This window comes from Acinetobacter brisouioides, assembly GCF_004331075.1.
In the GTDB taxonomy this organism is placed as follows: domain Bacteria; phylum Pseudomonadota; class Gammaproteobacteria; order Pseudomonadales; family Moraxellaceae; genus Acinetobacter.
Genome location: NZ_SJNX01000008.1, coordinates 1 through 57,671, shown reverse-complemented (window position 1 = coordinate 57,671; position 57,671 = coordinate 1). Strand labels below are relative to the sequence as shown.

Sequence of the window (57,671 nt, the reverse complement as noted above, 5' to 3'; positions counted from 1 at the left end):
GCCAGATGGTACAACACGCTTTTCTTATAATGGCGAGCCAATTTATCACTACATGGGTTGTTCAACATTTAGTGAATATACCGTTGTGGCTGAGGTATCGTTGGCAAAAATTAACCCTGAAGCGAACCCCGAGCAAGTGTGTCTGTTAGGTTGTGGTGTGACAACAGGTATTGGTGCGGTACACAACACGGCCAAAGTTCAAGAAGGTGACAGCGTTGCAGTTTTTGGACTAGGGGGAATTGGCTTAGCTGTGGTTCAGGGTGCGCGTCAAGCTAAAGCAGGACGTATTATCGTTGTAGATACCAATCCAGAAAAATTCAAGCTTGCAGAACAATTCGGTGCGACCGATTTTGTCAATCCAAAAGATTACGATCAACCTATTCAGCAGGTGATTGTGGAAATGACAGGCTGGGGAGTTGATCACTCTTTTGAATGTATTGGCAATGTGAATATTATGCGTTCGGCTTTAGAGTGTGCACACCGCGGTTGGGGACAATCCATTATTATTGGTGTGGCAGGTGCAGGTCAGGAAATTTCAACTCGTCCATTTCAGTTGGTCACAGGTCGTAAATGGATGGGTACAGCATTTGGAGGCGTAAAAGGACGCTCACAATTACCAGGTATGGTTGAAGATGCAATGAAAGGTGAAATTCAACTTGAACCTTTTGTGACACATACCATGCCACTTGAAAAAATCAATGAAGCTTTTGATTTGATGCATGAAGGCAAATCAATTCGTAGTGTGGTTCACTACTAAAATTAACTTGAGTTCGATATGAAATGTGTAGGCATAATCAAACATGCAAAAACGTCAGTTGCATGTTTGAGCTTAGGGCTACATTTTTAAGATATTGTATTTTCAATATATGAAAAAGATGATGGTATTGACCGATATCTTGAATATTTTGACTAAAAAACTGTCACCGAACTCAGGTTAAAAAAATTCTAATGATAAAAAAACCTCAGCTTGTCTGAGGTTTTTTCTGTTTATGATCGCAGAAAGGGGGTAACCATTTTTCGAATATTGGTTTGTGCATCTAAAACAGTCATAAACGTATATGCACCAATGAACTTACGGCTAATAAACATAAACTCTTTAGGGGGAACACTAAAATAACGTGAGGCCATTGATTTGCTAGCGCGTTGCATGACACGGCTATGTAGTTGACTGGCTTTCCAGTTATAGCGGTTTTGTTCGTCCATCACACCTTCTGGAAGGTCTGAGTTGTTTTGTAAACTGCTAAATGGTTCGGTAGCCAGCAAAAATACTTTTGCCATGTCTGGCTTAATACTGATGGGAATATTGTTAAAGAAATCATAGCCCGTCATGGCATTTACCATTTGTTCGAGGTTGTGCTGATAACCTGCGCTAATCAGATTATGTGCTACATCGAGTAGGTTCTGATCAAACTGGCGAATGGCACCAAAATCTAAAAGTACAATTTGGTCGGGTATATCTTGTCCATTGCCTAAGCGAACAAGGTAATTACCAAAATTAGGGTCAGTTTGCATTTCACCCCATTCAAATAGTTCACGAATGGCAATTTCAAGAGAGGCTTCACCAAGCTGATTACGGCGCTCTTGCGGTAATGAAAGCATAGCAGGGCTATTTACTGGAATACCTTCTTCAAAGGTCATGCAAAGAATCTGTTTGGTACAATAACGATCAATGATTTTAGGTACAATATAACGCGTGTCATGTTTTAGATATTGGGCAAAACGGTGGGTTGTTGCCGCTTCAACATCGTAGCTCACTTCTCGATGCATCATTTCACGGACTTCTTCAAACCATTGATCAAATTCACGAGTTTGAGGCACCATATTAGTCAGTCGAATCATGCTTCTAAATAGATTCATATCTGAATCAATGGCATTGGCAACACCTGGATATTGTATTTTGAGTGCAATATCTAAACCGTCAGATTTTCTTTTGGCGCGATGCACTTGTGCCAAGGATGCTGTACCAATCGGTTCAGGATTGATTTCTAGTTCATAATATTTTTCACCCAGCTCATTTTTTAAATGAGGTTGAATTGCACTCCATTCCAGTGCCATCGTTTGATTATTTAACGTGCTTAAGGCCTGAGTGATTTCGTCAGGGAGAAAGTGCTCACCGTAGAGCGCCATCATTTGCCCAATTTTAACAATTGAGCCTTTGAGTTTGCCAATTTCAGAAACTAAATAGTCTGCTTGTTCTTTCAGCGCCTTTTTGCGCTTACGTTCTTTTTCTTCATCACTTGAAAATATAGTGGTGGCATTCGATGTTGCCCAGCGCGTACCTGCCAATAAGGATGCTTTTACAATGGATAAACGTCGATCTATAGAAGATGTTTTTAAATTCTTTAACTTATCTTTCTGATCTGACATTGAACACAATCCTTAAGAGAAGGGAAATTTGAGCATAAGTGGTTTATTGTAACGAAAAAAAAGCTTTTCGTGCGTATTAAAACAGTTCAATGTCGAGATTCTTGTGGGATTTTACAGCGTTTTGTACTGTCGCTAAAAGTATGTGCATAATAATAGCTACAATAGAATCAATAAGTATTTGAGGAGAAAAATGTGAGCTATAAGCATAATAATCTGATGGCAATACGTAAACATTATTGGAATGATTCATCGACGCAAGTACAACAAGAAAAACAGGCATTGAAGCATTTCTTGGAGTGCCAACATATTTTTCCTGACATGCAAGAAGAAGATTTAAAATATTTTTTCTTTAGCTTGCCAAGTCAAGTTATTGTAAAAGGTTATGCACTGGGTTTTACGCATGAGCGGGTGAAAGATATGCTGCTTCAGCATATTACAGAAAATAAAACACGCCTTGAAAAACGTGAGTTATTTAAAGTGAAATACAGAATGTAATGATTGAACATCGTCGATGTTAGTTGAATACTTGCGATCAAGTTAATGCGACAGGTTTTTGAAAATATGCTGCAATTGCGCCAGTAGTTTCTCAATTTGTAATGGTGTTAGTCCTGTGAATGCCTCTTCTAGCACAACGCCCGTTAGGTCATTAATTTTTTTAAGCATATCGTGTCCTTTTTCAGTAAGCACAACACGAGTAATGCGAGCATCTTCAGGGCATGAATGGGTATCAACATAACCTTCGTCTTTGAGGCGATAAACGAGTTTTGTTGTTGTTGACATTTTTGATATGAGGATTTCTGATAACTCAGAAACACTGGCATTTTGTTTGGTTAATAATGCAGCCAATACACGGCGACGAGAGTTATCCATTCCATACTTTTTGAGGACGTGATCGACATTTTCGACATACTTTTGGTGAATTTGGGTGATCCAGTAAAATGGAAAGTTGCTGGTCTGAATATTATCCGAAGCGGGTAAATATTTTGCGTATTTTTTGCTCATGTGTTGCCAGCCTTTTTTTGTATTACTTATCATTATATTGTGAACAAAATCACGTAAAAAGTAAATATTATACAAAAATGTAAATTTTATCTTCTTCGAAAGAATACCTTATAAATAAGAGTAATAGATCTCTTTTATCAATCCTTTTGTTATCTTCTTATGGTAGAAATACAAATGGGATATAAAATATGATGAAAGAACTTTAATCGTTTCAGAAATTGATTTTAGGTATGGCTGATGGTGCAATTGGGTATCACGCCAAAAACTTTATGATTTATGAAATGGTATTTTACGAAAATACTTCTTTAATTATGAGTTTTAGCATTCAGCTCTATAAAACAGGTCAGGAAAGTGTTTTCCTGACCTTGATGTGATTTATTTAGACATTAAAGCGGAAATGCATGACATCGCCATCTTGTACGATGTAAGTTTTTCCTTCAAGACGCCATTTTCCAGCTTCTTTTGCGCCTGCTTCGCCGTTGTACTGCACAAAGTCGTTATAAGCTACAACTTCAGCGCGAATAAAACCTTTCTCAAAGTCGGTGTGAATCACGCCTGCCGCTTGTGGTGCAGTTGCTCCAACTTTAACTGTCCAAGCTCGAACTTCCTGTACACCCGCAGTAAAGTAGGTTTGTAAGCCAAGTAAGCTATAACCAGCGCGAATAACGATATTTAAGCCTGGTTCCTGCATACCCATGGCTTCAAGAAATTCAGCACGTTCATCATCTTCAAGCAAAGAAATTTCAGCTTCGATCTGGTTGCATAATGGCACAACAATCGCGTTTTCTTCTTCTGCCAGCTTACGTACAGCGTCAAGATGCGGGTTGTTCTCAAAACCATCTTCTGCAACGTTGGCAATATACATGGTTGGTTTAAGGGTCAATAAACCATAACCGCGTAGCAGTTTACGATCATCATCAGACAAATCTGCAGCGCGGGCAGGTTTACCTTCATCAAGTAAAGGCAAGATTTTTTCTAGAATGGCTTTGGTTGCAATCGCTTCTTTGTCGCCACTTTTGGCGATTTTAACCAAACGGGTTAAAGACTTGGTCACGGTGTCCATGTCTGCAAGTGCAAGTTCGGTGTTAATCGTAGCAATATCATCTAGCGGGTCGATTTTGCCGTTGACGTGAATGACGTTTTCATCTTCAAAACAACGTACGACATGGGCAATCGCATCGGTTTCACGGATGTTTGCCAAAAACTGGTTCCCTAAACCTTCACCTTTAGATGCACCCGCGACAAGCCCTGCAATATCTACGAATTCCATGGTTGTTGGTAGAATACGCTGAGGATTGACGATAGCTGCCAATTTGTCTAAACGTGCATCTGGAACAGGCACAATCCCTGTATTGGGTTCAATGGTACAAAATGGGAAGTTTTCCGCAGCAATCGCAGCTTTGGTTAGTGCATTAAAAAGCGTTGATTTGCCGACGTTTGGTAAACCAACAATACCACAATTAAAACCCATGCAAGACTCACAAAAGTTGTTATGTAAAATTGCCAGTGATTTTACAACAAAGCAGCGTTAAAGTCAGGTCATGATCGAGTTATGATAGATCATCTGCCATATAAAAAGTGAAGGAATGTTTTTATTTTGGGAGATTTGTATACTTAACTCGGTAGAAATGAACATTGAGTTTGCTCAGTTTCCTGACTAAAGTAATAGAGTATTTCTAGTCTATAATTAAAATTGTGATCAAATAGGGGAATTCTATGCGCACTTTATACCAATTTCCATTGTCACATTTTTGTGAAAAAGCGCGTTGGTTACTCGATCATAAAGAGCTGGATTTTGTTGCTCATAATTTGGCTCCAGGCTTCCATCGGGCATTTGCACGCTTGAAAACTGGGCAAAATAACTTGCCTATTTTAAAGGATGAAACTCACTGGATTGCCGATTCGACTGAAATTGCTCGTTATTTGGATGAAACCTACCCAGAGCATAATCTGCTGCCAAGCCGTTTTGGGCTGCGCGAAGAAGTTTTACATCTCAATCATGAAGCCAATTTACTCGGCGTACATGTACGTCACTGGGTTTGGTCACAAATGATTGTACGTAATAATGCTTCGTTAGATATTTTGTTGGGTGAAAGTGGTTATTTACGTAAATTAAAAAAATACTCCCAACCGTTGGTGAAAACTTTAGTCAGTCATGGTTTTCAACTAGATGCTGAAAGACTGGCAGAATCTAAACAATATATTTTGACCTATGCTGAAAAATTTACAGCACAGCCTCGGTACTTGCTCGCTGAGCGCCTAACACTGGCCGATATCGCGGTATGTTCAATGCTTGCTCCCTTGTTAAATATCTCAGGAACACCATGGGAACTTGACAGCTTTGACATGATCTCTGAAGAGGCTTATGCGTTTTCACTACAGCTACAAAACTTACCGATTGGGCAATATGTGATGCGCATCTATGCAACAGAGCGTAATGCGCGTGTTGACTGGCATGGTATTTAGTTATTTATTTTTAGGTTCTTGCTTATAGGTCAAATGAGTGGAGAGCTGAGTTTTGGCTTTGTCACGCAGTTTCTTTTTGATATATAGCACCAATGCAAAACTGGTGGTTGCGATGGTTAAAAACAGGCTATTCATATAACTCATAATAGAACTCACATAGCCGATAGTTGTGAGTCTATTCATCATTTTAATGACTTGAGGGCTACTTTCCAGACCTGTAATTGCCCAACTGCATAAGTGTTCGCAATTATTGATAATCAGGTGATAGCTGTTTTCGTGCATGCGTGAGCGCATACGCCGAACCACTGCTCGTCCTTTGTATTTTGGCTGTTGATAATGGCGAACCAGAATCTTTTTACCATGCGAGAACTGGGTAAGGCTGGTCATTTCAATGGGTTTTTTCTTAAACAGATGTGCAAAACCAGAATAATGAATGACACGCCCACGTCCTGCATAAATACCGTGATGGGTGTAACCAAAGTGTTTCACAATCAGATGTGTACCAACGTTGAAAGGGACTTTCGCCATATTCTCTTTACACTACAAAGATTTATAAAGCCAAGGGTTAGGTGAATCGGCAAGAGCATAGCATAATTCGGACTAAATCACTCAGGTTGAGTGTGGACATTTATCGGAAGCTTTGTTGCAAATTTGCATCTTTACAAGGTGAAGATTCGATCAATCAATGAATAACAGTCTGTTATGGATGAGGTAAATTTTTAGAGACTTAAAATATAAAAGAAACAACGATAAACCTGATTGATCATAGTTTGTACTTTATTTTTTATATTGGCTATACAGCGACATAAAAAGTGTTTTATGACTAGATGACGTTAAAATTTATGCTTAATTATTTGCTTTAAAGATGAGCAATTGAAAAAATCTCAAAGAACCTATTTTGTAGGTAAGCTCATCTCAATTTGACGATTGAAATACAGCAATCTGTTGAGTTTTGTTGAGGGAAATATCTATACCGAAAAATGCTTCTCTTTCTATGGTTAGAAAAAGAGAAATAAATTTAAATTTTTGATTTATATGTGAAATTAATTATGGTTGTTATTTGGGGAATTTAAGGAGATGAGTAATTATCTCCTTAAATCATATACGAATCTTTGAGGTGGTCTTGTTAGATATGAGCAGATGGTTTTTGTTAGGACTTACGAAATTCCAAGTATTTGCATAACACCAAGTTACCTAAGATGTTGATAAATAAAGCCAGTAAAAATGCGCCGATAATATCAACAGGAAAATGTACGCCAAGATACACACGTGACCAACCCACAAGCCAAGCCAGTGCAACACAAATACTGCCGACTAATTTTTCGCGGCTAAATAATAAAAATGCCAACGCCATGCTGCTCATGGCGAGCATATGGTGACTTGGAAAAGAATTGGTTGCAGCATGATGAATCAGCTTATGTCCCAAATTAAGCGCAAAAGGACGAGGGTGATAATAAAATTTGTCAATTAGTGCTGCGATGATCGACGTGATCGCTGTAAAAGCTGCTGCCTTGATGGCTGGAATTTTAAAACGTTTAGGACGAAAGAAGGCGAGAGCCAATAATCCAATGACAAATATGGTGACAAGATCATGCGAGATAAAAATTGCAAATTTAACCAAAAAAGGATTTGGATTTGCTGATGCATTGATGAGTCCAAATAATTGGAAATTAAGCATTTCTAGTGACATCATGACCTCAGAAAAAGCACTGTGCTTTTTTATTTAACTTGGCCGCCAATTGAATGACGGCAATATTAAGCTTTGCTTAGATTTCAATTGAATGAAAATAAGAAGAATAATGGATTAATCTTCAATGGCCTGCATGCTAGTCGCCAAAGATATTTGGTCATCAGTTCAATTTACTATGCGGTCCTATGATGTTCTTTGTCCAAAGAACAGGAGAAATATCAGGATGTTCGGTAAATGTTTATATTGCTTGGAGCATTTAACTTGAAATGCCTGTGCAAGATGAAAATAGTTTGGTGTGATCGTCATTTGATTGGCTAAACTTGCACAAAACTTTTAGTCTATGATTGAGATTGCTTTGATGATTTGGTGCAAAGCCAAATCAGGATACACTCTAGAATCGTTGAATATTCACAATCGCAGAGCTGCTCTCAACAGCTTTTCGAGCTAAATTCCCAGCATCATTACGTGAGCGCTATAAAAAAATTATTGGTTTTTTCTAATGAAGACGAGAAAAATAAATAAATTATCTATAAATTTGCTATAAAAATAGTTAAATCGCCTATTTATTTAAAAATATACTAGTCGAATTAACTGGAATTAGACGGATTATTACGAGTAGATTCATTGGATGAGTCAAAATAGATTTCGGGCTTAAGCCTCAGAATTTATCATTTCATACCGCCAACGATTTACATCACCTTGAAGATCAATCAATGGAAAATATACTTTTATTTTCTATGCATTTTTTGGTCGTGGACGCGATGCAAATGATGATCTCAATACCTTCTTCTTTTAGTTATCAATTTAGAGAGTAGCATCTAGAAATTGGTGAAAAGGCCAAATAGTCCTTCATCAAGATTTCAAATACAGGTTGGGAATAAACGATGTCACGTCCAATTACGGCAATTATTCATCATGAAGCATTAGCACATAACTTGGCTATGGTTCGTAGTACCGTTGAAAATAGTCAGGTCTTTGCCGTAGTCAAAGCAAATGCATATGGTCATCGCATTGAAAATGTTTACAATGCATTTAAAACAGCGGATGGCTTCGCTCTACTCGATATTGCTGAAGCGAAAAAGTTACGTGCTTTAGGATGGGAAGGGCCGATTATATTGCTTGAAGGGATATTCTCACCTCAAGACCTTTTTGATTGCACTCAATATAACTTGAGTTTTGCGATTCATAATGAAACACAGGTGAAATGGATTCAACAACACCAATATCCTGCTCAATTTGATGTATTTTTAAAAATGAATAGCGGGATGAACCGTTTAGGCTTTAAACCAAGCGAATATGTAAGCACTTGGAAGCAATTACATTTAAACCCTGCAATCAAAAGCATCACGCATATGATGCATTTTTCCGATGCAGATGGTGAGCGTTTAGGAAAACCAGGCATTCATTATCAATTAGAAACCTTTGAAGAAACCGTTAAAGATTTGCCTGGTAAACGCTCAATCAGCAATAGTGCTGCCATTCTTCGCTACAAGCTTCATTCAGATTATGTGCGTAGCGGCATTGTGCTTTACGGCAGTTCACCAGATTATCCAACACATACCATCCATGATTGGAATTTGAAACCAACCATGACGCTGAAAAGTGAATTAATCGCAATTCAGGATTTGCAAGATCATGAAACGATTGGCTATGGTTCGACTTTCACTACAGAAGGGCCAATGAAAATCGGCATCGTGGCTTGTGGTTATGCAGATGGATATCAACGTGTATCACCAACAGGTACGCCAGTTCTGGTGAATGGGGTTCGAACTCGACTGATTGGTCGAGTGAGTATGGATATGCTTGCTGTCGATGTCACCCATATTAGCGATGCACAAGTTGGAAGCGAAGTTGTACTCTGGGGTAAATCTTCTTCTGGCACAATTTTACCGATTGATGAAGTTGCGAGCGCATCTGGAACAGTCGGCTATGAACTAATGTGCGCTGTCACATCACGAGTTACTTTTTTAAATCAACCGTAGAGAAATCACACATGTCAAATTCTAGCATTGAGCATTTTAAAACAACTGAAGTCATGAGTGCAGTAACTGTATTCAATAGCGTTGTTTATTTATCTGGCCAAGTACCTAAAAACACCGATTTGGATATTGAAGGTCAAACCAAAGAAATCTTGGCGACAATTGATGAGTTGTTGGCTTTGGCAAACACTGACAAAACTAAATTGATTTCAGCTCAAGTTTTCATCAAAAATCTAGAAGATTTCCCAAAATTTAACGCAATCTGGGTGGATTGGTTAAAAGGCAATGCAACGCCTGCGCGTGCGACCATTCAAGCAGATTTAGTTAACCCAAACTGGTTAATTGAAATTGCGGTTACAGCAGCTCAAATCTGAGTTAGTTAATCGTGCAATATAGGTGTGTCCTGATTTGATCAATCAAATTGGGACATGTCTAGATCAAAATCGACCGATTTAAAGCACATCGTTCACGTCAACCCAAAGATCATAACTTTTCATGGATGGGCTAGGAGGAATGGGGGTTATCTCTTGGCAGACTTCCATCGCCTCAACAATCTGTTGTAACAGTTGCTGCCGATCCATATTCACGTCTTCAATGATGCGAAGGTCTGTCAGTTTTTGTTTGGAATAATAATGTCCATCTTCTATTTTTTTATATTCCAAAATTTCTTTGGTGAATTTTAAAAAACCGCCATTGACATAAAATATCCAAACCGAAATATGGGTATCTACGCCTAATTCATGTCCTTTCCAAGTACGAACTAAGAACATCTTGTTTTCTTGGTCAATTGTCCAATACATTGCATCTTTAAAATATGGAATAGCATAACTATCTAGTCCATAATCTAAACGGTCTTGTTCAGTAATTTTTGCGTTAATAAAACCCATTGTTTTGCTCCATTTTTAATTTGATTGGGCTTTTTGATATGTGCCTTATAGACTAAATAAACCGCTTTTAAGCATATATGAAAGCGCTCTATGAAGATTTTTGAAAAGTAAAACTGTGCGTGATTTCATCACTAAAATCGAATTCAATTGAAAATGCTGCAAATTGCCCAATATTAATCTGCGACAGTTAAAGACAACTGAAATAACACCAAGTATGATCAAGTCATGTGGTGTCGAGTTCAGAAAAAAATTAGGACGATATATGAATATTGCAGCAAATCCAGTGGTTGAAGCCGATCAAACGGTTTATTTAAAAGATTATCAAAAACCAAGCTTTCTTGTCGATTCGATTGATTTAGACATTCGAGTCTATGACGACCACACGATTGTGGATGCAACGTTAAATATACAACGTCAAACAGCAGGAGATCTGGTGCTGCTAGGGCGAGATCTGGAACTCAAATCAATTCGTTTAAATGGTGAGTTGTTGTCTGAAACCGAGTATCAACTCGATGCTGAGCAATTGGTGTTGTCGAATGTGCCTGATCAGGCAACGATTCAGACCCAAGTCATTATTCACCCTGAAAGCAATACCATGCTGGAAGGGTTGTATCAGGCGGGTGATTTGTTTGTCACCCAAAATGAGCCTGAAGGTTTTCGTAAAATTACCTTTTATCCAGACCGTCCTGACGTTTTATCTGTCTTTACCACGCGTGTGGAAGCCGATAAAAAATATCCAGTATTACTGGCAAATGGTAACTTGCTGGAAACGGGTGAAGCAGGTGAAGGTCGTCATTATGCGCTGTGGCAAGACCCAACCAAAAAACCAAGCTACCTGTTTGCCTGTGTGATTGGTGATTTGGCTGTGCTGAGAGACCGTTACGTGACTTCGGAAGGGCGTGATGTTGCTTTAGAAATTTATGCAATTGAAAAAGATATTCCAAAATGCCACATCGCGATGGAAGCGCTGAAACATTCCATGCGTTGGGATGAGGAGCATTATGGTCGCGCTTATGATCTCGATAACTATATGATTGTAGCGGTGAGCCAATTCAACATGGGTGCAATGGAAAATAAAGGTTTAAATATCTTTAATACCTCTTGTGTGCTTGCCGATGAAGAATACACCACAGATGCCGCAATTATGCGTGTACAGTCTGTGATTGCACATGAATATTTCCATAACTGGACAGGCAACCGAATTACTTGCCGTGACTGGTTCCAGTTGTGTTTAAAAGAAGGCTTAACGGTATTCCGTGATCAGTCTTTCTCGGAAGATTTACAGTCGGCTGCGGTACAACGCATTGATGATGTTGCCGTTTTGAAATCGCATCAGTTCCCTGAAGATGCAGGTCCGCTGTCACATCCGCCACGTCCAGATCATTTTGTTGAAATTAATAATTTTTATACCGCAACAGTCTATGAAAAAGGTGCGGAAATTAACCGCATGATGTCGACCTTGCTTGGTCAGGAAAAATACCGTCAGGGCACAGACGAATATTTCCGCCGTCACGATGGTCAAGCCGTCACAGTCGAAGATTGGGTGGCTGCGCTTTCAGCAGGTTCAGGTGTGGATTTATCGGCATTTTTAAACTGGTACAATCAACCTGGAACGCCAAAACTGGAAGCCAAAGGTGAATATGATGCAGCGACTCAGACTTATCGTTTGAGCTTGAAACAAAGCCTAAAAGTACATCCAAAATACCCAGATCTGAAAGCAGTTCCAATTCCTGTGGCATTGGCGCTGTTTAATGCCAATACAGGTGAGCAATATACGCTGCATTCAACAGACCTATTTGTAAATGATGTGAAAGACGGCGTGTATTTGTTTGATCAGGATCAGGCAACGATTGAATTTACGGGAGTGAATGAGCAACCTGTCGTGTCATTGCTGCGCAATTTCTCTGCGCCTGTGAATTTGGATTTTGACTATTCGAATGATGAGTTGGCATTTTTAATCCAGCATGAAACCAATGGTTTCAATCAGTGGCAAGCAACTCAAACCTTGCTGGAACGAATTTTACTCGAAGACCATGCTGCAGATACTTATATTCAAGCCTTGAAAAATACCTTACCTGAGCTAGTGCAACGTGATCCGTTGTTGGCTTCACGTTTACTGGATGTGCCTGCTGAAGGTTATTTGGGTAGCCGTATTGATCAGGGCTATCAACCAGAAGTTGTTCAAAGTAAACGTAATGCTTTATTAGATACTTTTGCCCGTGAAATGGGGGATTTCTGGAAAGAGACCTATCAGACACTTGATCCAGACCTGCAAAATGAATTTTCACAGGCAATGGGCGAGCGCGCACTGAAAAATATTGCACTGAGCTATATGGCGCGTCAGGGCGATGCAGATGTCTTTACTTGGGCAGAAGAACAGTATCAAACCACGCTCAATATGTCTGAACGCTTAGGTGCGTTGAAAGTGTTGCTGTGGAATGATGCACTACAAGCCAAAGCGTGTCTGGATGATTTCTATAATCGCTTTAATGATGAAGCATTGGCACTGGATCAATGGTTTGTGTTGCAAGCCGCACATCCAAAAGCTAATGCTGAAACCATTCAGTATTTAACTGCACATCCTGATTATGACTTGGGAACACCAAACCGTATTCGTGCGGTGAGCGGCGGTTTAAATAGCCATCCAGTCAATACATGGAGTTTCGGGGTGCAGCACTTTATTGAACTTGCTCAGTATCTGGATGAGAAAAACCCAATTGTGGGTTCACGTATGCTACAGGTGTTGTCACGTTGGTATACTTTGGCAGAACCTCAGCGTTCAGCAGTACAACAGCAGTTGTTAGATTTGAAAGCACAAGTGAAATCTAAAAATGTGGCTGAAACCTTAAATAGTATGCTCAGTATCTAATTTTATTGCATATATTTAAGTGTAAAAATGAGTGCTATTTCTCCAATTTAGTTGGGGGAATAGCACTTTTTATTGAGGATTATTTCTCTAAGGCGACATATAGCATTGCATAATATGCTGCGCTCTCAGTGGGCCGGGTAAGTGCCCTGTATGTGTACTGCCAAGCAAAGGCAAAGTTTGCCAAGCAATTTCATTGACTTCTCTTGGGCTTAAATTCAATTGTCTTAACTGTTTAATTGCAATGCAGTCGGCTGTCATTTCCTGATTTTCATTTGCAGAAACAGGTTGATAGGTTGCATGAACACATTCGTGTGCCAGCCAGAATATTTGCATAGTCGGTGAAAATTGATTCATGACGACTGGATTTAAAACAATATGTGGTGGGGTATTTCCTGCCACGCCAACATTGTTGAGACTTGGGTCTAGGTAAATTGGGACTTGATAACCATTATAAAATGAGCAGTTCCAAGGGCGATTTAAAATATTGACAGAATAAACAGGATTCGCATGAGTTTGTGACATTGTCGGTAAAAGACAGCCAATTAGTATGCTAAGGAAAACAGAATATTTCATGTTGCGGTTCATGCGCTGATATTTAATCTATTTTATGTGAATTTATTAAAACTAAAAATATGATTTTATATATTTTTATTACATATCTTGAAGTTTAACCCAAAATAAAATCTGAAAAATACACATTCTTATAACCGATCACTTTTCGCCAAATTACATGCCCGACAGAGCAATTGAATATTGCGTTCCGAGTTTGAGCCACCTTTAGAAAAGGGAATAATATGATCAAACTCTAGATAGGACGATGCATTGCATTCCACGCATTTGCCTTGACAGCGTTCCCATACCGCATTTTTAACGTTTTGTGTAATATGTCGCGTGCTACCCGAAGTTTGTTGCAAATCCACTTGGCGGTGGAAGCGTTTAACCGCCTGATCAATATAAGCTTCAACCAAATCGGCATGTTCCCCAATCCAAAACTCACCTGAGGCTTTTTTGGTTTTCGCGGTAATGTAAATGGTAGCAGCGTGACATTCGACTGCCATGATTTGAGCAATCGGAATTTCCAGTGCCATGTCGGATATATAAATCAGGCGTTCATTGGTAATGAATAAATCTCCAATCACCGCTTCTTTTTTGGTATGGAGTTTTTTAACTTGAGTCTGATGGAGGTAACACGCTTCCAAATTTTTTAAGATTACTTGATTGGTTTGGATCGGGCTAACTTGCCCTTGACGGATTTTATAAATCTGGTTGGTCTTAGCAATGCGGGCTTGTAAATCACGTTCAGCCTGTAAGCTAACCTGTAAGAATTGGCAAAGCTGCTGGAATTCAAGTTGTTCAGCCTGATCGACCCAGCCATCTGCGCTCATGCTGGCAAGTTTAAACTGCAGAAAGTTCTGAATCTCTTTGTGCATGCTATGCATTAGCGATGTTTTATCCAATTGCTGACTGTGGCACAGCTGATCCAAATCTTGCATATTTGGTGTGGTTAACTGACGTATGTTTAATGCTTCTTGCAGTTTTTGTCGAAATTGCTGTTCTGCCGTTTGTTTGAGTAAGGCATAAACTTGGCTTCTGGTTTTTTCGGCTGGATGTAAAAAGTTCATCCAGCGCTCAAGTGTTAGCTTTGATTGTTTACTGGTCGCTGTAATTAAAAACAAATGAGTTTCTTGTTGGGAAAACGCTAAGGCCTCTTTGAGGTCGAGCTGATGTGTTTGGCAAAACTGTATCAGTTGTTGCTGGGTTTTGTCGGTCAGTTGTTGAGTTTGAAACAGATTTCCGATCAATTGCTGAAAGGCTTTTAGGTGCTTACGTTTCTCAAATATTTTTAGTGGGTTTGACAAAATACCCTTAAGAAAGTTGGATGATTCCGTTGGCGTTGGCGTTGGCGTTGGCGTTGGCGTTGGCGTTGGCGTTGGCGTTGGCGTTGGCGTTGGCGTTGGCGAAGTACCTTCAGATTCTTCTATAATTTTCACGCCAAAATGTTCCGCCAAAGGTTTGAGCCCACCATGAAAACCTTGTCCGACTAAGCGAAATTTCCAAAGCCCTTTGTAGCGGTAAATTTCCGCTAAAATCAGTGCGGCTTCACGACGTTGTTCACCTAAAATTTTACCGTGAGCAAGGACTTCATTTTGATTGAGTAATTTGATTTTTAAGAAATTGATGGCTGAAAAATTGCGAAAGGAATCGGCGAGGGTAGCACAAATCGCAATTTTTTCGATTTCAGAAGGTTGGCGAGATAAATCAATAGTTAAACATGCACCAATAGAATTGCCTGACAAACTGAGCGTTTGCGCTTGATCGTGCGGTTGCCCATAAAAAATCATGTCATCATCGCCACGAACTTGTTGAGTCTGCTGAGCAAGGCGGTAGACGCTAAAGTCTAAATCTGCTGCGCTTAAACCAAAAACCTGTATGTCTACAGTCAGTTGTGTTGTTGCAAGTGCAGTATTGGCGCCAAGCGTCAGTTCCATAGCGTTGTTACCTTGTCAGAATTTGGCGGTTTTAACATGTCCTGTGCACAATGTACCGAGCTTTTGTAAAAATAAAAATAGTGACGCGCAGATTGGCTGGCTTTTTGCTGTTTTAGCGTCCAAAGTAATTTGAAGAAATAAAAACAGATTATTCAACAAAAATGATTGACAGGAATTTTCAAACATAATACATATAACATTATAGGTATTATTTTAAACAACTGTACATAGGGAATGAACAATACAATGAGCACGTTAAAGTTAAAACATTTTATTAATGGGGAATACATTGAATCGTTTGGGGGAGCGTACTTCGACCTGATTAGCCCAGTGACAGGCGAAGCCTATGCCCAGTCACCAAATGCAACCGAAGCTGAGGTCAATGCTGCTTATCAGGCTGCCAAATCTGCATTTGCCTTATGGGGGAAAACTACACCATCTGTTCGTCAAAAAGCACTGTTGGCGTTGGCAGATGTGATTGAGCAGAATTCGGAGCGCTTCGTGGAAGCACAAAGCCGCAACACGGGACAGCTCAAACACCTGATTGCTTCTGAAGAAGTCGCCACCGCCGCCGACCAGATTCGCTTCTTTGCAGGAGCTGCACGTTGTCTAGAGGGTAAATCTACAGGAGAGTATTTGCAAGGAACCACGTCAAGCATTCGCCGTGAACCATTGGGTGTGGTTGGACAGGTTGCGCCGTGGAATTATCCATTTTTAATGGCTGTCTGGAAAATTGCCCCTGCTTTAGCCGCAGGCAATACGGTGGTACTCAAACCGAGTGATACTACACCAGAAAGTACCTTGTTACTGGCAGAACTGGCGGCACCGCTGTTTCCAAAAGGCGCGTTTAACGTAGTACTGGGGAATGCTGAAGTCGGTGCGTTGGTGGTGTCGCATCGTATTCCTGCATTAGTTTCGATTACAGGTTCAGTACGTGCAGGTTTGCAAGTCGCGGCATCGGCAGCCGCCAATCTTGCCAAAGCACATTTGGAACTCGGTGGTAAGGCTCCCGTCTTGATTTTTGCTGATGCGGACTTGGACAAAGCCGCTGAACATATTGCCTTGGCAGGCTATTTCAATGCAGGGCAGGATTGCACCGCAGCCACTCGCGTTCTAGTTGCCGATGAAGTGCATGATCAGTTTGTGGAAAAACTGGTACAAGCTGCCAAGAACAGTCATTTCGGTTTGCCAGATGATCAGGATGCTTTATATGGGGCACTCAACAATGCAGGGCAACTGCAACGCATTCAAGGTTTTATTGAACGTTTACCTGCACATGCCAAGGTTGAAACAGGCGGTAAAAAAGCCGAACAGGCTGGATTTTATTTTGAACCGACGGTGATCACAGGTTTGGCACAACACGATGAAGTCGTACAAACTGAAATCTTTGGCCCGATTATTACCGTACAGAAATTTAGCGATGAAGCCGATGCCTTAGACAAAGCCAATGATGTTGAATATGGTTTGGCATCGAGTGTGTGGACGAAAGATCACTCACGCGCTATGCGTCTGTCACGCGATTTGGACTTTGGCACGGTGTGGATTAATACCCATATCCCACTCACCGCAGAAATGCCACATGGCGGCTTTAAAAAATCAGGTTACGGCAAAGATTTATCGGGTTACGGCTTTGAGGAATATACCCGTATTAAACATGTCATGAGTGCTTACGAAGATTAATTTTAAACAAAAAAAATTCCGATCAGGGAGAACAACATGCAACAGACAGTACGTGCTTTTAGTTTTATCACCTTAATGGCCTTGGTTGGTGCAGCACATGCTGCACAGGAAGACCCACAAAAAGTCATTGCGGCTTATATGGCAGCATGGAATGCGCATGATGCAGAAAAAGCATCGAAATATTTGGCACAAGATGCCGTGTACTACGATGTTACAGTGGGCACACCACAAAAAGGACGTGTTGCTGCACGTGATCATGTGATTAAAGTTTTTGTTGGGGCTGTACCGAACCTGAAATGGGAAATGATTAGTAAGCCACTGGTCAGTAAAGATGGCATTGCCTTCCAATGGCGTTTTACTGGAACGAATACAGGGGCATGGAGTGCAGAAACGCCTGCAACGGGGAAACCATTGTCTTTTGAAGGTGTGAGTTTTGTGCGTATTCACAACGGCAAAATTACCTATCAGGGCGACTACTACGATGCTTTAGGTTTTAACAAACAATTGGGTTGGTAAGGTGATCAGATGGGTGTTGGGTTGGGGATATACCCAATATCCATCTTGGCAATTCCGAGCACACTTGTTCATGACTCATTTGTGGGGAAGAACAAGGGCAATTTCAGGAAATAACATGACAAAACATTCGATTAAAGAAGATGTGGGGCTGGTGGTCGATGAAGTCAAACACATCGCACATGCAGTAGATCAAGAAGCTACCCAATTTGAACGCTCGATTGGTCTGATTTCAAATTTCTCGTTGGGGTTTACTTATTTATCACCATTGACTGCTGTGTATTCACTGTTTGCACTGGCGATTACCTTGGCGGGGCCGCCCTCGATTTGGTGGATTTTAATTGTTGCAATTGGGCAGTTATTGGTGGCGATGGTGTTTGGGGAAACCGCATCACAGTACCCAATTACAGGTGGGTTGTATCCTTGGGCACGCCGTTTGTGGGGGCGTAAATATGCATGGATGGCCGCATGGATTTATCTGTGGGCATTGGTTGTCACCGTAACCTCGATTGTGGAATACAGTAGTGGTTTTGTGTTGACATTACTGCATTTACCATCGACTGCTATGAATAATCTTATTACTTCCGTCATTTTGCTGTTGACGATTATGATGGTTAACATGTCAGGTACGAAGAACTTGGCACGTGTTGCCCGTATTGGATTTTGGTGTGAAATCCTGAGCGTGATTGGTTTGGGTTTATACCTGTTGATTTTCCACCGTGCGCAGCCATTTTCAGTGGTGTTTGACTCAATGGGTGTTTTAGCGAGTAATGGTTCTTACTTTAGCGCCTTCATGTCAGCATCTTTGTTGGGTTTGTTTATGTTCTTCGGTTTTGAAGCCTGTGGAAACGTGGCAGAAGAAGTACAAAACCCAAGCCGTCAAATTCCTGTTGCCATGATTTTAAGTATTGTTTTTGGTGCAGTGTCTGCAATTTTATCAGTCCTTGGTTATTTGATGGCATCACCAAACTTGCTGCAAATCGTATCGGGTAAAGTGACTGACCCAATTCCTGCAATTTTAAATGAAGCATTGGGAACAACGGGCGCGAACATTTTTATTGTGATTGCGATTGTGGCGATGCTGTCATGTATTTTGTCATTACAAGCTGCTTTAAGCCGTTTGGTGTTTTCATTTGCGCGCGATGAAATGTTGCCAAATAGCCACTGGATGGCAAAATTGTCAAAACAAGGTGTACCTGACCATGCCATGATTGTGAGCTGTATCTTACCTATTTTGTTGTGTTTCTTAGTCTACTTCCAGCCAGATAGCTTGGCACGTATTACTGCATTTGCCGTGATCGGGATTTATTGTGCATTCCAGATGGTGGTACTAGCAGCATTGCGTCAGCGTTTTAAAGGCTGGAAACCTGCGGGCGAATGGACCGTTGGTGGCTGGGGGATGATTATCAACATTTTGGCACTGGCATATGGCATCTTCGCGATTTACTTGTTGGCACAACCTGCAACAGGGAACTCGTTTGTCGATCGCTGGATTGTGTTGATCGGTCTTGGTTTTGTGATCGGTAGTGGTCTAATCTACATGTTTGTAGCAAAACCATATAACAAATCGCAAGCACCAGAAGATGATGCAGTGGCATACGCTGCTCAGCTTCGAGCCAAATCTAACTCATAAAAAACGGTTGCAGGTGACATGCCTGCAATCTTCATGCTTTATCTTTGAAATGTTTAACTCAAATAAAGCTGCGACTGTTATTGCAGCAATTGCACAACTAACCGTACAGCACACTTTGCTTAATCAGGTCTTTTATGTGGAAAGTGTTGTTGCACGATTTTAATCCATGCCTGAACCGCAGGTGAAATGGCATAATTTTTTCTCCATGCCATAAACAAGTGCCAACGAATATAAGGCTGCTGTAATGGAACTGCTGCAAACAAGTGTGGATCAAGCATATTGGTATAATACTGTGGCAGCAGTGCAATTCCCATGCGCTGCAAAACCATGTCAGCCAACAAATTCCACTGGCTGGTTTTGCAGACAATGTTAGGTTCAAAACCATAGTGTTGACAGGCATTCATAATGATACTGTTGAGCGAGAAGTTCTCAGGAAACATCAAAAATGACTGCTGTTGCAATTCTTCTAGGCGAATGGATGTGCGGGTTGCCCATAATGAGTCACGGCGCAATAACACCATTAAAGGGTAATCGCACAATTCGATGGCATTAAAAATATTGGTATCGAAAGGCTGTAATAATACCCCGACATCCAGTTCATTGTTTAACAAAGCTTGCTCAATGCCACGCGAGCCTACTTCTAAAAAAGACAATTCAATCTTTGACCATTGTTGGTGGTAGTCAAACAGAGCAGGTGTGAGCAATTGCGCGCCGAGTGGTGGAACCCCAAGCCTTAGCGTTCCCGTTTTTAAGGATTGATAGTTTTCAATTTCTTGAAAGATGTTTTGTTGAGTTTGTAATAGATCTAAAGCGTGCTGGTAAATCCGCTCGCCAATTTCAGTCAGTTCAATTTGTCGTTTTCGCCCAGATTCTGCTTTCACTAAGAGCTGTACGCCGAGTTGCTCCTCAAGTTGCTGCAGCATTTTACTGATGGTTGGCTGGGTGAGATGCAGTTCATCGGCAGTATGTGTGAAGCTCTTGGTTTTCACCAAAGTCACAAAACAGCGCAAAAGTTTAAATGACAGCATAATTGAGTTTTTATTATTCCAAAATAGAATAATTTTAAATTAAATAATTCATATTTGGTATATCAATTTTTGCTTAACATCATTGTATTGAATTAAACGTGTTGTTTGAAATTTGCTATGAACACAAAGCCGAATATGGGTTTTCAACTGTTGAAATTGCTGCCACAGTTTGGTTTGTTGGCCATTTTCTGGTGGTGTGGAAACCTGATCCACCAAAAATTTAGCTTGCCGATTTCTTCTGGTATTTTGGGTATGTTTTTATTGCTCATCTGCCTGTTTGCAGGTTGGGTTAAGCTGGAGCAGGTGGCACTTGGAGCAAATGCAGTACTGGCTGAGTTAGTTTTGTTTTTTGTACCCATTGTGGTTGCTGTAGTGCAATACAAGCAGTTATTTCTGACCAAGGGCTGGCAAATTGTGGTGAGTATCGGAATCGGAACGATGCTGGTGATGCTGAGCACCAGTTTAACGATTCACTATACCTATCGCCTGAAAAAATACTGGCACGTCCGTAAGCGTTTACAACATCGCATGCATTAACTGGAGTCATCATAATGAATCTTTGGGCAGGTTTATGCTTAATCTGGACACTAGTAGCATATGTGGTCACAAAACGAGTTTATCAGCGATATCCGAAACTCTGGTTTTCACCTGCAATTTTGGTGCCTGTGTTGACGATTATCCTCATGATGATTTTTGGCATTTCATATCAGACCTATCGGCAGAATACTCAGTGGATTGTCAACTTGTTAGGGCCTGTAACAGTGGTCTTTGCTGTGCCTATTTATCATTATCGGCACATGATTCGTCAACATTTGGGTGTCTTGTCACTGGCTATTGTGGTCGGGATGGGTGTTGGTATTGTAAGCGCTTATCAGTTGGCACAGATTTTTAAATTTAGCCCTGAAGTGACCAATAGCTTAATGGCACGTTCGATTTCAACGCCATTTGCAATGATATTTGCAGAAAATATTCATGGGTCAGCGGCATTGGCTTCTTTATTTACCCTGATTACGGGGCTGTTTGGCATGGTGTGTGGTGACTTTATTTTGGCAATGACCAAAGTGCGTTCCAATATTGCCAATGGTGCTGCCTTTGGTAATGCGGCACACGGTTTTGGTACAGTGCGCGCCCAGCAACGTGATAGTGAAGAAGGTGTAATTGCTAGCCTAACGATGGTGATTGCGGGAATTTTAATGGTTTTAGTTGGGCCAGTCGCTATACATTTATGGTTTAAGTTTCTTTAAATTTTTTTGATAAAAAAGAGGCTTGTACAACAGCCTCTTTTTTATCAATTAAGCAATGGATTTATGATTTAATAAATGAGCAACATGTTGTATTTGTTCAAGTCGCATATCTGTCAGTTTGATTAAATCTTCATTGACCCAATGGGGGATATGACCAGAGCGAATCCAGTCTTGAATCTCTTGTGTATCAATATTTAAAAAGTCGGCAACCTGACTTTGCCAAGATTCTCCAAATAAAGCTTGTCCAATAAGAACAAAATTTTCTGTTTTCATACCGTCTATTCATTTCACAAAAGACTCGCATAGGATATCGGCTTGAAAGTGCTAAACAAGGATTTTTAGCAAAACACAACAAAAGCTCAAAGTTTCTATACGATTTCATGGCAATATTATGATGCTTGTTTAAATTATTTATTTTATTTACACAAACATATAAATAAGCCTTGAAGCGATTAATAATGCCGAACACTGAATAAATTGATGAGCTTATCTGGTTGCGTAGAAATTCTATCCGCAACTGTTCGAGGCAAAAGGCTTTCTAAAAAACTGTTTTTGTAACTCATGATGTAAATGAAGAAATTTGCCGAATTTTGCGATGAGGAATATTAACTAGATATTTTCTTTGCGGAGCTTCGCTTCTCATGAGGTAAAACAATTTGATCACAAGAATATGTTGATATTTATAATTTTGAGTTAAGTTTATCCAAAAAATTAAGGAGATCGTTGATAATCTCCTTAACTGATTACTGTAACTTGAAGAAAGGCTTTTTTATCAGTCTTTTTTCAAATTTTCTAGCAATAAAAATTCCATGAGTGCTTTTTGTGCATGCAAGCGGTTTTCTGCTTCATCCCAAACCACAGCATTTTTGTGGTCAAGCATGTTTTCAGAAATTTCTTCACCACGGTGAGCAGGTAAGCAATGCATAAACAAGCAATCAGGGTGGGCAAGACTCATCAAGTGTTCATTGACTTGATAATCTGCAAACGCTTTTTCACGAATTTTCTGTTCTTCTTCCTGACCCATAGATGCCCAAACGTCAGTGACGATGAGGTCGGCATTTACGGCAGCATCTTCTGCTGAGCCAACCAATTCAGCGCAGTGGGCAAACTCAGACAAGAACTCAGGTTTTGGCTCGTAGCCTTTTGGTGCCGCAATTTTGAGCTTAAAGCCCCACATGTGCGCAGCTTCAATATATGAATTACACATATTGTTACCATCGCCAATCCATGCCACAGTTTTACCTTCAATGCTACCGCGATGTTCAACATAAGTTTGAACGTCTGCGAGTAATTGGCAAGGGTGGTGGTCATCGGTCAATGCGTTAATCACAGGGACTTTTGAGTAAGAAGCAAAACGTTCTACGATGTCATGTCCAAAAGTACGAATCATCACAATATCAAGCATGCTTGAAATGACACGTGCTGAATCTTCTATCGGTTCACCACGACCCAATTGAGTGTCACGTGATGATAAAAAGATGGCACTACCACCAAATTGGCTCATACCTGCTTCAAAAGAAACGCGGGTACGTGTGCTTGATTTTTCAAAGATCATGCCGAGGACTTTACCAACAAAAGGTTGGTAAACCGTGTTTTCGTGTTGTAGACACTTAAGCTCTTGTGCGCGTGCAATAATGCGGTTAAGTTCTGCCGTCGAAAGATCACGTAAAGTGAGGAAATGCCGTAGAGCCATGGTTACTCCACATAATTGTTGAATCGCGATGGCATCAACAATTAGTTGTTCGTTAAAGAAAAAGTAATCGATTACTATACTATAAGCTGTCTATTTTTCCAAAGACTTATCTATATTGCAGAGCTTTTAAAAAGTGTTCGACACTATATTCAATATAATGATTGATTTCTTCAAGGCTTTCGTTAGGTTCAACACCCATTAAGACCTGCCATTCAAAATGCCATAAAATTCCTAAATACATTTTGGCGGAGTGCAAAGGGTTAGCACAGACGATTTGACCCTGTTCATGTGCCTGGCTGAGTCGTTGACTGACATTGTGTAGAATTTTCCCAGGACATTCTTCATATAAATAGATTGCAAGCTCGGGGTTTTGCTTGGTTTGTTCAAATAGTAATCGAACAAATTTACGATTTTCTGGTTTTAAAATGTGTTGATAAAAATTATTTAAAATACTGACCAATAAGCTCTTTAAATTGCTAGTTTGTGGGGCGATTTTTAAGAATAGTTCTTTGAAGAAAATATCACGGCGATGTTCACAGATCGCTTTAAATAAGCCATCTTTATTACCAAAATATTTATATAAGGAGGCTTTTGATCCCCCTGCATGATTCACAATGTCATCAAGGGAAACAGCGTCATATCCTTTTTCTAAAAAAAGTTCCGTAGCAGATATTACAAAGGCAAGATGTCGCTCAAACCCACGTTTGGTTTGGGGTGGCACGTTGCAATAGCAGTAAAGTTGATCTGACATAGGAAATAAATCAAGATATCACGGTTAATCGTTGAGTATAGCAAATCTGGACTAAAATGGCGCAATAGCCTGTGGGTGTATTGTTCACTTTACGATTATTTGCTCATATACAATTTGCGGATACTCTCGGAATGCTTGTTCTTTATGTAGTTTGCAATTGATTGTCAAGATAAATGAATATTTTGCTCTAAACGATTTGGTTTTTCGCGAAGGAAGTCAGTCCTTGTATCAATGGAGCTTTGAAGAAAATGCTTCTATACAGATGAATACGCAATGGTTGATTCCGTTACTTGATGATGTTTTATTTTTGAGATGGAAGCCTTCAGTTTGCATATAAAATATCAAAAGGCCATGCTGAGCATGACCTTGTGATTTCAACTTAATGCGTTATTCTAAAGTTGAGAGCTTTTGATCTTCTTCTTCATCGTCATCGACAGAATCTAGCCCCAACTCTTTGAGCTTACGTGTCAGTGTATTGCGTCCCCAACCTAGCAATTCGGCAGCATGGCGTTTACGTCCACGAGTCTGCTGTAACGCTGCATTGATTAAAGTGCGTTCAAACATTGGGGTGGCAATATCCAAAATTTTCATCTCGCCATTACGCAATTTTTGTATTGCCCATTGAGCAAGCAATTCATCCCAGTGTTGTACGCTTATGCGTTCATTGCTGGTGTTGGTATTAACAGGATCGCCAGATTTTTGAATTGGAATTTGTTTTAGCTCATTTGGCAGGTCTTCTGGATAAACTTCTCGACCTGTAATCATAACAGTGAGCCAGCGGCAGGTATTTTCCAGTTGACGCACATTACCAGGCCAAGGCAGTTGCTGCATATAACTTATGGTTTCTGGGCGTAAGATTTTTGGGCTAACGCCAAGCTCTTTGCCTGCCTGAGCCAAGAAATGCTGCGCCAGCATCGGAATGTCTTCGCTACGATGTGCCAGTTTTGGAATATGAATACGAATCACGTTCAGACGATGATACAAGTCTTCACGGAAACGTCCCTCATTGACCAGTTTTTCCAAGTCCTGATGTGTTGCGGCAACAATACGCACATCGACTTTCACTGGAATATGACCACCAACCCGATAAAACTCGCCATCTGCCAGTACGCGTAATAAACGGGTTTGGGTTTCAAACGGCATATCGCCAATTTCATCAAGGAACAATGTACCGCCATTGGCTTGTTCAAAACGACCTTGACGTTGTGTATTCGCACCTGTGAACGCACCTTTTTCATGTCCAAACAATTCGGTTTCAATCAAATCTTTGGGAATCGCGGCCATGTTTAAGGCAATAAAAGGTTTGCTCTTACGTGGCGAATGGCGATGCAGGGCGTGTGCAACCAGTTCTTTACCTGTACCCGATTCACCATTAATGAGAACCGTAATATGCGATTGAGATAGGCGACCAATTGCGCGGAAGACTTCCTGCATGGCAGGCGATTCACCAATGATTTCAGTCGAATGAATTGGCGAGCTGGTTTTATTGGCTGATTCTTGTTGTTGTAGCTTCGTAATGTGCAAAATCGCGCGATTTACCAACGCCAATGCTTCATCGATATCGAACGGTTTGGGTAGGTACTCAAATGCACCAGTTTGATAACTTGAAACTGCAGATTCCAAATCTGAATGTGCCGTCATAATAATGACAGGGAGTTCAGGGTGGCTGCTTTTTACCTTACCTAAAAAGGTTAAACCATCGATTCCTGGCATACGGATATCAGTTAAAATGACATCGGGCGCTTCATGTGGTAGCTGGTCTAATGCGCTTTGAGCTTCCTCAAAACTGGTGACATCAAAGCCTTCTTCTTTGAAGGTTTTTTCCAACACCCAGCGCATGGCGCGATCATCATCAATGACCCAAATTTTATTTCGCGACATGGTGCGACTCCCAAGGTAAATATAAGCTAAAAATGGTTTTACTCGGCACAGAGTGGCAAACAATCATGCCGTTGTGCTGGTGCATAATATTTTGTGCAATACTGAGTCCAAGCCCTGTGCCATTGGCACGACCTGTGACCAGTGGATAAAAGACAGATTCTAAAATTTCTTCAGGAATACCTGGTCCATTGTCTTCAATATCAACGCGTACCGCAGAGCGATGTAAAACACCATTAATGGTGACAAGACGCTGAATACGGGTGCGTAAGATCAGCTCAGGCTTATGCTCTTGGAAAAAATCCTTGTGCTCTAGCATAGCCTGCACCGCATTGACACTAATATTGAGCATGACCTGAATCAGCTGGTCACGATCAGCTTTGACATCAGGGAGGGATAAATCATAATCACGTGTGATTTTAATTTTCTTTTTGGTCTGATTGGTAATCAGAGATCGGACACGTTCTAAAGGCTCATGCACATTAACATCAACATAGCTAGGCAGTTGACGTGAACCGAGCATGGTGTCTGCCAGTGTACGTAAGCGATCCACCTCACTGATAATAATGTCGGTGAACTCATTGTATTTTGGATCGTTTAGGCTACGTGCCAAAAGCTGTGTTGCTCCCCGAATACCGCCTAATGGATTCTTGATTTCATGTGCGACGCCACGAATCAGTTGTCGTGTGACTTGGTGTTGCTGAATCAGGTTTTCTTCCTTGGAAATTTTCAGCATCCGGTCAATTGGGTTGAGTTCAATCAGTAACAGAGGGTGATAGGGACGTCCAGCATTGAGCTGTGAAACTGAATAATCCACATGAATGTCTTTAAAATTCACATTAATAATGGCTTCGCGACGTGTATAAGCCTGTCCAGTATTTAATGTGTTGAATAATGCTTCACGTGTATCAAAAGTATCATTTGGTGCTTGTAGAAGCTGAACTACAGGTATACCTGAAGCACGTAACAAACTCATGTCAAAAAGTGCTTCACAAGACGAGTTAAGGTAAAAAATATTTAAATTTTTATCGACCAGTAAGATGGCTGTGGTCAAATTGTCGACGAGCAGACGATAATCAATCGTTGGAGTAGGGTCCATTAGCGTAATCTTCCTGAAGTAAAATAGCGCAATGGCATCGTTGTCATTGTATTTGCTCCCTGTTATGGAACATTTTCTAAAATTAAAACTAGCCCAATTAAAGCAAAATGTAAGCCAACTTTATAAAATGACTTGTTTTTAGGCAAAAATGAGCCTTTGACATGCTTTTAAAGTGGCTTTTGGGCATTCATCTCTAAAACAGTATCAAAATGAGGAGTTTTTAGCACTATCTTGGTGCTGCTTATTTGTTTTGTTAAAACATGAGCAATATTTTGGTGCATGGTTGAAACATTACCGTTTATGCCTATGCTTACGCAGGGAAAAGTCATACAATACGCGCATTCTAGTGGAGTGTTGTTTGCATGAAATCCCCCAAAGTCGGTTTTGTTTCTTTAGGTTGTCCTAAGGCATTGGTCGATTCTGAGCGTATATTAACCCAGTTGCGTACTGAAGGTTATCAGGTTGCATCAGATTATGATGGTGCTGACCTAGTTGTGGTAAATACCTGCGGTTTTATCGAGTCTGCGGTACAAGAGTCGTTAGATGCAATTGGCGAAGCCATGAATGAAAATGGTCGTGTAATTGTGACAGGCTGCTTGGGGAAAGATGAAGATAAAATTCGTCAAATGCATCCAAATGTATTGAAAGTGACGGGCGCAGCAGCATATCAAGATGTGATGGAAGCTGTACATGAGTATGTACCTGCTCCACCAAAACATAACCCATTTATTGATTTAGTTCCTGAGCAAGGTGTGCGTCTTACGCCAAAACACTATGCTTATTTAAAAATATCGGAAGGCTGTAACCATCGTTGTACCTTCTGTATTATTCCAAGTATGCGTGGCGACTTGGTTTCACGTCCTGTAGGTTCAGTTCTTGAAGAAGCTGCGGCACTAAAACGTGCAGGTGTAAAAGAAGTCTTGGTGATTTCTCAAGATACGTCAGCCTATGGTGTCGACACCAAATACAAGCTGGACTTCTGGAATGGACAGCCAGTCAAAACCAAATTTTATGACATGTGTGAAGCACTTGGTCAGTTAGGTATCTGGGTACGTTTACACTATGTTTACCCATATCCACATGTTGATGCAGTCATTGACCTGATGGCACAAGGTAAAATTTTACCTTATCTGGATATTCCATTCCAACATGCTAGTCCACGCATTTTAAAACTCATGAAACGCCCTGCACATAGCGAAAACACGCTAGAGCGTTTACAAGTTTGGCGTGAAAAATGCCCTGAATTAGTTATTCGTTCGACGTTTGTGGTTGGTTTCCCTGGTGAAACTGAAGAAGATTTCCAAATACTGCTTGACTGGCTCAAAGAAGCACAGCTTGACCGTGTTGGATGCTTCACTTATTCACCAGTAGAAGGCGCAACAGCTAACGACTTACCAGATCATGTACCTGAAGAGATTAAACAAGAGCGTTATGAACGCTTTATGCAGGTACAGCAAGAGATTTCAGTAGCAAAATTGCAACAACGCATTGGTCAAACTATGACGGTATTGGTTGATGGTCTGGAGGATGAATATCCAGTTGCGGTTGCGCGTTCTTATGCAGATGCCCCAGAAATTGATGGCAATGTTTTTGTTGAAGACATTGATAAATCACAAATTAAAGAGGGTGATTTGCTAGAAGTCGAAATTACCGATGCAGATGAATATGATCTGTTTGCTAAATTGATTAAAATTAAAGCAAATTAATCGGCTCACATTTACAAATTTAACTTTATTCGAATGAAAACTTTTTCGGAGCACCGTCATGGCAGAAACAAATAGTCCTCGTTACTCACGTATTTTACTAAAGTTGTCTGGTGAAGCATTATCAGGCAACCGTGAGATGGGGATTGATGCCCAAGTTCTTGATCAAATGTCACTTTCTATTGCACATTTGGTTGGTTTGGGTGTACAAGTGGGCATCGTAGTAGGTGGTGGTAACTTATATCGCGGTAGCCAACTACAAAAAGATGGTTTGGTTGGGCGTGTTACAGGCGACCAAATGGGCATGCTTGCAACCGTTATGAATGGTTTGGCCATGCGTGATGCGTTGGTGCGTCGTAATATCAAAACTCGCCTGATGTCTGCATTGTCGATTGGTACTGTAGTTGAGCCATATTCAAGCCGTGATGCGATTCGTCACTTGAGTCAAGGTGAAGTCTGCGTATTTGTTGCTGGTACGGGCAATCCATTCTTTACAACAGATACAGCCGCATGTTTGCGTGGTATCGAAATTGAAGCAAACCTCATCCTAAAAGCCACTAAAGTTGATGGCGTTTATAATAAAGATCCAAGTAAATATGACGATGCAGTAAAGTATGATCGTTTGACTTTTGATCAAGTGTTGGATGAGAAGTTAGGTGTAATGGATCTTACTGCGATTTGCTTATGCCGTGATCATAATGTGCCTTTACAAGTATTTGATATGAACAAATCTGGCGCATTGCTTTCAATCGTGATGGGTGAAAAAGAAGGGACTCACGTTACGAAGTAATATACGTAACTGAGAAAGCTCTTTATACTAGCGCTAATTTTATTTTACATTTTGAGAAAGTAAGGAAGATCATATGATTAACGATCTTAAAAAAGACAGCGAACAGCGAATGCAAAAGTCACTCGAATCCTTGGAGCAAGGATTTGCAAAAGTTCGTACTGGCCGTGCGCATCCATCTATTTTAAATGGCGTCATGGTTCCTTACTACGGTTCGGATGTGCCATTAAACCAAGTGGCAAACGTGGGTGTTGAAGATTCACGTATGTTGATCGTTCAGCCATTTGAACGCACAATGGTTTCAGCAATTGATAAAGCTATTCGTGAAAGTGATTTGGGTTTAAATCCAATTACTGCTGACGCAATTCGTGTGCCATTACCAGCACTCACTGAAGAAACTCGCCGTGATATGCAAAAGGTTGCACGTACTGAAGCTGAAAATGCCAAAGTTGCAATTCGTAACATCCGCCGTGATGTTTTGGGCGACTTAAAAACATTATTGAAAGAAAAAGAAATTTCTGAAGATGATGAACGCCGTGCAAGTGATGATATTCAAAAAATCACTGACAAATATGTAGCTGAAGTCGATAAGCGTCTAGCTGCAAAAGAAGAAGAGTTAATGAAGGTTTAATGGATGACGAGTTTAGACGGCATTCATCACCTTCCTCAACATGTTGCCATCATTATGGATGGCAACAATCGTTTTGCCAAAAAAATGCACCTTGCACAAGGTGCTGGGCATAAAGAAGGTAAAAATACGCTAGATCCTATCGTAGAGCGCTGCCGTGAGCTTGGGGTTCAGGCGTTGACGGTTTTTGCTTTTTCAAGTGAAAACTGGAATCGACCTCAACCTGAAGTTGATTTGCTGATGCATTTGCTGGAGCAGACCGTTCACGAGCAAATCCCACGTATGATTAAGTTTGAGATCGCCCTACGTTTTATCGGTGAGCGTTCTCGGCTTCCAGTCCACTTACAAGAGCTACTCAAGACTGCTGAGCAACAAACTGCCCACTTTAAGCAAATGACGCTGACAATTGCGATTAGTTATGGTGGTATGTGGGATATTGCAGATTCAGCTAAGCGTATTGCTCAAGATGTACTGGACCATAAAATTACAGTTGATCAGATTAATCCCACACTGTTTGGCCAATATATTCACCTTGGAGATTTGCCTGCAGTGGACTTGCTCATTCGAACAGGTGGAGATTATCGAATTTCTAATTTCTTGCTGTGGCAGTCTGCATATGCAGAGCTTTATTTTACTAAAACATTATGGCCTGAGTTTTCGGTAGAAGAACTCAATCAAGCCTTTAAGGTATTTGCACAGCGTGAACGCCGTTTTGGTAAAACCTCTGAACAAATCCAACAAGAGAAAACTGAGAAATAATACATGTTTGAGCGGATTAAAACCGCGTTGGTATTGGTAGCAATTGTTTTAAGTTGTATGTTTGCTACAACCTCGCATTACCCTATGCAAGCATTGATGGTCGTTGCTGCAACGATTGCAGGGTATGAGTGGTATAAATTAATGCCAAAGCAGGATGCATCGATACGACCATTTTTTGTTTTTGGATATGCTTGTATTGCCTTGATTGTATCTGTGATTGCATTGTATGTTCATGATATTACATTGCTTTTTTGGATAGCTTCCATTTTGGTATGGCTCACCAGTGTATACTGGGTGAAAAACTTTCCAGAATATGATGGCTGGTATAATAAAAGCCTGAATCTGGTCGGCCTGATCCTGATTTCAGCAGCAGTGAGTGCAATTTTTTCTGTCTGGGAACATTCGCCGTGGTGGCTAATGTATCTATTCCTCTTGGTTTGGGGAGCAGATAGTGGTGCATATTTTGTTGGGAGAAAGTTGGGTCACCGTAAAATGGCGCCAAATGTTAGCCCGAATAAATCGGTTGAAGGTTTGTTTGGTGGTTTAATCACTTCAGGTATTATTGTTGTTATTGTCCAAAGTCATTATCTACATTTAACTTTGCTACAACATGTACTATTTCTAACCCTCTCGATTATCACTGTGCTTGGTTCGGTTCAAGGTGACTTGTTTGAATCAATGATTAAGCGCCGAGCAGGTGTGAAAGATTCGGGTCGAATTCTTCCTGGGCATGGTGGTGTTTTGGATCGTATTGATTCATTGCTTGCCGCAGCACCGATTTTTGCAACAGGAATTTATTTACTAAAACTTATCGGTGTAGATCTCTAAATGTCTCAATCTGTTTGTATATTGGGTGCAACTGGTTCAATTGGTGAAAGTACATTAAAAGTATTGCAGCAACATCCAGATAAATACTCGGTTTTTGCAGTTACGGCGTATAGTCGACTTGAAAAATTGGTTGAAATATGCAAACAGTTCCATCCTCAAGTTGCTGTTGTTCCCTCAACGCAACAAGATCGACTGGCGCTGTTATTTAAACAGCATCAGATTGACTATACAGAAATTTTGACTGATGAAGCTGGTTTGGTTACTGTTGCTGAGCACCCACAGGTTGATATTGTCATGGCAGCAATCGTTGGCGCAGCAGGACTGTTGCCAACTTTAGCCGCAGTCAAAGCCAGTAAGCGTGTATTGCTTGCGAACAAAGAAGCTTTGGTCATGTCGGGTGAAATCATGATGCAGGCAGCAGAGCAGCATCAAGCACTTTTGCTACCCGTAGATTCTGAACACAATGCTATTTTTCAGTGTTTACCAAATGATTATTGTCAGTCAGAGCGTACAGGCCAACCCAAGCAGGGTGTCTCTCGAATTCTGCTGACAGCATCAGGTGGCCCATTTTTAAATACATCATTGAATGACTTGCATGATGTGACCCCCGCACAGGCATGTAAACATCCAAATTGGTCAATGGGACAGAAAATTTCCGTTGATTCTGCAACTCTTATGAATAAAGGTCTGGAATTGATTGAGGCATGTCATTTGTTTTCAATTTCAGAACATTTTGTTACAGTCGTTATCCATCCACAAAGTATTATTCATTCTATGGTTCAATATGTGGATGGTTCAACTTTGGCTCAAATGGGTAATCCTGATATGTGTACGCCAATCGCACATGCATTGGCTTGGCCACAGCGCATCTCGTCACCTGTAGATGCTCTGGATTTATTTGTACATCAACAGCTTAATTTTCAACAACCCGACACCATTAAATTTCCTGCTTTGAGTTTAGCTCGTCATGCTATGCAAGCGGGTGGTGTTGCACCAGCGATTTTAAATGCTGCCAATGAAATTGCAGTTGCTGCATTTTTACAGCAAAAAATAAAATTTACCGCAATTCCTGAAGTTGTAGAACATACCTTGAATGATATGGAAAATGCTCAGGCCAATTCGCTAGAGACTATTTTGCAAGCAGATCAATTTGCTCGTAATATAGCAGTTCAGCGCGTTGATGCTTTAAGGCTAAAATAATGAGTATTTTATTTATTGTGCTTGCGGCAATTTTTTTGCTTGGGCCACTGATTGCCATTCATGAATTTGGTCATTATTGGGTCGCTCGCAAATTAGGTGTCAAGGTTTTGGTCTACTCAATTGGTTTTGGACCAACTGTACTCAATTGGACATCTAAAAAGTCAGGTATTCAGTATCGTTTATCGGCATTGCCTTTAGGTGGTTATGTCAAAATGCTAGATGAGCGTGAAGGTGATGTTAAAGCTGAAGACCTTCCGTTTGCATTTAATCGTCAGTCCCCTTGGAAACGCATTGCGATTGTTGCAGCAGGACCACTGATTAACTTGATCTTTGCGATTTTACTGTTTTGGGTGCTGTTTTTACCCCAGCAGGAACAGCTCAATACCCGCGTTGGTAAAGTGATACCTGAAACGCCTGCCGCGATTGCAGGTTTGCAGATTGGCGATAAAGTTGTTGCAATTGATGGGAAAATGACTTCGACTTGGGAAGCCTTAAATTTTGCACTGGTTGATCGTGCGGGAGAGACAGGGCAAATTCAGGTACAGGCTGAACATCAGGGTCAACTCAAAAATTTTAGTCTACCCATTCAGCATTTCTTAAAAGATCAAACGCAGTCTGCTTTAGATACTTTGGGGTTCTTGCCATATCGTCCAAAAATTGAACCTGTCATTGATCAGCTTGTGCCAGATGGTGCTGCTAGTCGTCAAGGTATGCAAAAAGGCGACAAGATTATTGCAATTGATGGAGTGAAAACTCCTGACTGGTTTGATGTGGTTGATATTGTACAAAAGTCGCCAGAAAAATTACTTAAAATTGATGTTGAGCGGCAAGGCAAGGTTCTCCAGTTGCAGGTCATGCCTCAGGGTAAGCGTGACAATATGGGAAATGTGACAGGCATGTTAGGGGTGCAAACCAAGTCGGCACACATTAATGTTCCTAGCCAATATAAGCAAACAATTCAATATACACCTGTACAAGCGTTTGGAAAAGCGGTACAAAAGACAGGTGAAATTTCCAGTATGATTTTAAATTCAATGACCAAAATGGTTCGTGGTTTAATTGGTTTGGAAAATTTATCAGGTCCGATCACGATTGCTAAAGTTGCTGGACAAAGTGCAGAAATGGGCTGGCAAACTTTTATTTCATTTATGGCGTTGATGAGTGTAAGTTTGGGGATTTTGAACTTATTACCGATCCCAATGCTTGATGGTGGACATCTAGTTTATTATTTTATAGAAGCAATTCGAGGTAAACCTGTTTCTGAACAAATACAAATGATTGGTTTTAAAATCGGTATGGTATTGCTGGGTAGCATGATGGTCCTTGCTTTATTTAATGATTTTATGCGTTTATAACAGAATTACGGAATATCCAACTTAGTGGAAAAATAGGCATGCGTCACACACATTTTTTAATGCCTTTAGCACTGGTGAGTGCAATGGCTGCTGTACAACAGGTTTATGCCGCGGATGAGTTTATTGCCCAAGATGTTAAAATCGAAGGCTTAGTTCGCTTAACTCCTGCCAATATTTATAGTATGTTGCCAATAAAAAGCGGTGATCGTGTAAATGATGCGACCCTCAATAATGCCATACATACTTTATATGACTCAGGTTTATTTGATGACATTAAAGCAAACCAACAGGGTAATACTTTAGTTTTTAATGTTGTTGAACGCCCAATTATTTCTAAAGTTGAATTTAAAGGCAACAAACTCATTCCTAAAGAAGCTTTGCAAGATGGCTTGAAAAAAATGGGAATCGCAGAAGGCGAAGTGCTGAAAAAGTCGACTCTGCAAAATCTTGAAACAGAGCTTGAGCAGCAATATAACCAGCAAGGTCGTTATAATGCTGACATTAAAGTCGAAACCACGCCACGCCCAAATAACCGTGTTGACTTAACCATTAACTTTAATGAAGGTAAGGCTGCTAAAGTTGTCGATATCAGTGTGATTGGTAACACAGTTTTTAGCGATGATGAAATTAAACGAGCATTCGCACTTAAAGAAAGTAGCTGGTCATCTATCGTTACTCGTAATGACCGTTATGCTAAAGAACGTATGGCAGCAAGCTTAGAAGCATTACGCGCATTATATTTGAATGCGGGTTATGTTAATTTTGCTGTGAATTCATCAAATTTAAATATCAGTAATGATAAGAAAAATATTTTTGTTGAAGTTTCAATTACTGAAGGTCAGCAATTTAAGGTTGGTCAGACTAAGTTCTTAGGTGATACTTTATTTAAGCCTGAAGAGTTAAAAACGCTGCAAATTTATAAAGATGGCGATACTTATTCTCAAGAAAAAATTGATGCTGTCAAAAATCTGTTATTGCATAAATATGGTAATGCAGGTTATTACTTTGCAGAAGTCAATGTTGTTCCACAAATTGATAATGATAAGAAAACCGTTGATCTGAATTATTACATTAATCCAGGTCAGCAAGTGACGATTCGTCGTATTAACTTCATAGGTAATACTAAAACTGAAGATCAGGTATTACGTCGTGAAATGCGTCAAATGGAAGGTGCTTTGGCAAGTAACGAGAAAATCGACTTGTCTAAAGTACGTTTAGAACGTACTGGTTACTTTAAAACTGTTGATGTTAAACCTGTACGTATTCCAAATGTGCCAGACCAAATTGATTTGGATGTTAATGTTGAAGAGCAACATTCAGGAACAAGTACTCTAGCACTAGGTTACTCACAAAGTGGCGGTATCACTTATCAAGCCGGGATTAGCCAGTCTAACTTTCTGGGTACAGGTAAAAGCGTAGGTTTTGACTTTACTAAATCACAGTATGCAACATCTTATAGTTTGGCAGTCACAGATCCATACTTTACGATTGATGGTGTAAGTGCTGGTTATAATGTCTATTATAAAGAAACTAAGCCATACCAAGACTACCACGTTAGTGATTACTATTCTAAAACACTCGGTGCCAATACAAGTTTGTCTTATCCAATCGATGAGAACCAGAGTGTTAGTGGCTCATTGGGTTTAGAAAGCACAGATATTTCTACCGACCAATATGGTTCAGTTGCATTTAGAGACTATTTACTGAGTCATGGCGGCAAGGTAAAAGCAACGGCAACAACGACTTCTGGTGGTGTGGCTTATGATAGTGAGTTTGAAGGGACCTATCTCAATTACCTTGTAAACTTGGGTTGGTCATTTAATACTCTAAACCGACCAATGTTACCAACTTCAGGTCAGTTGCACAGTGTGAACTTGGAAGTTGCTTTACCTGGTAGTGATGCTGCTTATCAGAAATTGACTTATAGCACCCAAGTATTTTTCCCAATTGGTGGTAAAGGTTGGGGAGTTCATGGTTATGGTAAGTTAGGTTATGGTCATGATCTGCCTTTCTGGAAAAACTACTATGCTGGTGGTTGGGGATCAGTCCGTGGTTATCAAGACAATACTTTAGGGCCAGCTTATCCTGGGGTGTACTATAGTGCGAATAACATAGCGCAAAGTAGTAGTCGAGACTCTACAGGTGCCAATGCCTTAGTACAATTTGGTGCGGAACTGATTTTACCTGTACCATCGAAAGGTGACTGGGCACGTAATGTTCGTCCTGTACTGTTTGCTGAAGGTGGCAATGTCTTTGATACAGAATGTAATGTGACTGCTTATAACAATCCTGCTACTCCAGTCACTTCTACGAATGCTGGCGCAAAGCAATATTGTAAAGATAACTACGGTTTTGATGTAAGTAACTTACGTTATAGCGTTGGTTTTGGCCTGACTTGGAATACCATGATTGGCCCTCTTTCAATTAGTTATGCTTTCCCGCTGAATAAGAAAACAACGGATCAAACGCAAGCAGTACAATTCCAGATTGGTCGAACTTTCTAAGTTCGACCTTCGGTCAGCCGTTAATGATGTAATGATTTAAGGATATATTGATGAAAAAATTAGCAGTAGCATTTGCAGCAGGTTTAGGTTTTATGGGTATGGCACACGCCGCAGGTTATGGTGTGATTGACATGCAACGTGTTGTTGAAAGCAGTACTTATTTGAAACAGCAAAATGATGGCTTACAACAAGCAGTAAAACCTTCTGCTACACGTGTTGAACAGTTAAATAAAGATATCCAAGATTTGCAAAATAAAGCAGCCACAGCTAAACCAGCAGAAGTGCAGCAGCTTAAAACGCAATATGACGCGAAAGTAAAAGAAATTAATTCATTGGAACAAAACATTCAGCAGCGCGTACAGTCTACCTCTCAGGCGACAGGACAAACTTTTACGACACGTGTGCAGCAAGCAGCAGAGCAATTGCGTAAAGAAAACGGTTTAGATTTTGTTTTGAATAAAAATTCAGCACTTGCCTATGACGCTAAGAACGACTTAACTGATAAAATGATTCAAAAGGTTAATGCGATGAAATAATCAATGATTCAGCGTTCATATACACTTAAAGAATTAGCATCTTTAGTACATGGTGAATTAATTGGGCAACCTGAAACGAAAGTTTCAGGTTTGTCTAGTTTAGAGCAAGCGACATCACAGCAGATTTCTTTTGTGAATGGGGATAAATACTTAGAGCAAGCACTTGCATCTAAGGCTGGTATATTAATCGTCACACATGATTTGCAATTGAAATTGACAACACACCATAATTTTATTGTTGTTGATAATCCTTATCTTGCTTTTGCAATTCTTACACATGTATTTGAAATTAAAAAAACAGATGTGGGAATTGAGAGTACAGCCCAAATTCATCCGTCAGCGATGATTTCAGATACTGCCTATGTAGGTCACTATGTGGTCATCGGTGAAAATTGTGTCGTTGGAGACCATACGTTTATTGAGTCCCATGTCAAGATTGATGATGGTGTGGAAATTGGGCATAAATGTTTTATTGACTCACATGTGACGATTACTGGATTTAGCAAGATTGGTAACAATGTGCGTATTCATGCCAATACTGTCATCGGAAGTGAAGGTTTTGGTTTTGCTCCTTATCAAGGGAAATGGCATCGTATCGCGCAGTTGGGTTCTGTAAAAATAGGCAATAATGTTCGCATTGGGTCAAATTGTAGTGTTGACCGTGGTGCATTAGATGACACAATTTTGGAAGATGGGGTCATTGTAGATAATCTTGTGCAAATCGCCCATAACGTACATATTGGTGAAAACACAGCGATTGCTGCAAAAACAGCCATTGCAGGTAGCGTAACGATTGGCAAAAACTGTATACTTGCGGGCGCTTGTGGTGTTGCTGGACACCTAAAAATTGCTGATAATGTGACATTGACCGCAATGTCAATGGTCACAAAAAGTATTTTTGAGGCTGGCTCATATTCTTCAGGAATTGGTTTATTTGAAACTAAGCATTGGCGCCGCACAGTTGTTCGCTTAAGACAATTAGCAGATGTGCCATTGACCCAAATCGTCAAACAACTTGATCATATACAAGCTCGTATTGAGTCACTTGAATCAACTTTTAATATGCGTAAATGAATATGACAGAGTCACAAAATCAAGATTTAAATAAACCAGCATTACCAATGAATATTCAACAAATTCGTGAATATTTGCCACATCGCTATCCATTCTTGTTAGTGGATCGAGTGACAGAAATTACCGATAACAGTATCGTTGGTTATAAAAATGTATCTATTAATGAAGAATTTCTTCAAGGACATTTTCCTGAATATCCAATCATGCCAGGTGTCTTAATTGTTGAGGCATTGGCGCAAATTTCTGGTGTACTAGGTTTTGTGTTAAATAACGAAAAACCTCAGCCAGGCTCTTTGTTCCTTTTTGCAGGTGCAGAGAAAATTCGTTTTAAGAAGCAGGTTGTTGCAGGGGATCAGCTTGTGCTGAAATCTGAGCTTGTCATGCAAAAACGTGGTATTTACAAATATAACTGTACTGCTAGCGTTGATGGTGTTGTGGCAACAACTGCTGAAATTATTATCTCTCATCAAAGAATCTAGAGTAGGCATGAGCAATAAAGAATATATCCATCCAACCGCTATTATTGACTCTTCTGCAGTTATTGCACCCAATGTAAAAGTTGGTCCGTACTGTATAGTTGGTCCTCATGTGACTATTGGTGAAGGTACCATACTTCATTCTCACGTTGTGATTGGCGGATATACTCGTATTGGTGAACACAATGAGATTTTCCAGTTCGCGAGTGTAGGCGAGGTATGTCAAGACCTTAAATATAAAGGCGAAGAAACATGGCTTGAAATTGGCGATCATAATGTGATTCGTGAGCATTGCAGCTTGCACCGTGGTACGGTGCAAGATCATAGTTTAACCAAAGTGGGTAGTTATAACTTACTCATGGTGAACACGCATATTGCTCACGATTGTCAGATTGGCGATCATAATATTTTTGCCAATAATGTGGGCGTGGCAGGTCACGTTCATGTTGGAAGTTATGTTGTTATTGGTGGGAACTCTGGAATTCATCAATTCTGTAAGGTTGATTCTTACAGCATGATCGGGGCAGCATCTTTAATTGTGAAAGATGTGCCTGCTTATGTGATGGCATCTGGAAATCCAGCTCATGCTTTTGGTTTGAATATTGAAGGAATGCGCCGTAAAGGTTGGTCAAAACAAGTGATTCAAGGCTTACGTGAAGCATTCAAGCTCATTTATAAAGAAAGTCTGACAACCGTAGAAGCGCTTGAGCGTATTCGTGCAGAAATCTTGCCAGAGGTGGCTGAAGTTCAGTTGCTGATTGATTCTTTAGAACAGTCACAGCGTGGTATTTTGCGTTAAGCAGGATACCATGTTAAAAAAGATGCCATAGGCATCTTTTTTTGTGGGTGTACGTATTTGATGATCTGTTTATGAAAATTAGAAATTTTAAGCACTTTGCTTTAAATATTGTTGTTGATTAATAATAGGCGTGCCTGTTTTTCGCTGTACTTCATCAAACTTGACTTGATCTGCCAGTTCAATCAATTTCACACCTTCATTTGTAATATCAAACACGCCTAGGTCTGTAATAATGCGAGAAACCACACCTAAACCTGTGAGTGGTAAGTTGCATTGATCCAGAATTTTGGCTTCGCCAGTTTTGGTGCAGTGAGTGACTTGCTATGCTAAATGAGGTATTGAACTGCATTCAAATGTTTTTGGGCCTAATGCATCAAGAGATGAGTAGTTGTGTAAAAATATTTTGATATCATTAATACATTTTTATAGATTGTTTTTAAGTTCTTTACTTTTTCAACCTGCCAAAGAAAGATACGGAAATGGCATGAATCCTATAAACATTGACTTAAAGTGCAAGACTACATCGATTCATATGTATTAGTAACTCAGTATGTCTGTAGAGTTTCTCTAGTTTTTACTACCGTATGTTGGGTCTTGGTTTATGTGATTTAGAATCAAAATTTAAACAAAATTTGGGGAAGAACACTTTAAACAGAGTATCTATGAGTTGTTCTCACTAAAATTTATACGCACAGCAGAGTAAGATGCTCTAAAATGACAGTTGATTCTTTTTTGAGATACTTGCATGTTTAGGTCTAAGGACAATTCAACAAAAATTAGCACCGATGAGCATAAGAAAAATATAGATTATGTTTTTAACGAAGTTGGATTTAGTTTTTTTGTACTTAAAAATTTTCTATGGTTTTTTTGGTTTTTAGATTTAGGGTTATTGCCAGGAAAAATTATAACGTATCTATATTCTAACCATGCAACATGGTTATCTTATGCTTATGATGTAAAAAGTTCTTCGTGGTTAATGTTGGATAAATCACCAACGCTCAGTTATATCGGCTGGTTTTGTATTGCGTTGGCACTTTCAAATCCCAAAACCATCCGGCAATTATTGTATAAAATTCCATTCTTAAAAATTAAAATCAGTCGCGATCTTCTCAATTATCAAACTTTGGTTTATGGTTTTTTTATTGGATTTCTTGCATCTCATTTATCGAGTGTTTTTATGGCTTTGCCAGATATTTTTTCAGAATACTCAATTGATTATATTCGTATTTTTTAAATTATTTAGCATATTTAGACCACATGATAATGCTGGTTGTATTATGACGTTGAGTTGATCCAGAAAATTTGGATTAGACGTATGGTTTATATGATGGAGCGAATTTGTTTATTATTTGATAAATCATTGAAAATGAAGTTTGATATTGATCAATAAATGGCTTGACTAGCTTTACTCTTATTGTTGACATGAGCTAAAATTCTGCACGTTGCAACATGTGGTTAGATTACATATTTTCTTCGGTTACTATGTGTCTAGCCAGTAAAAAAACTTGTAATTTTCAATGAATTTATATATGATGCATTTCGTAATAAAGTCTTGTAAATACAAGGATTTATTGTTGTATGGGGCCTATAGCTCAGTTGGTTAGAGCAGCGGACTCATAATCCGTTGGTCCACAGTTCAAGTCTGTGTGGGCCCACCAGATTTTATAATCATATGCACTCATATGGTAACTAAACCCTTAATTATTAATAAATTAGGGGTTTTTTTATACTAAAAATAAACTTATATGCACTCTACCGAAACTGCTCGTTTGTATCCTGAAATAAAACTATAACTCAGGATACAGGTTCTTAATAACAGCCGAGTATCCCCGTTTAACATGAAGGAAATACTCAGCGAGTGATGAAGGTGTTCAAGCGATTCAGCAGGCTGTAAATGAGCTTATTGGGCGAATTTATACTGACAAGGAAGGTAATAAAAAGTCCATCACATTGGATGATATGTTATTTGTAGCGCCGTATAACTTTCAAGTGACTAATAAACTTAAATCTGTTTTAGGTAAAATGCAAAATTGGAAGTGTAGATAAGTTCCAAGGCCAGGAAGCACCTATTGTATTTTTCAGTTTATGTGCAAGTGATGCGAATGATTCGCCACGTGGAGTGGATTTTTTGTTTGATGAAAACCGTTTAAATGTAGCAAATTGGAGAGCACAGTCTTTAGCAATCGTGGTGGGGAATCCAAAGTAATATTAAACAGCAGAAGTTAATGAGTGTGTTTTGCTAGTTAATGAGATATATTCTGTAAAATAACCTTTAATATTATTAATTTACATTTAATTGATTTGAATATATATGGGGTAAAAATGAGCTACTGGATACAAGAAGATTTTGATCTATTACGTAAATGGGCAAAGCAGAAATATGATAAAAGCAGTTATGAACATATAGAAGTAAGAAAAGCGTTAGCTCAAAAAATATATCCATATACTAAAATCTGGGCTGAAAAAGTAAGGGATTCTTTTTTAAAAAATGATATTCCAATTGAGATTAAGCAAGCAGCATTTGATGCAGGCCAAAATTTTTATTCTTATCAATGGGCTAAAATTTTTCCAAGCAAATATTCTGAAAACTTAGCTTACACGGTTGGAATTGATGCTGATTTAGGTTTTGAAATTAAAATTGATACTGTTAAGTTGGGAATAGATGAAGATCCTAAGGATAAAAAAGCTAAGGAACGTGTGTTATATGAGTCAATAAGAGGTCCAAAAAATAATTCTTCTATTGTTTCTATATTACCAATAACTGATGGTTTAGAAATGGATATAGAGCATTTAGTTGAGTGGACAATACAGGAGTTTCAAAATTTTTCACCAACTTATGAAGAAATTTGCAAAGAATTGGGGCTGGAAATAAAAGATAATACATCGCCAATTATTGAAAAAAATCCTAAAAAACATTCATTAAACCAAATTCTTTATGGTCCAGCAGGTACAGGTAAAACTTATAATACAATTAATTATGCATTATCTATTCTAGACGGGAGAGACCTTGAAAAACAACAAACCCAAGATGATAGAAACAAATTCAAAAAATATATGGCTGAAGGTCGCATAAGTTTTGTGACTTTCCATCAAAGTTATGGCTATGAGGATTTTGTTGAGGGTATTAAAGTTGTACCAGAGAATAATCAGTTAACTTACCCTGTTATACCTGGCATTTTCAAAAAAATTTGTCAGTTAGCTAGTGCGAATGTTAAATCTAATATCAGCGAAAAATTTGATTTAGGAAAGAGAGCTATATGGAAAATGTCATTAGGCCGAGCTGGTATTGAAGATGATCTATACCGATCTTGTTTAGATAATGATGTTGTTCTATTGGGTTGGGGAGATGCTATTGATTTCACAGGCTGTAATGAACTTCAAGCCATAAAACAGAAATTAACTGAATTTGATTATCCAATAAATCAATTAGATACAGCATCTAGTTACGTGAATACTTTTAAAAATAAAATAAAAAATGGTGATTTAGTTGTCATTACGGATGGAAATCTAAAATTTAGAGCAATAGCAGAGGTAATTGGAGCATATGAATATGATAGTGAGCAAGAGTTTAGCTATCACCAAGTGAGAAAAGTGAAATGGCTGAAAAGTTTTTCACCAAGCCTAAATAATGAGGATTATTTTAAAAAAATATTCTCACAATCAACTGTTTATAATCTTGAAAATGCAGTAGATAAAGATAAACTTCAAAATTTATTGACTCTAGAGAAAACAGTTAAAAGAGATAGAGATGATAAATTTGTTCTTATTATTGATGAAATTAACCGAGGAAATATTTCTAAAATTTTTGGTGAGTTGATTACTTTAATTGAAGAATCAAAAAGAATGGGTAAGGCTGAAGCTTTAGAGATTATTTTGCCAAATTCCCCAAATGTAAAATTTGGTGTCCCAGAAAATCTTTATATTATTGGAACAATGAACAGTTCTGACCGCTCATTAACATCTGTTGATATCGCCTTAAGACGGCGCTTTGAATTTATTGAGATGCAACCTCAACCAGAAGTTTTAAAAGATATTGTTATACAAGGCTTAGGAGTGGGAGCTGTTTCTAATATATTGGAAGTGATGAATAAAAGAATTAAAGTTTTATTAGACCGTGATCACTGTATTGGCCATGCATATTTTACCCCATTGATAGAAAAACCAAGTTTAGAAAATTTGATGCACATTTTTGAAAAAAGAATAATACCATTATTGCAAGAATACTTTTTTGATGACTGGACTAAGATCAACTTAGTGCTAGGTGAAAATGGCATGGTTCATACAATGAACTTAGATTCAACATTATTTTTATCGATGAATCCTAGTGAAATTGAGCATCTAAAAAAACGTAATTGGGATGTAAATAATTATTTATTTCAGAATGCTCCATTAGCAATAAAGGTAAATGCTTTAAAGCAAACTATAAGTCCGAAGAAAGACTATAAAATTCCAAAACTAGAGAATACAGTTAAAGAGGTCTCATAATTGTGCTCAGTTTGCGTGAATATGGTGTCATTGAAGACAGTGGCACTGAACAAGCTTTTGCTAAAGAGTTGGATCATATTTGTGTTCCAACTTCAGTATTTGACTATCTATGTGAGATTTCTAGTCAAGCTAAAAAAAATGGTGCTGCCATTTTTGAGTTAGAGGGCAGACGTAAAATAAAAGTTGATAACTATGTGGGTATTATCCAAACACCATGTGGTCATACAATTGAGATACTCCCCAAGCATGTAGAAATAGAAGAGCAAGATCAAAGAAAAGTTGCATTTCTAAAAGAACGTCAGTTACTTAGAAAAATGCTACTTGCCTTATGGAAACTTCCATCTCCACGAGAAGCAGGAGCAGCTACACTCGATAAATTAAACCTACCTTTAAGTGAGTGGATCATGAGTCGCTTTTTGGAGGCATGTAACCTATTGCTTCAGCGAGGTGTACGGTCTGAATATCAATGTATCGCAGAGCATAATGCCTATTTAAAAGGTAAATTGAATATCCAAAGATATCTGACTCAACCAGTGACAGAGCAACATCGTTTTCCGATTGAACATGATATATTTTCTTTAAATACAGCACCAAATCGCCTTATTAAAACTGCATTAGAAAAAATCTGTAAACTCACACAAAATAATGATAATTGGCGATTGGCAAATGAAATACGTCTTAAATTGAATGAGGTACCAACAAGTACATTGCCGCGTTTAGACTTGCCTCAATGGAAATCAGGTCGTTTATATGCTCAATATGAACCAATCAAAGTCTGGTGTGAAATAGTACTAGGTGAACAGACACCATCAGCATTGCATGGTGAATGGCATGGAATAAGCTTGCTCTTTCCTATGGAAAAGTTATTCGAAGCTTATGTGCTGAGTGAAATGGAGAAAAAATATTTGGATCATTACCGAATCCAAAGGCAAAAGAGCAATAAATATTTGTCTCGTCATAATGGAAAAGATAGATTTAATCTTCGACCAGATATTTACTTTGAAGCGAAAAATAAAACTGTTCATAGGAACATGATTTTAGACACAAAATGGAAATTATTGGATCAGAACAGTGAAGACCAACGTTATGGAATCAGCGATGGTGATATGCAGCAAATGTTTGTTTATAGTTATATGTACCTGGAACACGATGGTCCAATAGTTTTGATTTATCCAAAAAGTTCAAAATTTCATGAAGCTTTACCTGAGTTTCAGTTAAATAAGCATGAAAGAGATCAAGGAAAAAATCCAAAGATATGGGTTCTCCCTTTTGATCTAGATAATGATGAATTAATCGGTTTTGATATGATAATGAATCAATGCATGGGTGACTCTTGACAAAAATGTACGATAGACAATTTATTATCTGATAGTGGATGCTTTGAAAGTAAAATGATCGGCATTTAAGCAAGATATTCTTAAAGGAGACTACAAAATTCCAGGTATCATCTCAGCTTATTTAACTGAAACTCAGGTAAAGCTTCATGAAATTTATTTAAGACATACCATCGTGAAAGAACAGACTCAAATTGGCAATTGTCATTATAATATTGATGTCGGATCATCTTTCACTCAGAAGCTTTGTATTGTCAAAATGCAATGAAATGATTGGAATAGTGGGGGAGTAAAGTGGTACTAAGTAGTTAAATTGATTAAAAAAACATTTGAATCGTGTATCCTGTTTTGTATCCTAATTTTTTTAAAACTATAGGATAGGAGATTGTTTTCGTTCGTGTGGGCCTTAGGTGTACTAATTTTAAGTTTTTTGTTTTATAAATCCATGTAACACTATGTGTAAGTTTTCGGCTTATATAGCCTCTAACGATAGAATTTATCTATTCACTATTATTATATAGTTAAACTCAGCAGTCTTTAGAAAGCATAAATTTATGTTTATGCTTTCTATACAGGATTGGTGTGAATGCCTGCTCAATGGGGCTGTTTATAGTTGCTGGTCGTATCATGGTGTTGATGATAATGGCTTGATTTATGTTGCTCATGCTCATTAGATTTATCTTTAGGGTTCTTTTGCGGCGGAGCATCATCTTGACTTGGCTGCTCTTTAGTGTTGTTAGACTCTAATTCATCCTTAGGGTGTTTTTGCTTAGTCATTTTATTCATCCTTTTTTAAAATCATAAGATTGACGATTTTTTAACCGACCCTATTACAATGCACGGATGCAAAAAAAAGATGTAGTTTTATATTGTATCCAAATATCAAGCAGCGTCTAAAGTTCTACCTACAAATCATTATCCAGTTTTGGATTGTGGGTTTAATACAACTCAAAAAAGTTGTGAAAGAAAATTTCTTCATTCTATATTTTGACTTCAATCAGTTAGAACGTCTGGCGAATAGCGAAGTGAGTCAAATCATAAAAATATACTGCATCATTACAAAGTCATTTTTTATTGAAAAGGATACCGCATCTAAAATGCAGATAAGATTTTTTATCCAAAAACGATTTTATTGTAGTATCAATATATTGGGGATGAAATTGTTATAAGTTGCAGATATGGATCGCTTGGAATGCAATCGGATGTTGATTGCGGTGATAGAACAAGGCAGCTTCGCTAAAGCTGCAGAACAGCGTCTGACCAGTGTGGCTCAGGCTTCTAAACTGATTGCGCGTCTGGAAAATGAACTGGGTGTGCAATTGCTGCATCGTTCAACACGTTCTTTGCGTACGACAGAAATTGGGCAAGCGTATTATTTGCAAGTCAAGCAACTCATGGCTGAGTTTGACGAACTGGAAGTGAGTGTCAAAAACCAGTCACAAACACCCAGTGGCCGTATTAAAATTAGTGTTCCCAATTCTTTTGGGGTGAACCAGTTAAGTCATGCACTGGTTGACTTTGCCCAGCTGTATCCTGAAATTGAACTTGATGTCAGTTTTACCGATCGTCTGGTGAATGTGATTGATGAAGGCTTTGACCTTGCAATCCGAATTGGTTCTTTAAAAGACAGCAACCTGATTGCCCGACATTTGCTGGATATACAGATTCTACTTGTGGCTGCACCGAGTTATTTGCAGAAGGTACAGTTACCCAAGCATCCACAAGATTTACTAGAGCATCAGTGCATTATTGACCGCAATTTTAAAGAGCCTGAATTATGGCGTTTTGACACGGTGCAACCGCCTGAACAACAAGAAGTGGTGCAAATACAAGGTCGAATCCATTTTGCAAATACTGAAGCTTGTCATACAGCAGCTTTGGCAGGTTTGGGGATTTGTAGAATGCCTGCCTTTATTTGCGGGCAGTCACTAAAAGCCAAGCAATTGATTCCAATCATGCCGAATTATCGGATCAAAAGTAGCGGGTTATATGCGGTTTATCCGCCATCACGGCATTTGGCAAACAAGGTCAGACGCTTGATTGATTTTCTAAAAAGTTATTATCAGAGCCGCCCAGAGTGGGATTTTATTGATTCAGAATAATGAATAAACCTTTTTCATCATGGTTTCCCTCTTTATTTTTCTCTCATAGAAATAAACAGAATGAACTTGTGAAAGAAGCTCAATTATTTCTAAAATGGAAATAATATTTTGCTTGCTACGTGATTAATCTACAGATTAAAAATAATTATGCTATTTCCATAACGACATTGTTAAAGGAAATCATCATGAATACTGCACGAACCGCGCCTTATGCCGCTTTGCTGTTGCGGGTGAGTCTAGCGATTTTATTTTTTGCACACGCAGGGCTAAAATTTTTCGTCTTTACGCCTGCAGGTACAGCCAAATTTTTTGAATCTGTGGGTGTTCCTGGCTGGATGGCATATGTGACGATGACTTGGGAAGTGGTAGGAGCAATTGCACTGTTAGTTGGATTTAAACCACGTTTGGCAGCATTGGCACTGATTCCTGTCTTGCTGGGTGCAATCTTTACTGTACATGGTGCAGCAGGTTTCTGGTTTACCAATGCCAATGGTGGCTGGGAATATCCAGCGTTCTGGATTGTCGGGTTAATCAGTCTGGCATTAATTGGTGATGGGCCATATCATTTAAAATCTTCTTTTAAATCATAAAATAGAAATGAAGTGTGGTATTGAATCAGCACAACACTTTTTTGCTTTGAATAGGATAAAACCATGTTAGTAAATGGGCAGTGGGTAGAGAACTGGCAACCCGTACAGGCAACCGATCAGGAAGGTGGCTTTGTCCGCCAAATATCAAGTTTTAGAAACTGGATCACGCCTGATGGTCGGGCAGGTCAAACGGGTGAGGGTGGTTTTGAGGCAGAAAAAGGGCGCTATCATTTGTATGTTGCGCTGATTTGTCCTTGGGCATCACGGACACTGATTGCCCGTGAATTAAAAGGCTTAACCGATATTGTGTCGGTTTCGGTGGTTGAACCGCAATTGAGCGACTTTGGCTGGCGTTTTGGGTATGCCTTTTCTGCGGATACAGACAGCTTAAATCATAAACAATATATGCATGAGATTTATACGCTTGCCGATCCGCATTTCACTGGGCGGGCAACTGTACCTGTGCTTTGGGATAAAAAACGCAAAACGATCGTTAATAATGAATCGTCCGATATTGTTCGGATGTTTAATGCTGGGTTTGCTGATTTGGCACAGTCTGATTATGAGTTGTATCCGCAAAAGCTACAGCCTGAAATTGATGTACTGAATGAGCAGATTTATCAAAAACTCAACAATGGCGTGTATCGCGCTGGTTTTGCAACGACACAAATCGCTTATGAACATGCAGTTGCGGACGTTTTTGAAATGCTGGAACAACTCGAAGTGCGATTGTCACAGCGCCGTTATTTGTTTGGAAATGAATTTACTGAAACTGATATCCGTTTGTTTGTGACTTTAATTCGCTTCGATGTGGCGTATCATGGTTTATTCAAATGTAATCTGAAACAGTTACGTCACTATTCACATTTAAGTCGCTATGTTCAAGATATTTTAATGATTCCTGGTATTGCTCAGACGGTGAATTTTGAGCATATCAAACAGGGATATTATTCAATTAAGTCCTTAAATCCTTTAGGTATTGTGCCTGTTGGACCCGAAATTAACTTTCAGTTACCCCTATAAGGTGAGAATACGATGAAAATTAAATTGGTGATTTTCTTGCATGGTGTTGGGAGTCAGGGCGCAGATTTATTGCCTGTGGGCAAGTTTTGGCAACATTATTATCCTGAACTAAAAATTGCAGCGCCGAACGCACCTTATCGATTTATGAATAGCCCTGAAGCCTTTCAGTGGTTCAGTATTGATGGGGTGACTGTAGAGAATCGGTTACAGCGGATTGAACAGGCGCGTCCTGCTTTTGATCAGACGATTCAACAAATCTTAGAACAACATCAGTTACAGGATCATTTGGATCAGGTGGTGTTTTGTGGGTTTTCACAAGGCACGATTATGGCACTCGATGCTGTTGTTTCAGGACGTTGGGCAGTTGCTGGCGTGATTGGCTTTTCTGGACGGTTATCTAGCCCAATTCAAGCAGATTTGGCTTATAAACCTAAAATTTTGTTGTTGCATGGTCAGAGTGATACAGTCATTCCAGCGACTGAATCGGTTCAGGCAGAACAGTATTTAACACAAGCTGGTTTTGATACAACGGTACATTTATTTGATGGGCTTGGGCATAGTATTAATCGAACTGAACTGGAACAAAGCTTAAGCTTTTTTAAGTAGTTTATAAAAATCTGGATGCGTACGTCACTACGCGTACACAGTACAATTGTGTTTGAAGAGTCAAAGTGAGTTCCTAAAGAAATTTTTAGAAGTTAATTTTATTAAATAAAGCTGAGCTAATATATTTGAGGAAGCATAATGCTGCTGCATTTTACTTCCTCTTTGTATTTTTAGAATAAATATGGTTTCTTTCCTAGGTCTATCTTATTGTCTAAGCGGATCCGTTAAGCAGATTTTCGATAATTTTTTGAAGTATTAAATCTAAAAATTATTCTACAAATCATTAGTTTGAATTGATATAATTGTTTTTTTTATGAAAAATGAAGCTTCGCAAAGAAAATAGACTTCTTTCATAAATCAAAAAGCACTCAAATTTGATCTGCCAATGAATATCTCGACTTTAAAAAGCTTTCTGAAACGCAGTTTAAGCGATATACAGGCATCTCATGATCAACCATTCTATTTAATGGTTGATCAATTGAATAAGCACGTCATCACAAAAGGCAGACACTCCAAGTTAAGTGTGGAGGATTAGGGTTATCCTCTGTCTCAGTTATTGGCGTGAATATCGAACTTTATTTCATGTTGCGATAAGTTATGGAGTTTCAGAACCAATCGCCTCAAGAATTTGATCCTAGACAAAATAATGGACAGTAGTTCCCTCTAAAGCTAACGTAACGTTAACTTTGGAGATGTAAAAATGGCTAAACGCTTTAGTCCTGAATTTAAACAGCAGGCAATAGATTATGCACTTTCGAATTTGCATGAGTCTGTAGCTTCAATTGCCTAGAAATTAGAGGTCGGCTATTCATACAATGCGGTGACGGAAAGCTTCTTTCATACATTGAAAGCTTATGTGGTACACGGTAGTGTGTTTACTACTCGAAAAGAAGCCAATTCTGTCTTGTTTGAATATATTGAGATTTACTATAAGCGAATTAAACGATATTCTGCAAATGGTTGGTTAAGTCTGAAGCCTTTGAACAGAAATATTTTAAGAATTTAGAGGGATCGGCTGTCCACAATACTGTCTAGGATCATTATTATGATTCATCTATAAAGTTGATATAAATTTTAAAAAATATAACCGTGTTAGGGTTGGTAAAGATTGTTGCATTGATGCAACAAAACGTTTTATCTATAACAGTGTAATTTTTTGATGAAAGTTTAAAATACTCACAATACGGTTTATTACGAGACAAACAAAATGAATTTCAAAGCATTATCCCTTGGTTTAGCAGTTGCAGTTGCGAGTTCATTGACTGTAGCAGCACCTGTAGCTTATAAAATTGACCCTACGCATACAGCAACAGTTTTCTCTTGGAATCACTTTGGCTTTTCTACACCAAGTGCAAACTTTTCTGCTATTCAAGGTGTGATTAATGTTGATAACGCAAAACCTGCCAATTCTTCAGTAAACGTAACTATTCCTGTAAGCAGTGTAAACACTAACGTTCCTGCTTTAGATAAAGAGTTTCAGGAAGAAGGCTGGTTTAATGCAGCAAAATATCCAAACATTACTTTTGTAAGTACAAAAGTTGAAACTAAAGATAAAAAACACTTTGATATTACAGGTAACCTGACTGTTAAAGGTATTACTAAACCAGTGGTTTTGAAAGCTGTGTTGAATAAACAAGGCGTTCACCCAATGACTAAAGCAGAAGCAGTTGGTTTTAATGCCACTACGAGCTTTAACCGCTCAGACTTTGGTATCGCGAACTACGTGCCAAATGTTGGTGATAAAATTACTGTAAATATTACAACTGAAGCACAAGCTGCTAAGTAATATTTAGATAAATGAAAGGCTTATATTGAAAAATGTAAGCCTTTTTTTATTTAATTTAATTTAAATTATGTAAATATCTTTCAATAAGCTTCTTTCATCAGTCCATTTTATTTATCCGTATGGGAAAAAAGTGGATGTAAATAATGATAAAAGAAGTCTCATATTTTATTTCAAATTAATTCTTAAAGCCCGAACTGATTCATCGCCAAACTATATTAAACCTGAAGATTGGATATGTACTGCCCAAGCACTTCTGCTGCTTTAGACATAAGCTCTGGCGCATAGCGATGATTATCTTCGCGCAGTTGTTGAATATTGATATTGGCTTTACGCAGTTCACAGGTATGCCCAATCAACCACTTTTCTAAATCCTCTTCAGCTACCTCAATATGAAACTGTAAGGCTAAAATATTTTTCCCAATTTGAAATGCCTGATGTGGGTAAAGATCGGAACTTGCCAGTAACTCTGCTTGCGTAGGCAAATCAAAAGTATCACCATGCCAATGTAAAACAGCAGTTTGACCTAACACTACCAAAGGATTATGGGGTGCTTCGGGTAGGCTGAGTGAACTCCAACCAATTTCTTTGGTATGACCCGCGTAAACTTTAGCCCCTAAAGCATAGGCAATCAATTGTGCACCTAAACAAATGCCCAGCGTTGGTTTGTTGTCGGCAAGGCGTTGTTTTAAGCCTGCTATTTCATCGACTAAAAATGGATAATCATCCTGTTCATAGACCCCGATTGGCCCACCTAAAATCACAACCAAGCCATTGTAAGCAAGTGCTGCCGATAGATCATCGACTCCTGCATCAAAATAACGGACACGATAACCATATTGATAAAATACATCTTCTAAAGCCCCTAAATCTTCAAAGGCAAGATGCTGAATTGCATAAATTGTTTTAGGTAGTGTTGGGTGAAGTATTGTTGTCATCATGCGCCTTGAATTCGGTTGAACTAAAGTCAAAACATAAACAATCAGTAGAAAAAAACAAGTTGAAAATTGTTTATTTTACAAAAGGCTACTGCATATCTGATGAATTTTTTACCGCACTCAATTGTGGTATAAAAAAGCTGACTTAAACCTAAGAATCTGTGATTGCTTAGCATTTAAGTCAGCTTCAAATAAAAAAAACAGCGAATCGAGGTTCGCTGTTAACGTAGCAAATACCGCTACAAAAGGCTAAATCAGAAGAAACCCATCGCTTTAGTTGAGTAGCTTACCAACAAGTTTTTAGTTTGTTGATAATGGTTCAACATGTCTCTATGGTTTTCACGTCCGATACCTGAACGTTTGTAGCCACCGAACGCTGCGTGAGCAGGGTAGATGTGGTAACAGTTGGTCCATACACGACCCGCTTCAATTGCACGGCCTGCGCGGTAAGACGTATGCGCTGAGCGCGACCATACACCTGCACCTAAACCATAGATGGTGTCGTTTGCAATTTTCATTGCATCATCAAAGTCTTTGAATGTGGTTACAGACAATACAGGCCCAAAGATTTCTTCTTGGAAGATCTTCATGTTGTTTTCGCCTTTGAAGATCGTTGGTTCGATATAGAAACCACCTTCTACGTCATGGCGAGGAGAACCACCTGTCAACAATTGAGCACCTTCGCTGCGGCCAGTTTCGATGCAACCCAAAATTTTATTTTGTTGTTGAACAGACGCTTGAGCACCGATCATTGTATCTGTATCAAGTGGGTGACCTGTTTTGATACGTTTTACACGCTCAATTGCTTTTTCCAAAAATTTGTCAGCAATGCTTTCTTGAACAAGTGCACGAGAAGGACAAGTACAAACTTCACCTTGGTTCAAGGCAAACATCGCAAAACCTTCAAGTGCTTTGTCTAGGTAGTCATCTTCTTGATCCATCACGTCTTCAAAGAAGATGTTTGGTGATTTACCGCCAAGTTCAAGTGTTACAGGAATAATGTTTTCTGTCGCATACTGCATGATCAATTGACCAACAGCAGTTGAACCTGTGAATGCAATTTTTGCAATACGTGGGCTAGTTGCCAGTGGACGACCCACTTCAGCACCAAAACCGCTCACAATGTTTAAGATCCCTGGTGGAAGAAGATCTTGAATCAATTCAATGAGAACCAAAATACTAGCTGGTGTTTGCTCAGCTGGCTTCATAACGATACAGTTACCTGCAGCCAGTGCTGGTGCAATTTTCCATGCCGCCATCAAGATCGGGAAGTTCCAAGGAATAATCTGACCCACAACACCTAGTGGTTCATGGAAGTGGTAAGCGATGGTATCTTCATCGATTTCAGAAATGCCACCTTCTTGTGCACGGATACAGCCTGCAAAATAACGGAAATGGTCGATTGCAAGTGGGATGTCAGCAGCAAGTGTTTCACGAATTGGCTTACCATTGTCCCAAGTTTCTGCTACCGCAAGAACTTCCAAGTTTTCTTCTAAACGGTCAGCAATTTTAAGCAATAAGTTAGAACGAGTTGTAGGAGATGATTTGTTCCATGAAGCTTTTGCTTTATGTGCAGCATCTAACGCAAGCTCGACATCTTCAACAGTTGAACGCGCAACAGTTGTAAAAACTTTACCATCGACTGGAGAGCTATTTTCAAAATACACGCCTTTTACCGGTGGGACCCATTCACCACCAATAAAGTTTTCATATTGAGATTTGAATTGAACTTTTGAACCAGGTTGATTCGGGTCAAGATAGCGCATGTGAAAATTCCTTTGCTTTATTTTATATCATCTAACAAAAGCATACTGCTTCTGATAAAGTACTTCTGGTACATTATGGATATAATAATAATCATAAATTAGGTTGGAAAAAGGTTGGAATTTGCCAGCTATACAAGGGAAATACAAATGTTTACGAAAAAAGATTTATCGCACCATCGCGGTGCGGTAGAGCAGTTAAGGCAGAGCATCTCCTGGTCGCCTCAACAAGCTCAAGAAGTAGGTCAGAGCATTATGAGCTCCTGGCAACGAAGTATTTCTGCATGCATTCCAAAAGAGCGCATGGCTGCGCCATTGGTAGACAATACTGCATTTAAGGGCAACACCCTAGCTTCAGCGCTACAACGCTGTGAGGCTGAATTAAGGCACGTTGCACAGCAATCCTCAATGGTTCTGGCAATTGGTGACGTTGGTAGTACCATTGTCTGGACAGCCGCAAGCCGTGAAATGCAGGCTCAGGCTGAGCAGGTACATTTTGTGTCTGGTGGCAAATGGAGTGAAGATGCGGTGGGTACCAATGCCTTGGCACTGTCGCTGAAAACTCGACAGTCATGCTGTGTTTTTTCCAGTGAACACTATATGGAATCGGTACATGACTGGGTTTGTTATGCGACGCCAATTGTTGATCCGTATTCGCATCAGTTGCTTGGTGTGGTGGATTTATCGACAACATGGAAAAATCATAATACTTTAGGTGTACTTGCAGTTGAACGCTGTGCCTCGATTATTCAATCTGCACTACTCGAACAGCAAAAACAGCGTTTGTATATTCGTGCTTTTTCTGTTTCACAAGTGTTGTTCAATGGCAAAGTGCTGGTACTGACTCCACGCCAATTTGAAATTATGACCATTTTGGCACTTTGCCCACAAGGGATGAATCTCGACAAGCTACACAGTGCGCTTTATGGTGAGCGTAAGGTCAGTATGGGCACGCTAAAGGCGGAAATGTCGCAGCTACGTGATTTGCTTGGTGGAATGCTTGGTTCGCGCCCATATCGCTTGTTAGCGCAAGTAGAAGCCGATTTCTTACAGGCAGAGCAAGCGCTTGATGCTGGATATTTAGAATCTGCCTTGCGTTTGTATACAGGTGTGTTTTTAGCGAAAACGGAAAGCCCATTTTTATGCGCTTGGCGTGATTGTTTAGAGTCTCGTTTGAGTGATGCAATTTTTAAAGCCAAAGATACGGATACACTACTTAAACACATTGCACATGTACCCGATGCAATTGATGCGGTTGAGCGTCTGATTGAGTTATTACCAGAAACTCATCCTGCTCATCAGGTTTTAGAAAAGTATAAAGATTCGTAATTAAAACCAAATAGAAATATTTAAACGATAAATAATAAAAACAATAAGCTGAATGAATAACAATAATAATTTTTGCGTTGCTTAGGCATCGCATTGTCTTCGTTTGTTTAAAAATAAAAAAAGCCCCTCACAAAGCGAACTTTGTGAGAAGCCTATCTGGAGAAAACTTACAGCATTTAAAAGTGATTACAAAGCAGCTTTAAAAATATCTACAACTTGAGCATGTGTTGCTTTACGCGGGTTAGTTAACATACAAGCATCTTTCTGAGCATTTTCAGCCATAACATCAAGATCTTCAGTTTTTACACCAAGCTCAGTCAAGCCTGAAGGAATACCGATAGAAGAAGACAACTCGCGGATGGCAGTGATTGCAGCAAAAGCAGCTTCGGTCACAGTTAAGCCATGAGTATTTACACCCATTAAGTGAGCAATACGTGCATAACGGTCAGGACAAGCAATCAGGTTGAATTCGCAAACGTGCGGTAGAAGGACTGCATTACATACACCGTGAGGAAGGTTATAGAAACCGCCCAATTGGTGAGCCATTGCGTGCACATAACCTAAAGATGCGTTGTTGAATGCCATACCTGCAAGATACTGTGCATAGCTCATTGCATCACGCGCTTCAAGGTTTTGACCGTTAGCAACTGCAGGGCGTAACCATTCACTAATCATGGTAATGGCTTTTTCAGCACATGCATCTGTAATTGGGTTTGCAGCAGTAGAAACGTAAGCTTCAACAGCGTGTGTTAATGCATCCATACCTGTTGCAGCAGTCAAGCTTGCTGGCTTAGCAATCATTAGTTTAGGATCGTCGATGGCAATCAGTGGAGTACAGCGCCAGTCTACAATTGCCATTTTAACGTGAGTATCAGTGTTGGTAATGATACAGAAACGTGTCATTTCTGAAGCAGTACCTGCTGTTGTGTTGACTGCAATTAATGGAGTCATTGGAACTGTACTTTTGTCAATACCTTCGTAATCACGAATATGACCGCCACCCGCTGTAACAAGACCAATACCTTTTGCACAGTCGTGTGAAGAACCGCCACCAAGTGAAACGATAAAATCACAACTATTGTCAATGTATTCTTTTACACCATTGTGTACGTTAACATCGGTTGGGTTTGGTTCTGCACCTGGGAAAATATGGCTCTCTACACCAGCATCTGTTAAGTATTGAGCAATTGTGTCTGCTACACCAAACTTAAATAAACCTTGGTCGGTAACAATCAGTGCTTTTTTTGCACCTAGATTTTGCGCTTTAGTTCCGATTTCTTTGGCACAACCTGGTCCAAATAAAGACACGCAAGGGATGTAAAAACCGTTAGTTTGGTCAGCAATATTTTTAAAAGCCATGGAGCGATTCCTTCTTCCATTATTCCATTGTGTTCTTTTGTAGGCGATTAACTTCACCATGTCGCTAGTATTGTTAGCTGCTCTAAAATTTCCTACCTACCAAATACCTACCAACATTTTATTAGGTAGGTTGTTTAATTATATCTTTAATATTGAATGATTTTATTTTTATTTGTTTCAAAAAACTGAGTAAAAAACTCAGATTTTTAATGGATTTTTTAAACTAAGAAATTGTGTTTTTTAGTCTGATATTTCCCTTATTTTCGGAAACTGGTTAAGCTATGCCAGATTGTTGAAATTTTGATGGGCTTATGAAACAAGAGACGGCGCTGAAACTTTTAAAAGCAGGCGAAAATGTTTTTTTAACGGGTTCGGCTGGTGCAGGTAAAACTTATACACTTAATCAATATATTCAATATCTTAAAATAAGAAAAGTACCTGT

At 39.3% G+C, this 57,671-nt stretch carries 55 protein-coding genes, 1 tRNA gene and 2 pseudogenes (1 of these 58 running past the window's edge); 39 read left to right on the top strand and 19 right to left on the bottom strand.

Going from position 1 to position 57,671, the window contains the following annotated elements; genetic code table 11:
- On the top strand, positions 1 to 757 hold the 3' portion of the coding sequence (locus E0H77_RS11410) for an S-(hydroxymethyl)glutathione dehydrogenase/class III alcohol dehydrogenase (RefSeq protein WP_131378103.1). 353 nt of this gene lie to the left of the window's left edge; 757 of the gene's 1,110 nt are visible here — the last part of the coding sequence; its start codon lies beyond the left edge, outside the window; it ends in the stop codon at positions 755 to 757.
- A gap of 230 nt (positions 758 to 987) precedes the next feature.
- Here E0H77_RS11410 and E0H77_RS11405 read toward each other — a convergent pair whose 3' ends face one another.
- The gene (locus E0H77_RS11405; protein ID WP_131378101.1) at positions 988 to 2,367 is read right to left on the bottom strand and encodes an ABC1 kinase family protein; all 1,380 of its coding nucleotides are present in this window, start codon (positions 2,365 to 2,367) and stop codon (positions 988 to 990) included.
- A gap of 192 nt (positions 2,368 to 2,559) precedes the next feature.
- Here E0H77_RS11405 and E0H77_RS11400 point away from each other — a divergent pair, with 192 nt between their 5' ends.
- Positions 2,560 to 2,862 carry a hypothetical protein gene (locus tag E0H77_RS11400; protein ID WP_131378099.1) on the top strand — a complete coding sequence of 101 codons (303 nt, stop codon included), beginning with the start codon at positions 2,560 to 2,562 and terminating at the stop codon, positions 2,860 to 2,862.
- Positions 2,863 to 2,904: 42 nt separating this feature from the next.
- Here the strand turns inward: E0H77_RS11400 and E0H77_RS11395 are convergent, their stop codons facing one another.
- Positions 2,905 to 3,369, bottom strand: a complete 465-nt coding sequence (locus tag E0H77_RS11395) for a MarR family winged helix-turn-helix transcriptional regulator (protein ID WP_131315226.1) — start codon at positions 3,367 to 3,369, stop codon at positions 2,905 to 2,907.
- Between the two features lie 230 nt (positions 3,370 to 3,599).
- Between E0H77_RS11395 and E0H77_RS13775 the strand changes: the two genes are divergently transcribed.
- Positions 3,600 to 3,743 carry a hypothetical protein gene (locus E0H77_RS13775; RefSeq protein ID WP_165491521.1) on the top strand — a complete coding sequence of 48 codons (144 nt, stop codon included), beginning with the start codon at positions 3,600 to 3,602 and terminating at the stop codon, positions 3,741 to 3,743.
- A 5-nt stretch (positions 3,744 to 3,748) separates the two neighbouring features.
- Here E0H77_RS13775 and ychF read toward each other — a convergent pair whose 3' ends face one another.
- On the bottom strand, positions 3,749 to 4,840 hold the full coding sequence (gene ychF / locus E0H77_RS11390) for a redox-regulated ATPase YchF (RefSeq protein WP_131315225.1): 1,092 nt from the start codon (positions 4,838 to 4,840) through the stop codon (positions 3,749 to 3,751).
- A gap of 245 nt (positions 4,841 to 5,085) precedes the next feature.
- Here ychF and E0H77_RS11385 point away from each other — a divergent pair, with 245 nt between their 5' ends.
- Positions 5,086 to 5,835 (top strand): glutathione S-transferase family protein, encoded by a 750-nt coding sequence (locus E0H77_RS11385; RefSeq protein ID WP_131378097.1) that lies wholly within the window; start codon positions 5,086 to 5,088, stop codon positions 5,833 to 5,835.
- Here E0H77_RS11385 and E0H77_RS11380 read toward each other — a convergent pair whose 3' ends face one another.
- Together E0H77_RS11380 and E0H77_RS11375 are read right to left on the bottom strand one after the other, a co-directional pair.
- A complete protein-coding gene (locus E0H77_RS11380) occupies positions 5,836 to 6,363 on the bottom strand; it encodes a lecithin retinol acyltransferase family protein (protein ID WP_131378095.1) in 528 nt (175 codons plus the stop codon).
- Between the two features lie 622 nt (positions 6,364 to 6,985).
- On the bottom strand, positions 6,986 to 7,525 hold the full coding sequence (locus E0H77_RS11375; protein ID WP_131378093.1) for an undecaprenyl-diphosphatase: 540 nt from the start codon (positions 7,523 to 7,525) through the stop codon (positions 6,986 to 6,988).
- Positions 7,526 to 8,409: 884 nt separating this feature from the next.
- On the opposite strand from E0H77_RS11375, the gene alr reads away from it, so the two are divergent.
- Entirely contained in the window at positions 8,410 to 9,507 is a 1,098-nt protein-coding gene (gene alr / locus E0H77_RS11370) for an alanine racemase (RefSeq protein WP_131378091.1), read from the top strand.
- Between the two features lie 11 nt (positions 9,508 to 9,518).
- The gene (locus E0H77_RS11365) at positions 9,519 to 9,878 is read left to right on the top strand and encodes a RidA family protein (protein ID WP_004904874.1); all 360 of its coding nucleotides are present in this window, start codon (positions 9,519 to 9,521) and stop codon (positions 9,876 to 9,878) included.
- 78 nt (positions 9,879 to 9,956) lie between these two features.
- Here the strand turns inward: E0H77_RS11365 and E0H77_RS11360 are convergent, their stop codons facing one another.
- Positions 9,957 to 10,391 (bottom strand): hypothetical protein, encoded by a 435-nt coding sequence (locus E0H77_RS11360; protein ID WP_131378089.1) that lies wholly within the window; start codon positions 10,389 to 10,391, stop codon positions 9,957 to 9,959.
- Positions 10,392 to 10,653: 262 nt separating this feature from the next.
- On the opposite strand from E0H77_RS11360, the gene pepN reads away from it, so the two are divergent.
- Positions 10,654 to 13,260, top strand: coding sequence for an aminopeptidase N (gene pepN, locus E0H77_RS11355; RefSeq protein ID WP_131378087.1), 2,607 nt, complete (start codon positions 10,654 to 10,656; stop codon positions 13,258 to 13,260).
- A gap of 87 nt (positions 13,261 to 13,347) precedes the next feature.
- Here pepN and E0H77_RS11350 read toward each other — a convergent pair whose 3' ends face one another.
- Both E0H77_RS11350 and E0H77_RS11345 read right to left on the bottom strand, forming a co-directional pair.
- Positions 13,348 to 13,833, bottom strand: a complete 486-nt coding sequence (locus E0H77_RS11350) for a hypothetical protein (protein ID WP_131378085.1) — start codon at positions 13,831 to 13,833, stop codon at positions 13,348 to 13,350.
- Positions 13,834 to 13,961: 128 nt separating this feature from the next.
- Positions 13,962 to 15,749, bottom strand: coding sequence for a TerD family protein (locus E0H77_RS11345; protein WP_131378082.1), 1,788 nt, complete (start codon positions 15,747 to 15,749; stop codon positions 13,962 to 13,964).
- A gap of 246 nt (positions 15,750 to 15,995) precedes the next feature.
- On the opposite strand from E0H77_RS11345, the gene E0H77_RS11340 reads away from it, so the two are divergent.
- From E0H77_RS11340 to E0H77_RS11330, 3 genes are all read left to right on the top strand, one after another.
- Complete coding sequence (locus E0H77_RS11340; RefSeq protein WP_131378080.1) at positions 15,996 to 17,429, top strand: gamma-aminobutyraldehyde dehydrogenase; 1,434 nt, start codon at positions 15,996 to 15,998, stop codon at positions 17,427 to 17,429.
- Positions 17,430 to 17,465: 36 nt separating this feature from the next.
- Positions 17,466 to 17,945 carry an ester cyclase gene (locus E0H77_RS11335; protein ID WP_131378078.1) on the top strand — a complete coding sequence of 160 codons (480 nt, stop codon included), beginning with the start codon at positions 17,466 to 17,468 and terminating at the stop codon, positions 17,943 to 17,945.
- Between the two features lie 115 nt (positions 17,946 to 18,060).
- On the top strand, positions 18,061 to 19,575 hold the full coding sequence (locus E0H77_RS11330) for an APC family permease (RefSeq protein ID WP_213073566.1): 1,515 nt from the start codon (positions 18,061 to 18,063) through the stop codon (positions 19,573 to 19,575).
- Between the two features lie 119 nt (positions 19,576 to 19,694).
- Here the strand turns inward: E0H77_RS11330 and E0H77_RS11325 are convergent, their stop codons facing one another.
- Positions 19,695 to 20,603, bottom strand: a complete 909-nt coding sequence (locus E0H77_RS11325) for a LysR family transcriptional regulator (protein WP_131378076.1) — start codon at positions 20,601 to 20,603, stop codon at positions 19,695 to 19,697.
- A gap of 117 nt (positions 20,604 to 20,720) precedes the next feature.
- On the opposite strand from E0H77_RS11325, the gene E0H77_RS11320 reads away from it, so the two are divergent.
- Both E0H77_RS11320 and E0H77_RS11315 read left to right on the top strand, forming a co-directional pair.
- The gene (locus E0H77_RS11320) at positions 20,721 to 21,140 is read left to right on the top strand and encodes a CidA/LrgA family protein (RefSeq protein WP_213073565.1); all 420 of its coding nucleotides are present in this window, start codon (positions 20,721 to 20,723) and stop codon (positions 21,138 to 21,140) included.
- 14 nt (positions 21,141 to 21,154) lie between these two features.
- A complete protein-coding gene (locus tag E0H77_RS11315; RefSeq protein WP_131378074.1) occupies positions 21,155 to 21,847 on the top strand; it encodes an LrgB family protein in 693 nt (230 codons plus the stop codon).
- Positions 21,848 to 21,895: 48 nt separating this feature from the next.
- On the opposite strand, the gene E0H77_RS11310 is transcribed toward E0H77_RS11315, so the two are convergent.
- The 5 genes from E0H77_RS11310 to glnL all read right to left on the bottom strand — a co-directional run bounded on the left by E0H77_RS11310 (position 21,896) and on the right by glnL (position 27,268).
- On the bottom strand, positions 21,896 to 22,120 hold the full coding sequence (locus E0H77_RS11310) for a MerR family transcriptional regulator (protein ID WP_131378072.1): 225 nt from the start codon (positions 22,118 to 22,120) through the stop codon (positions 21,896 to 21,898).
- Positions 22,121 to 22,619: 499 nt separating this feature from the next.
- Positions 22,620 to 23,540, bottom strand: a complete 921-nt coding sequence (gene argF / locus E0H77_RS11305; protein WP_131315031.1) for an ornithine carbamoyltransferase — start codon at positions 23,538 to 23,540, stop codon at positions 22,620 to 22,622.
- 106 nt (positions 23,541 to 23,646) lie between these two features.
- Positions 23,647 to 24,291, bottom strand: coding sequence for a TetR/AcrR family transcriptional regulator (locus E0H77_RS11300; RefSeq protein WP_131378070.1), 645 nt, complete (start codon positions 24,289 to 24,291; stop codon positions 23,647 to 23,649).
- Positions 24,292 to 24,678: 387 nt separating this feature from the next.
- Entirely contained in the window at positions 24,679 to 26,172 is a 1,494-nt protein-coding gene (gene glnG / locus E0H77_RS11295; RefSeq protein ID WP_131378068.1) for a nitrogen regulation protein NR(I), read from the bottom strand.
- Entirely contained in the window at positions 26,159 to 27,268 is a 1,110-nt protein-coding gene (gene glnL, locus E0H77_RS11290; protein ID WP_004751909.1) for a nitrogen regulation protein NR(II), read from the bottom strand. Before glnL ends, glnG begins: the two co-directional genes overlap by 14 nt.
- Before the next feature lie 362 nt (positions 27,269 to 27,630).
- On the opposite strand from glnL, the gene rimO reads away from it, so the two are divergent.
- The 12 genes from rimO to lpxA all read left to right on the top strand — a co-directional run bounded on the left by rimO (position 27,631) and on the right by lpxA (position 39,917).
- Positions 27,631 to 28,974, top strand: a complete 1,344-nt coding sequence (gene rimO, locus E0H77_RS11285) for a 30S ribosomal protein S12 methylthiotransferase RimO (RefSeq protein ID WP_131378066.1) — start codon at positions 27,631 to 27,633, stop codon at positions 28,972 to 28,974.
- Positions 28,975 to 29,032: 58 nt separating this feature from the next.
- Positions 29,033 to 29,761 carry a UMP kinase gene (gene pyrH / locus E0H77_RS11280; RefSeq protein ID WP_004751913.1) on the top strand — a complete coding sequence of 243 codons (729 nt, stop codon included), beginning with the start codon at positions 29,033 to 29,035 and terminating at the stop codon, positions 29,759 to 29,761.
- A gap of 73 nt (positions 29,762 to 29,834) precedes the next feature.
- Complete coding sequence (gene frr / locus E0H77_RS11275; RefSeq protein WP_004751915.1) at positions 29,835 to 30,389, top strand: ribosome recycling factor; 555 nt, start codon at positions 29,835 to 29,837, stop codon at positions 30,387 to 30,389.
- A 3-nt stretch (positions 30,390 to 30,392) separates the two neighbouring features.
- Positions 30,393 to 31,145: a polyprenyl diphosphate synthase gene (uppS, locus tag E0H77_RS11270; RefSeq protein WP_131378064.1), complete on the top strand. Its 753-nt coding sequence runs from the start codon at positions 30,393 to 30,395 to the stop codon at positions 31,143 to 31,145.
- A gap of 3 nt (positions 31,146 to 31,148) precedes the next feature.
- A complete protein-coding gene (locus E0H77_RS11265) occupies positions 31,149 to 31,973 on the top strand; it encodes a phosphatidate cytidylyltransferase (protein WP_131378062.1) in 825 nt (274 codons plus the stop codon).
- Positions 31,974 to 33,173, top strand: coding sequence for a 1-deoxy-D-xylulose-5-phosphate reductoisomerase (ispC, locus tag E0H77_RS11260; RefSeq protein ID WP_131378060.1), 1,200 nt, complete (start codon positions 31,974 to 31,976; stop codon positions 33,171 to 33,173).
- On the top strand, positions 33,173 to 34,528 hold the full coding sequence (rseP, locus tag E0H77_RS11255) for an RIP metalloprotease RseP (RefSeq protein ID WP_131378058.1): 1,356 nt from the start codon (positions 33,173 to 33,175) through the stop codon (positions 34,526 to 34,528). Before ispC ends, rseP begins: the two co-directional genes overlap by 1 nt.
- Before the next feature lie 38 nt (positions 34,529 to 34,566).
- Positions 34,567 to 37,032, top strand: a complete 2,466-nt coding sequence (gene bamA / locus E0H77_RS11250; protein WP_131378056.1) for an outer membrane protein assembly factor BamA — start codon at positions 34,567 to 34,569, stop codon at positions 37,030 to 37,032.
- 50 nt (positions 37,033 to 37,082) lie between these two features.
- Entirely contained in the window at positions 37,083 to 37,568 is a 486-nt protein-coding gene (locus E0H77_RS11245; RefSeq protein ID WP_131315022.1) for an OmpH/Skp family outer membrane protein, read from the top strand.
- A 3-nt stretch (positions 37,569 to 37,571) separates the two neighbouring features.
- A complete protein-coding gene (gene lpxD / locus E0H77_RS11240; RefSeq protein ID WP_131378054.1) occupies positions 37,572 to 38,642 on the top strand; it encodes a UDP-3-O-(3-hydroxymyristoyl)glucosamine N-acyltransferase in 1,071 nt (356 codons plus the stop codon).
- A gap of 2 nt (positions 38,643 to 38,644) precedes the next feature.
- Positions 38,645 to 39,121, top strand: a complete 477-nt coding sequence (fabZ, locus tag E0H77_RS11235; RefSeq protein ID WP_131378052.1) for a 3-hydroxyacyl-ACP dehydratase FabZ — start codon at positions 38,645 to 38,647, stop codon at positions 39,119 to 39,121.
- A gap of 7 nt (positions 39,122 to 39,128) precedes the next feature.
- Positions 39,129 to 39,917 (top strand): acyl-ACP--UDP-N-acetylglucosamine O-acyltransferase, encoded by a 789-nt coding sequence (gene lpxA / locus E0H77_RS11230; RefSeq protein WP_131378050.1) that lies wholly within the window; start codon positions 39,129 to 39,131, stop codon positions 39,915 to 39,917.
- Between the two features lie 87 nt (positions 39,918 to 40,004).
- On the opposite strand, the gene E0H77_RS11225 is transcribed toward lpxA, so the two are convergent.
- Positions 40,005 to 40,163 (bottom strand): hypothetical protein, encoded by a 159-nt coding sequence (locus E0H77_RS11225; protein ID WP_213073564.1) that lies wholly within the window; start codon positions 40,161 to 40,163, stop codon positions 40,005 to 40,007.
- Positions 40,164 to 40,662: 499 nt separating this feature from the next.
- Between E0H77_RS11225 and E0H77_RS11220 the strand changes: the two genes are divergently transcribed.
- The 6 genes and pseudogenes from E0H77_RS11220 to E0H77_RS14080 all read left to right on the top strand — a co-directional run.
- The gene (locus E0H77_RS11220) at positions 40,663 to 41,151 is read left to right on the top strand and encodes a hypothetical protein (RefSeq protein ID WP_131378048.1); all 489 of its coding nucleotides are present in this window, start codon (positions 40,663 to 40,665) and stop codon (positions 41,149 to 41,151) included.
- Between the two features lie 347 nt (positions 41,152 to 41,498).
- Positions 41,499 to 41,575, top strand: a tRNA-Ile gene (locus E0H77_RS11215).
- Between the two features lie 371 nt (positions 41,576 to 41,946).
- Complete coding sequence (locus E0H77_RS13935; RefSeq protein WP_228258334.1) at positions 41,947 to 42,123, top strand: AAA domain-containing protein; 177 nt, start codon at positions 41,947 to 41,949, stop codon at positions 42,121 to 42,123.
- Positions 42,124 to 42,239: 116 nt separating this feature from the next.
- Positions 42,240 to 44,402, top strand: a complete 2,163-nt coding sequence (locus E0H77_RS11205) for an AAA family ATPase (RefSeq protein WP_131378046.1) — start codon at positions 42,240 to 42,242, stop codon at positions 44,400 to 44,402.
- 2 nt (positions 44,403 to 44,404) lie between these two features.
- On the top strand, positions 44,405 to 45,739 hold the full coding sequence (locus E0H77_RS11200; RefSeq protein ID WP_228258332.1) for an McrC family protein: 1,335 nt from the start codon (positions 44,405 to 44,407) through the stop codon (positions 45,737 to 45,739).
- A gap of 145 nt (positions 45,740 to 45,884) precedes the next feature.
- Positions 45,885 to 46,004, top strand: a pseudogene (locus tag E0H77_RS14080) (metallophosphoesterase); the annotation flags it as partial.
- Positions 46,005 to 46,330: 326 nt separating this feature from the next.
- On the opposite strand, the gene E0H77_RS11195 reads toward E0H77_RS14080, so the two are convergent.
- On the bottom strand, positions 46,331 to 46,513 hold the full coding sequence (locus E0H77_RS11195) for a hypothetical protein (RefSeq protein WP_131378042.1): 183 nt from the start codon (positions 46,511 to 46,513) through the stop codon (positions 46,331 to 46,333).
- A gap of 425 nt (positions 46,514 to 46,938) precedes the next feature.
- Here E0H77_RS11195 and E0H77_RS11190 point away from each other — a divergent pair, with 425 nt between their 5' ends.
- The 7 genes and pseudogenes from E0H77_RS11190 (at position 46,939) to E0H77_RS11160 (ending at position 51,843) form a co-directional block, all read left to right on the top strand.
- Positions 46,939 to 47,838, top strand: a complete 900-nt coding sequence (locus E0H77_RS11190; RefSeq protein WP_131378041.1) for a LysR family transcriptional regulator — start codon at positions 46,939 to 46,941, stop codon at positions 47,836 to 47,838.
- Between the two features lie 185 nt (positions 47,839 to 48,023).
- Positions 48,024 to 48,428, top strand: coding sequence for a DoxX family protein (locus tag E0H77_RS11185; protein WP_131378039.1), 405 nt, complete (start codon positions 48,024 to 48,026; stop codon positions 48,426 to 48,428).
- A gap of 63 nt (positions 48,429 to 48,491) precedes the next feature.
- The gene (locus E0H77_RS11180) at positions 48,492 to 49,451 is read left to right on the top strand and encodes a glutathione S-transferase family protein (protein ID WP_131378037.1); all 960 of its coding nucleotides are present in this window, start codon (positions 48,492 to 48,494) and stop codon (positions 49,449 to 49,451) included.
- A 12-nt stretch (positions 49,452 to 49,463) separates the two neighbouring features.
- Positions 49,464 to 50,057: an alpha/beta hydrolase gene (locus E0H77_RS11175; protein WP_131378035.1), complete on the top strand. Its 594-nt coding sequence runs from the start codon at positions 49,464 to 49,466 to the stop codon at positions 50,055 to 50,057.
- A gap of 521 nt (positions 50,058 to 50,578) precedes the next feature.
- Positions 50,579 to 50,689, top strand: coding sequence for a transposase family protein (locus tag E0H77_RS14075; protein WP_131378033.1), 111 nt, complete (start codon positions 50,579 to 50,581; stop codon positions 50,687 to 50,689).
- 182 nt (positions 50,690 to 50,871) lie between these two features.
- Positions 50,872 to 51,092: pseudogene (locus tag E0H77_RS11165) on the top strand (IS3 family transposase); the annotation flags it as partial.
- A 172-nt stretch (positions 51,093 to 51,264) separates the two neighbouring features.
- Entirely contained in the window at positions 51,265 to 51,843 is a 579-nt protein-coding gene (locus E0H77_RS11160; protein WP_131378032.1) for a YceI family protein, read from the top strand.
- Between the two features lie 215 nt (positions 51,844 to 52,058).
- Here E0H77_RS11160 and E0H77_RS11155 read toward each other — a convergent pair whose 3' ends face one another.
- Both E0H77_RS11155 and exaC read right to left on the bottom strand, forming a co-directional pair.
- Positions 52,059 to 52,778, bottom strand: a complete 720-nt coding sequence (locus E0H77_RS11155) for a glutamine amidotransferase (RefSeq protein ID WP_131378030.1) — start codon at positions 52,776 to 52,778, stop codon at positions 52,059 to 52,061.
- A 254-nt stretch (positions 52,779 to 53,032) separates the two neighbouring features.
- The gene (exaC, locus tag E0H77_RS11150) at positions 53,033 to 54,544 is read right to left on the bottom strand and encodes an acetaldehyde dehydrogenase ExaC (protein WP_131378028.1); all 1,512 of its coding nucleotides are present in this window, start codon (positions 54,542 to 54,544) and stop codon (positions 53,033 to 53,035) included.
- Positions 54,545 to 54,691: 147 nt separating this feature from the next.
- On the opposite strand from exaC, the gene E0H77_RS11145 reads away from it, so the two are divergent.
- Positions 54,692 to 55,870 (top strand): helix-turn-helix domain-containing protein, encoded by a 1,179-nt coding sequence (locus tag E0H77_RS11145; protein ID WP_131378026.1) that lies wholly within the window; start codon positions 54,692 to 54,694, stop codon positions 55,868 to 55,870.
- A 186-nt stretch (positions 55,871 to 56,056) separates the two neighbouring features.
- On the opposite strand, the gene mdh is transcribed toward E0H77_RS11145, so the two are convergent.
- The gene (gene mdh, locus E0H77_RS11140) at positions 56,057 to 57,229 is read right to left on the bottom strand and encodes an iron-dependent methanol dehydrogenase (protein ID WP_131314289.1); all 1,173 of its coding nucleotides are present in this window, start codon (positions 57,227 to 57,229) and stop codon (positions 56,057 to 56,059) included.
- Positions 57,230 to 57,540: 311 nt separating this feature from the next.
- Here mdh and E0H77_RS14070 point away from each other — a divergent pair.
- Positions 57,541 to 57,671, top strand: a 131-nt coding sequence (locus E0H77_RS14070) for a DEAD/DEAH box helicase family protein (RefSeq protein WP_416240517.1), incomplete at its 3' end; no start/stop codon positions are given.

Bases quoted from the DNA above. Each gene is read 5' to 3' on its own strand.
- E0H77_RS11405 (WP_131378101.1), bottom strand. From the start codon at position 2,367: ATGTCAGATCAGAAAGATAAGTTAAAGAATTTAAAAACATCTTCTATA.
- E0H77_RS11395 (WP_131315226.1), bottom strand. From the start codon at position 3,369: ATGAGCAAAAAATACGCAAAATATTTACCCGCTTCGGATAATATTCAG.
- E0H77_RS13775 (WP_165491521.1), top strand. From the start codon at position 3,600: ATGGCTGATGGTGCAATTGGGTATCACGCCAAAAACTTTATGATTTAT.
- ychF (WP_131315225.1), bottom strand. From the start codon at position 4,840: ATGGGTTTTAATTGTGGTATTGTTGGTTTACCAAACGTCGGCAAATCA.
- E0H77_RS11385 (WP_131378097.1), top strand. From the start codon at position 5,086: ATGCGCACTTTATACCAATTTCCATTGTCACATTTTTGTGAAAAAGCG.
- E0H77_RS11380 (WP_131378095.1), bottom strand. From the start codon at position 6,363: ATGGCGAAAGTCCCTTTCAACGTTGGTACACATCTGATTGTGAAACAC.
- E0H77_RS11375 (WP_131378093.1), bottom strand. From the start codon at position 7,525: ATGTCACTAGAAATGCTTAATTTCCAATTATTTGGACTCATCAATGCA.
- alr (WP_131378091.1), top strand. From the start codon at position 8,410: ATGTCACGTCCAATTACGGCAATTATTCATCATGAAGCATTAGCACAT.
- E0H77_RS11365 (WP_004904874.1), top strand. From the start codon at position 9,519: ATGTCAAATTCTAGCATTGAGCATTTTAAAACAACTGAAGTCATGAGT.
- E0H77_RS11360 (WP_131378089.1), bottom strand. From the start codon at position 10,391: ATGGGTTTTATTAACGCAAAAATTACTGAACAAGACCGTTTAGATTAT.
- pepN (WP_131378087.1), top strand. From the start codon at position 10,654: ATGAATATTGCAGCAAATCCAGTGGTTGAAGCCGATCAAACGGTTTAT.
- E0H77_RS11350 (WP_131378085.1), bottom strand. From the start codon at position 13,833: ATGAAATATTCTGTTTTCCTTAGCATACTAATTGGCTGTCTTTTACCG.
- E0H77_RS11345 (WP_131378082.1), bottom strand. From the start codon at position 15,749: ATGGAACTGACGCTTGGCGCCAATACTGCACTTGCAACAACACAACTG.
- E0H77_RS11340 (WP_131378080.1), top strand. From the start codon at position 15,996: ATGAGCACGTTAAAGTTAAAACATTTTATTAATGGGGAATACATTGAA.
- E0H77_RS11335 (WP_131378078.1), top strand. From the start codon at position 17,466: ATGCAACAGACAGTACGTGCTTTTAGTTTTATCACCTTAATGGCCTTG.
- E0H77_RS11330 (WP_213073566.1), top strand. From the start codon at position 18,061: ATGACAAAACATTCGATTAAAGAAGATGTGGGGCTGGTGGTCGATGAA.
- E0H77_RS11325 (WP_131378076.1), bottom strand. From the start codon at position 20,603: ATGCTGTCATTTAAACTTTTGCGCTGTTTTGTGACTTTGGTGAAAACC.
- E0H77_RS11320 (WP_213073565.1), top strand. From the start codon at position 20,721: ATGAACACAAAGCCGAATATGGGTTTTCAACTGTTGAAATTGCTGCCA.
- E0H77_RS11315 (WP_131378074.1), top strand. From the start codon at position 21,155: ATGAATCTTTGGGCAGGTTTATGCTTAATCTGGACACTAGTAGCATAT.
- E0H77_RS11310 (WP_131378072.1), bottom strand. From the start codon at position 22,120: ATGAAAACAGAAAATTTTGTTCTTATTGGACAAGCTTTATTTGGAGAA.
- argF (WP_131315031.1), bottom strand. From the start codon at position 23,540: ATGGCTCTACGGCATTTCCTCACTTTACGTGATCTTTCGACGGCAGAA.
- E0H77_RS11300 (WP_131378070.1), bottom strand. From the start codon at position 24,291: ATGTCAGATCAACTTTACTGCTATTGCAACGTGCCACCCCAAACCAAA.
- glnG (WP_131378068.1), bottom strand. From the start codon at position 26,172: ATGTCGCGAAATAAAATTTGGGTCATTGATGATGATCGCGCCATGCGC.
- glnL (WP_004751909.1), bottom strand. From the start codon at position 27,268: ATGGACCCTACTCCAACGATTGATTATCGTCTGCTCGTCGACAATTTG.
- rimO (WP_131378066.1), top strand. From the start codon at position 27,631: ATGAAATCCCCCAAAGTCGGTTTTGTTTCTTTAGGTTGTCCTAAGGCA.
- pyrH (WP_004751913.1), top strand. From the start codon at position 29,033: ATGGCAGAAACAAATAGTCCTCGTTACTCACGTATTTTACTAAAGTTG.
- frr (WP_004751915.1), top strand. From the start codon at position 29,835: ATGATTAACGATCTTAAAAAAGACAGCGAACAGCGAATGCAAAAGTCA.
- uppS (WP_131378064.1), top strand. From the start codon at position 30,393: ATGACGAGTTTAGACGGCATTCATCACCTTCCTCAACATGTTGCCATC.
- E0H77_RS11265 (WP_131378062.1), top strand. From the start codon at position 31,149: ATGTTTGAGCGGATTAAAACCGCGTTGGTATTGGTAGCAATTGTTTTA.
- ispC (WP_131378060.1), top strand. From the start codon at position 31,974: ATGTCTCAATCTGTTTGTATATTGGGTGCAACTGGTTCAATTGGTGAA.
- rseP (WP_131378058.1), top strand. From the start codon at position 33,173: ATGAGTATTTTATTTATTGTGCTTGCGGCAATTTTTTTGCTTGGGCCA.
- bamA (WP_131378056.1), top strand. From the start codon at position 34,567: ATGCGTCACACACATTTTTTAATGCCTTTAGCACTGGTGAGTGCAATG.
- E0H77_RS11245 (WP_131315022.1), top strand. From the start codon at position 37,083: ATGAAAAAATTAGCAGTAGCATTTGCAGCAGGTTTAGGTTTTATGGGT.
- lpxD (WP_131378054.1), top strand. From the start codon at position 37,572: ATGATTCAGCGTTCATATACACTTAAAGAATTAGCATCTTTAGTACAT.
- fabZ (WP_131378052.1), top strand. From the start codon at position 38,645: ATGACAGAGTCACAAAATCAAGATTTAAATAAACCAGCATTACCAATG.
- lpxA (WP_131378050.1), top strand. From the start codon at position 39,129: ATGAGCAATAAAGAATATATCCATCCAACCGCTATTATTGACTCTTCT.
- E0H77_RS11220 (WP_131378048.1), top strand. From the start codon at position 40,663: ATGTTTAGGTCTAAGGACAATTCAACAAAAATTAGCACCGATGAGCAT.
- E0H77_RS11205 (WP_131378046.1), top strand. From the start codon at position 42,240: ATGAGCTACTGGATACAAGAAGATTTTGATCTATTACGTAAATGGGCA.
- E0H77_RS11195 (WP_131378042.1), bottom strand. From the start codon at position 46,513: ATGACTAAGCAAAAACACCCTAAGGATGAATTAGAGTCTAACAACACT.
- E0H77_RS11190 (WP_131378041.1), top strand. From the start codon at position 46,939: ATGTTGATTGCGGTGATAGAACAAGGCAGCTTCGCTAAAGCTGCAGAA.
- E0H77_RS11185 (WP_131378039.1), top strand. From the start codon at position 48,024: ATGAATACTGCACGAACCGCGCCTTATGCCGCTTTGCTGTTGCGGGTG.
- E0H77_RS11180 (WP_131378037.1), top strand. From the start codon at position 48,492: ATGTTAGTAAATGGGCAGTGGGTAGAGAACTGGCAACCCGTACAGGCA.
- E0H77_RS11175 (WP_131378035.1), top strand. From the start codon at position 49,464: ATGAAAATTAAATTGGTGATTTTCTTGCATGGTGTTGGGAGTCAGGGC.
- E0H77_RS11160 (WP_131378032.1), top strand. From the start codon at position 51,265: ATGAATTTCAAAGCATTATCCCTTGGTTTAGCAGTTGCAGTTGCGAGT.
- E0H77_RS11155 (WP_131378030.1), bottom strand. From the start codon at position 52,778: ATGACAACAATACTTCACCCAACACTACCTAAAACAATTTATGCAATT.
- exaC (WP_131378028.1), bottom strand. From the start codon at position 54,544: ATGCGCTATCTTGACCCGAATCAACCTGGTTCAAAAGTTCAATTCAAA.
- E0H77_RS11145 (WP_131378026.1), top strand. From the start codon at position 54,692: ATGTTTACGAAAAAAGATTTATCGCACCATCGCGGTGCGGTAGAGCAG.
- mdh (WP_131314289.1), bottom strand. From the start codon at position 57,229: ATGGCTTTTAAAAATATTGCTGACCAAACTAACGGTTTTTACATCCCT.